Origin of the sequence: Flavobacterium sp. (assembly GCF_031422135.1) — a bacterium.
Taxonomy (GTDB): domain Bacteria; phylum Bacteroidota; class Bacteroidia; order Flavobacteriales; family Flavobacteriaceae; genus Flavobacterium.
The window spans coordinates 1-57671 of the sequence record NZ_JANOQD010000060.1 but is presented as its reverse complement, the minus strand read 5'-3'; the positions used below and the strand labels follow the sequence as shown (position 1 = coordinate 57671).

Genomic DNA, 57671 nt, shown 5'->3' with positions numbered 1-57671 from the left:
TGTTAAAACAAAAAAATGGGGACTTGAAACTGATGTAATTCAACCTTTTTTACCCGAAATAGGAATAATTACCCTAAAATTCACAAGAACTATTCTTGGAGAAATCGGTGGTAAACACGGAGACATTATGTTAGGTGCTTTTATAAGACCCAATGTAAAGCACGATGTTGTTGATGTTATTGACGAGTATATGGCTTCAATTGGTTACCGACATTATTTTAGTAAAAACTTAAATTTCGAATTGCAGTATTATGCGGGTAATGTTGATGCAAAGAAAAACAAAATTGATGGAAAAGATTATTCAGGTTTTGTCCATTTCGCAGAAGCAAATCTTGGCTATAAACTAAATATTCTAAAACTAAAAAGTTCAACAGTTTATCTAAATCCTCAATTTGGTTATTTACAAGGATTGAATAAAGAATTAATCATTGGTCCAAGAAATGGAAAAGAAGATGCTTTCGTACAAGGAAAATTACAATTAGGAATATCATTTTAAAAATAGAAATTATGAAAAACACAATAAAAAATTTAGCATTACTAATTCTAATAGTGCTAAGTAACATTTCCAATGCACAAATAGCACCAGAAAAAAAATCTTTTACTTATGGAGAATTTAAGGCGGGTTATGCAACCAATCAATTTGGTGAAAACCTAGAACAACAATACGATTCTGGAAATTTCGGAAACTCAGGTGGTGGATTATTCACTTTAGCAGCATACCACAAATTTGAAAGCATCAATCATTTCAACTTTGGTGGAAAATTTTCAGCTCTTGGTGCATCACCATCAAAAGGAGATAACGGTAACGAAATGCTTTTTAATTTTTGGGGTGCTGCCATTTCTGCAAAATATTATCCAATAAATAAAAATGCAGATAAAGGGCTAAACTTCTACACCGATTTTTATTTCATTACACAATTTACTCAAAAATACCGAAATGTAGATGCAAAAATTTACAACCACCAATTTGCAATTGGGAATGGTCTAACCATTGGTGGAGCTTATGACTTTTCAATTAGAAAATACAATTTTTCAGCATCAGTTGAATATGGTTTGGCATCACGAAGAGGCGAAGTTACAGGTGTTGGAGATCGAAATTTTAAAAGTAGTTACATAGGAACGCAACTTGGTTTTAAATTCTAAAAAATAATTTTCAAAAAATGAATTTGTTAACTCAAGTGAACGTTTTCAGAAACAAACTGCTTACATCTTTGCAGTATAAATTTTAAAAAAAAATTAATAATCCAAAAAAACAAATAAAATGAAAAAAATTCTATTTCTAATTTTATGCTTTACAGCAAGCATTGCATTTTCCCAGACAGGAGTAATTCGAGGGAAAGTTACAGACAAACAATCTGAAAAACCTATTGTTGGTGCCAATGTTCAATTAGTCGGTTCTGAAACCGCACAAATTACTGATAATGAAGGGAACTTCAAACTATCTGAAATTCCATTAGGAAGACAAGCCGTTATCATTTCTTATATAGGTTATGAAGACGCTACGATTTCTGAAATTGAGGTAACCACTGGAAAAGACAATATTCTTTCAGTTACTATTTCAGAAAAATTTAATACACTAAATGAGGTTGTTATTACTGGTGAAAGAAGTAAAACCAAAGCAATCAACAAAATGGCAGCAGTTTCTGTTAGACAATTTTCCGCCGAAGAAGCCAACAGATATGCTGGTGGGCGAAGTGATGTAGCACGTTTGGCCTCTAACTTTGCGGGAGTTGCAACTGCCGATGATAGCCGAAATGACATTGTAGTTAGAGGAAACTCGCCAGCTGGATTATTATGGCGTTTGGAAGGTATTCCTATTCCAAGTCCAAATCACTTTGCGACTTTAGGCACAACAGGAAGTCCAGTTTCAGCATTAAATCCACAAATGCTATCCAATTCAGATTTTATTACATCAGCTTTTCCTGCTGAATATGGAAATGCAATTGGTGGTGTTTTCGACTTAGGTTTCAGAAAAGGAAATACTGAAGAATATGAATATAGTGTTGGTGTAGCCGCTTTTCCTGGTGCTGAATTTATGGCAGAAGGTCCATTATTGAGAAAAAATGGAGGATCGTTTGTTGTTGCTGCTCGTTACGGAATTGTTGCTGCAACGGGATTGGCTGGAACTGCTGCGGCACCAAATTATAATGATTTGTCTTTTAATTTAGATTTAGGTAAAACTAAATTAGGGAACTTTTCAATGTTTGGAATTCTAGGAAATTCTGATATTGATTTTATTGGGAAAGATATTGACGAAACCGATTTATTTGCTGCCAAAGATGAAGATGCATTTGCAAAATCTAACTTTTCAGCTTTTGGATTAAAACATACTATTGATATTGGAGAAAAATCGAATTTGAAAACTACTTTAGGAACATCATCAGCAAAATCAACATTCGAAGTTGACAGATATTTTGGTTTTGGAACTGCTGCGGTTAACAAACAGCGTTTTACTGATGTTGATAACACTGAAAGTAGAGTTACATTCTCGACATTATTCAACTCAAAAATATCTAAAAAATTTACTTTAAGAACTGGTTTGTTATACGAAAGCTTTACGCTAAAAGCGTTGATCAACGACAGAGACAGACAAAGTGATAACAACGGTGATGGTCTTCCTGATTTGGCAAGTATTATCAACAACGATGGCAATTATAATATTGTGCAACCTTATGCGCAAGCGCAAGTTCGTTTATCTGAAAAGTTTACTTTAAATGCAGGTTTACACGGACAATATTTTTCGGTAAACGAAGAATTTGCTTTTGAACCAAGAGCATCTATAACCTATGCTGTTAATGTTAAAAACTCATTCCATTTTGGTTACGGAGTGCATCATCAAAATGTTGCTGCACCATTATTATTCCTTAATGAAAGAATAGGTGGACAAAATGTACAATCTAATAAAAATTTGAAATTAGTAAGAAGTCAGCATTATGTTTTGGGTTATGATGTAAAATTAGCAGATAAATGGAGAGCAAAAGCAGAAATTTATTACCAAGCAATTGACAGAGCGGCAGTTGAAAGAACAGCAACAGGATATTCATCGTTAACCGAAGGTGCAAATTTCTCTTACTCTATAGACAAAACATCATTAGTAAGTAACGGAAAAGGAAGTAACTCTGGAATAGAATTAACGTTAGAAAAATTCTTTAGCAAAGGATACCACGCATTGTTTACCTCATCTTTTTTTGACAGTAAATACAAAGGAAGTGATAACATAGAACGTGATTCACCTTTCAATAATGGTTATGTAGTAAATGCATTGGCTGGAAAAGAATTTAAAATTGGAAAAGCACAGAAAAATATTTTCTCTATAAATACAAAATTAACAACTGCTGGCGGACGTTACTTCACACCAGTTAATTTAGCAGCATCACAGGCTGCAGGATACGAAATTGAAGACAATTCAAAGCCATATAGCGAACAATATGATGGTTATTTTAGACTAGACTTAAAACTAGGTATGAAATTTAACAGCAAAACCAAAAAACGTTCACACCAGTTTTATGTTGATTTTCAAAACGTAACTGCCAATGAAAATGTTTTTTCTAAAGACTACAATCGTTTAACTGGTAGAGTAGATCAAAAAAACCAAATAGGTTTTCAACCAGATTTTGGTTACAGATTCAATTTCTAAAAGTTTCATTTTTGTTTTATTGTATGAATGCTGGGAATAATGAATGGTTTAAATTTTAAAACCCAGCATTCATTTATTTTTGAATTTAAAACAAATTATATTATTTGTTAGTTACAGGGTTTTTGATTGATTTTTTTGGGAATCTTTAAATAAGCCTGTTTTTTTTTAAACATAACGATTCATTTTTGTTTTGTTGAAAATGCTGGTAGTACTATTTTATAAAGGTTAAGTCTTTAACAAGTTAAACCAGCATTTTTTTATTAAACCTAATTTATTATGAGAAACAATCAAATTATTCTTGGTGCTGGCGGAAGTGTAGGAAATGCATTAGCAAAAGAATTAAAATCATATACCGAAAATATTACACTTTTTTCTAGAAATCCTAAAAAGGTAAACACTGATGATAATCTTATATCGGGCGATTTATTAGATGCGATTCAAACAGAAAACGCATTAAAAAATATGGATATTGCCTATTTGGTTGTCGGATTACCATACAATACAAAAATTTGGGAACGTGATTTCTTGAAAATTGTCGAAAATGTAATCAAAGGTTGTAAAATTCATAAAGTGCCATTGGTTTTTTTGGATAACGTTTATATGTATGATCCCGAAGATTTCGAAGATTTAAACGAAGATGCACCTTTAAAAATAGCAAGTAAAAAAGGCTTAGTCCGAACTGAAATTGCAATTTTGATTAATAATGAAATAAAAAAAAATGAAATAAACATTATTGTTGCACGCTCCGCAGATTTTTATGGCAAAGATGTCAAAAACAGTATGTTTAACGAACAAGTTATCAAAAGAATTCAAGAAGGCAAAAAAGCCAATTGGTTTCTTGATGCAAACAAAAAACATTCGTTAACACTGGTTTCTGATGCCGCAAAAGCAATTGCATTGCTTGGTAACCGAAATAGTGCCTACAACCAAGTATGGCATTTGCCAACAGACAAAGCCTATACAGCCAATGAATTAGTCCAAAAAATAGCAGACATTACTGGAAAATCAGCAAAAATTCAAGTGGTTTCCAGATTTATGATTACTATTTTAAGTTGGTTCATTCCGCCAATTAAAGAAAGTAAAGAATTATTATATCAATATGAAAATGATTATGATTTCAAAAGCACAAAGTTTGAAAATGCTTTTAAAGTAAAACCAACAACAATTGAGGAAGGATTAAAACAAATTTTAAAATAACAATTATGAAAACTCCAAATAAACTCCAAAATTTTGCAATTTTTTTATTGCTTGTAATGATGATTACAGTGACTGCTCCAGTAATTATTTTAGGTTCAAACTTCAATTTTCCTGATATTTTGCGTTAACCAGCAGCCAACGCTTTTGCACTTTTTAGAGAAAATCAAACGATTATTGTCTTTGGATATTACATTTTTCTATTATCATCGTTGCTTTTTATTCCGCTAACGATTGTTTTACAAAAAGTGTTGTTTCAAACAAAAAAATAAAACAGCATTGCATTTATTTGCTGGTTTTGGTTTGGCAAGAGCCATATTTCAGTGCATTTGTTTGTGCGTTGGATATTTGTAATGCCTTTTTTTAACAGAGAGTTATTTCAATAATCCCAAAAGTCAAAAAACAATCACAATCATTTACGAAATGCTCAATCGCTATGCAGGAATGAGTGTAGGCGAACATTTAGGATTTATTGCAATGGGATTTTGGACAATTTGTTTGGGAAGTATTCTAATGAAACACCCAAAATTTGAACTTTGGGTTGGATATTTTGGAATTCCAATTGGCTTGCTTTTAATTGCAAGTACCGCAGAACATTTTGGTGGTGCATTTGCTTCAATATTTGGAATATTAAATTTTTTAGCCAATACACTATGGTGATTTGGCTGGCTATTATTGCTTATTTTATTTTTAGAATGAGGACAAAAGTTAATTCTTGAAAAAGCAAACTGATAAACATAAAACTTTCTTGGTATGATTTTTTGATAATTAAAAATTCTAAAATTTTGATTTATTTATATTAGCAAAAAATAATATTTATTTGTCAATTTGAAAATTGGATTAAACTATTGATTATTATATTTGTGCATTCAACTTTTATTAAATGAAAAAATACACCTTACAAAACAAACCATTCATTGTTCCAACAACTGATGGTAAAATCATAAAAGAACACCACGGAAACGCAACTACAAACAATCCTAATATTTCGATTGCACATATGATTGCGCCGCCACATTGGGCTGAACCTTTTCAAACTCCAGAATTTGAAGAATATACATTTATAATTTCAGGTAAAAAACAGTTTATAATTGATGATGAAATAATAATTCTTGAAGCTGGTCAATCTATCAAAATTGAAGCCAATACAAGAGTTCAATATTCAAATCCATTTGATGAAACGTGCGAATATATTGCCATTTGCAAACCAGCATTTGACTTTATGAAAGTGCATCGAGAAGAGTAGATTTTAGATTTTAGATTTTAGATTTTCCAAAATAATGTTTTCGACTTCCAAACTATCCCAAATATTCTCAATATTATCCATTTTCAAAACTTCTTGCATTATTGTTTCTTGAAAATCGCCTATGGCTAGTGCTTCCGAATAAGGACGAGTAGAAAAAGTAACTCTATCATACAAAGGAGTCCATTTTGTAGGATATTTTTCAGCAAAATGTTTCTCTATTTTTTTTTGTAAAATAAATTTTGGATCGGCAGTTTTGGTGCTCATTTCCATAAAATTTCTATAGGAAAGTTCGGCAATGGCATCGGCATTTGGTTTGCGTGATTTTTGATATTCCGAAAAAATCATTTTCCAATCGTTTCCATATTTTTGCATCATTTCATACAAAATCGTAATGTCTTCAAAACCAGCATTCATTCCTTGTCCATAAAACGGAACAATAGCGTGACAAGCATCGCCAATTAAAGCAATTTTATCTTCATAAGTCCAAGGAAAACACTTCATTGTAACCAATGTACTGGTCGGATTATTGAAAAAATCTTCTGCTAAATCTGGAATTACATCAATAGTATCTGGTAAATTTTCTTTGAAGAACGCTTCTACTTTTGGTCTGTTATTTAAGGATGCAAAAGAGTTTTCCCCTTCAAAAGGCATAAAAAGTGTACAAGTAAAACTTCCATCCAAATTAGGAAGTGCAATGAGCATATATTTTCCTCGTGGCCAAATGTGCAACGAATTCTTGTCTAATTTGTAACTTCCGTCAGCATTGGCAGGAATGTGCAGTTCTTTGTACCCTGTATTTAAAAATTCTTGCGAATAGTTGAACATACTTTGACGTTGCATTCGGTGACGTATTCTGGAAAAAGCACCATCGGCACCAAAAACCATATCGTATTTTAACTCTTCCCATTCTCCTCTTTCGGTTTCGCCAATATGCAAAGTAGCATCGGCAAGGGTAATATCCCAGATTTTTTGTTCAAAAAAGAATTCGACTCCAGCTTCTTCAGCTAAATCAATCATTTTTCTATTTAAAACACCGCGCGAAATCGAGTAGATACTTTCGCCTTGCAAACCGTAATGCTGAAAATTGAGTTTGTCACCTATATGTATTGCACGTTTTTCCATAGCGATGGCAACATCACGAACTTTATCGCCTACACCAGCACCATCAAGGGCTTTCCAACCTCGATGTGACATTGCTAAATTAATAGATCGACCAGAAAAATTAATGGTACGAATATCTGGACTTCTGTCGTAAATATGAACCGTATGACCTTCTTTTTTGAGATAAATCGCAAGTAAAGAACCTACCAAACCAGAGCCAACTATAGCGATTTTTTGTGATTTTTGCATTAATTTTTTATTACCTCGCATTAGGCAAATTTACACGAATTATTTACTTAAATAAAAAAAATGAATCAATTTGGTTGAAATATTAATTTGGTTGAAGTTTTGATGACTCCTTCTTTATTTATTTTCATTTTTCTAAACTTTCCTTCTACATACATTTTTGCTTGATCGTTGTAATGCTTGCTCATTGGATTTCCTGAATTTCCTGTTGGTAAAACACTTAAACTGTTTTCTATATCCGAAAAATCAACAATTCGTCGTGTTGAAGGTCCTGCTTTAATAATGTATTCCTTGTTACTATAATCAAACATAGTATTATTGATAACTTCATTTGATCCTGCAATGTCAAAAATACCGACATTAAAAAAAGGTCTAAATAAAGCTACGCTACCTAAAGGATGTTTGTATTCAACTTGATGCACTCGGTTCCAAGTCCAAGTTTTTGGATTGTTTCCTAACTGACTATTCAAGCTCGAAATAGCTTGTTTGAATGATGCTTGTAGGATTTCTTTATGGGTTTCTTTTTTATTTTTTGTTGTTATATCATCCCACCATGGAGAACTAACATTCTTAAGCTGATAAGCAATAGTTTGCTTCATAATATGTGTTTTTAAAAACTGCAGAAACGAAGTTTTACCCATTTCATCTTGAAAGGTGTTTTTTAAATAAAAATAAATCCATTTATTGAATACCGTTGGTGCTACTTCATTTAGAGAATGATTTCCTTTCCATTTTTTTAATATCGAGATGATTTCATTTTCTTGTTTTGTAAATACTCTACTATTTGCTTTCAGCAAACTATTTAAAATTTCAAGCGAAACAGGTGATGTATCATCGGTTAGCATTTTAGCAACGGCTTCCTTGTCCCAGTCGCTTTTGACATCTAACAAACTGGTAATTCTCCTGGCTCTGTCTTCGGGCAAATAATATCCTGGATAATGATACCCATTAATTGCTTCAGGCATATTATTCGAGGAATAAACATAATTAGTTGTAGGATTTATTGCAACAGGATTTTTAGAAAAATCCATAAATTCTTTTTTATCATCAATGCCATTTGTTCCATTTAAAATAAAATTGGCATTTACTCCTTTTTCTAGTTTATATAGTTTTCCAGAAGTGAACCAAGCAATGTTGTTTTGTGCATCTCCATACATAATATTCAAACCTGGCGCAACAATATGCTGTACAGCGGTTTGAAATTCCAGTATGTTTTTGGAGTGACTCAGTCCATAAACCGCATCAAGAATTTTATTGGGTTGTTGTGTATAAATCCAAGAAAAAGAAACTGGCTTTTGGGTTTTAAAATCCGCAATCAAATCATTAATAATTGGGCCATGTTGTGTTTCTTTAACGATCAATTCTACTGTTGTAGAATCCTTAACTTTTATGGCTTCAGTTCTAACTTTATAGGTGTTAAAACCAGAGGAAGTTTTATACTGATTTGTATTTTTGGGATTGTTTTCTTCTTGAAAAAAATCAGCATCGTCATTTTCAAACATTGTTAAACCGTAAGCATAATTCCTATTGTGTCCTAACAGCGGAAAGGGAGTTCCTGCAATATAATATCCATACATTTCATAATCAGGACAAGATATATGCGCTTCATACCAAGTTCCTGGTTGTGAGTACTCAATATGTGGATCGTTACTAAACAGGACCTTTCCAGTTTTTGTTTTTTTTGGCGACAAAACCCAGCTATTACTTCCTATGAATGTTGGAACTGGTGCGTTTTCTAGTAATTCCGTTATTGATTTTGAAATTGCTATATATTGTTGTGTTTTTTCTTTAGAAATTTTCAATCGTGTTGGATTGAACTCATAATTAACTCCAAAATCTTTTAAATATTCTTCTCCGAATTGATTGCGAATGTCGGTTAACAAAGGATCTGTTTTTTGAGCCATTGCAAAACTAAAAGCCATATATCCAAAAGTATTGTAAACATCTTTTAAGGTAAACTTCGTTTTTTTTACCCCAAGTATTGTAAACTCAATTGGTGTTTTTCCTTCTTCTAAATATTGATTAATTCCATCTAAATAGGCCATCGCCATTTGATATGGTTTCCCATTTTTATCTAATTCTGTAATCGCTTTTTCAGAATTTTCATCGATACCCAAACCTATAAAAAACTTGTCGTTTTTTAGGGCTCGTGTTCCAAATATTTCAGAAAGCTTACCTGGTGCCACCCTACGAATGAGTTCCATTTGCCATAATCTGTCTTGGGCGTGAACATAACCTAAAATTACCATTGCATCATGCTGGCTTTCAGCATAAATGTGCGGAATTCCATACTCGTCAAAATAAACATTGGTTTCTTTAGATGTATTTTTAATGAAAAGCTCTCCTTCGTATTGGGGTTTGGTATAAAATAAATAGACAATCGTAGCAATTATTATTATTGCAATTAAAAAAAATAATGCTATGGCTATCTTTTTAAGCTTTTTCATTTGATTAGAATTGATTTATTCAAATATAAAAAAAAGACCGATACAATACCAGTCCTTCTTTAATTATAAAAAATATAGCGTTTATTTTCTTTTAAAATTTATTTTCTCTCCCACATTCATTCCGTTATTTTTAGCCAACATTCCACACATGTGAAATAGCATTCTAGCACCTACATTTCCATCCCAATCGGTATCGCCTGGTGCAACTTCGACTAGGTCAAAACCAATAATTTCTTTTTCCGATGCTGCTAATTTACTTAACAAATAGGTTGCTTGCTCGAACGAAAAACCTCCTGGAACTGGGGTTCCTGTATTTGGGCAATACCATTGATACATTCCGTCAATATCGAAACTTACAGTAACTTTTTCTGGTAATGCTGCAATGATTTCGTCACATTGTTGGTGCCACGTTTTTCCATTAAAGGTTTCGGCTTTCATATCCATATCTGTATGAACTACCACTCTGTTGGATTGTGCTACTTCAACTTCTTGTTCGCAAAAATCTCGGATTCCAACTTGAACAATTTTTGAAATTTGAGGAATTTGCAATGCGTTGTACATTATCGATGCATGAGAATAAGTAAACCCTTCATAAGCAATTCGCAAATCCATATGAGCATCTAAATGCAAAATTCCAAAATTATCGTGTTGTGTTGCTAGTGCTTCATAATATCCAAGTGGTGTGGAATGATCTCCACCAATAAGCACTACTTTTTTACCTTTGTTTATCCAATACAAAACTTTCTCTTTAACTTCCGTATGCAATTCACGACAAGCAGCATTGATTTTTTTTAAGTCAAATTGTAGTGATGGCAAACTTTCCATATCTTCCCCATTTTCAAGTGCTTCAATTATAGGTTGGGCTAATTTTTTGTAGGCAATAGAGTCTTTTGCCCAATGTTCTGGAGCTTCGTCATAATACATTCCAAGTTTCCAAAGCTCTGAAAATTCTTGGTGTTGCAGATCGACTTGAAACGAGGCTTCCAAAATAGCTTTTGGTCCTTCAGATGCTCCTGAACCATAACTCACGGTCACTTCCCAGGGCACAGGAATAATAATAATTTCACTTTGTTGCGCCGAAAATGGCAACCCGAATATTGTCGCATCAGCAAGTCCTGGTTGTGATGGATCAAAATTTTGTATGATTTCTTCTTTTGTCATTTTTTTATATTGATTTTTCGATTTTTTGATTTTTCGAATCATCGAGTTATCGTACAATCGAGTTATCCATTTTATAATTTTCCTTTTAAATAAGACATAAATTTAGACAACATTTGGATATTAGTCTCCAATAATTTTAATAAATCAGCTAATGTTTCATCATTAATAAATTCTAAATCATTTGAAACTAATAATTGAGTTTCCATTTCATAACACGAGCCTAAAGAAGTTTCTAAAAAAACTAAAAAATGTTTATCTGATGACTTTGCAGAACCTTCTGCAATGTTAGATGGAACGGAAATAGAAGCTCTACGTAATTGACTAACTAAACCAAATTTTTCTGCTTCTGGAAATTTAGAAGTTACTTTATAAATAGAACTACAAAATTTTCTGCTTAATTTCCATATTTCAAGGTCTTTGTATCTATGTATCTTTTATTTTTATGATAATTTGATTGTTCGAAAAATCGAATCATCGAATCATCGAGTTATCCCTTTCTTCAATATTTGCCCAAAATTATACATATCTTCAAATGAGCAATACAATGGCACTGGTGCAAAACGAATCACATTGGGCTCACGCCAGTCGGTAACTACGCCGTTTTGCATTAAGTATTCAAACAAACTTCGTCCTTGACCGTGGAAGAAAACAGACAATTGACAGGCTCTTTCTTCTTGGTTTTTGGGTGTAATAATTTCGAATTCGGATCCAGAAATTTCTTTATCTATTTCTTGAAGAATGAATTCGAGATAGGCTGTTATTTTGTTTCTTTTTTGGATGAGTTTTTCCATACCCACTTCGGCAAACATTTCGACTGATGCCAAATATGGTGCTAGCGACAGAATAGGTAAATTGCTTACTTGCCAACCATCGGCACCTTGAACTGGATCGAAATCTTGTTCCATTTTGAAACGACGCTCTTTGTTGTGTCCCCACCAGCCTGCAAATCTTGGTAGTTCGGAATTAGTATGGTGTTTTTCGTGAATGAAACAAGCGGAAGCGTTTCCTGGCCCTGAATTCATATACTTGTAACTACACCAAGCGGCAAAATCTATATTCCAGTCGTGGAGTTCTAGATGAATGTTTCCTGCTGCATGTGCAAGATCCCATCCTACTTTTGCTCCTACTTTGTGCCCTGCTTGGGTAATGGTTTTGATGTCGAAAACTTGTCCTGTGTAATAATTGACTCCGCCAATTAGTACTAATGCTAGTTCGCTTCCTACTTCTTCTATTTTTGCTAAAATATCTTCTAATCGAATGTTGTGTTCGCCATCTCGACGTTTAATCTCGACAATGGCATCTTCAGGTTTGTATCCGTGGAATGCAACTTGAGATTGAAACATATATTGGTCTGAGGGAAATGCTTTTTCTTCGCAGATTATTTTGTATCGGGTTTGGGTTGGTCTGTAAAAAGACACCATTAGCAAATGTAGATTTACTGTTAAAGTATTCATTACGGTTACTTCGGATGGTTTTGCTCCTACTATTTTGCTTAATGGATTGGCGAATCGCTCGTGGTAATCCCACCAAGGTTTTTGGGAATAAAAATGTCCTTCGACAGCGAGATTTGCCCAATCGGACATTACTTCGTCGACGTAGGTTTTTGCGGATTTGGGTTGCAATCCTAAGGAATTTCCTGTAAAATAGATGACGTTTTTACCGTTGTGTTGTGGGAAAATGAATTCATTTCGGTAGTTTGACAATTCGTCTTGTGTGTCGAGTTGCTGGGCGAATTGAAGTGTGTTTTGGAAATTCATTTTTTGTTATTTATAGCTGTAAAAGTAATTAAAAGTGAGAAATTTTCAAAGTGACAAAGACACAAAGTTCTATGGTGATTTTGAGGTGTTGATTCAACAGTTCGCTGCGTGAGGGATAGTAGCGGAAAGCCCACAGTGAGGAGGAACGACGAAACGAGGACTTGCAGCGGATAGCCCGACCTGAGGAGGAACTACGAGGGTCACGCCATAAAAAAATCTCATCGTTGCGGATGAGATTTTATGTAAAATGGTCTTCGACAAGCTCAGACTGACATTTTTATATGATTAACATTGCGTCACCATAGGAGTAGAACTTATATTCTTCTTTTACAGCTTCTTCGTAGGCTTTTTTCATAAGATCGTGTCCACAGAATGCGGAAACCATCATTAATAATGTTGATTTTGGGGTGTGAAAATTGGTTATCATACAGTTTGCCAAACTAAAATCGTGTGGTGGAAATATAAACTTGTTTGTCCAACCATCAAATGGATTTAATGTTCTGGCGGATGATACCGAACTTTCCATTGCTCGCATTGTGGTGGTTCCTACGGCACAAATTCTTTTCTTTTTTGATTTTGCTTCGTTGATGATATCGCAAGCTTCTTGTGTGATTTTTAGTTCCTCAGAATCCATTTTGTGCTTGGAAAGATCTTCTACTTCTACAGGATTGAAGGTTCCTAAACCTACGTGAAGTGTTACTTCGGCATAGTTTATTCCTTTGATTTCCAAACGTTTCATTAAGTGTTTCGAGAAGTGCAAACCTGCTGTTGGTGCCGCTACTGCTCCTTCTTCTTTAGCATATATAGTTTGGTAACGTTCTGCATCTTCAGGTGTTACTTCACGATTGATGTATTTTGGGATTGGTGTTTCTCCTAATTCGACTAGTTTTGCTCTGAATTCTTCATAGGAACCGTCGTAAAGAAAACGCAAGGTTCTTCCACGTGAGGTGGTGTTGTCAATAACTTCGGCTACTAGTGAGTCGTCGTCACCAAAATAGAGTTTGTTTCCGATACGGATTTTTCGTGCTGGATCCACAAGCACATCCCAAAGGCGTTGCTCTTCGTTTAGTTCTCTTAATAAAAAAACTTCGATTCTTGCTCCTGTTTTTTCTTTGTTTCCATACAATCGTGCTGGAAAAACTTTAGTATTGTTAAGCACCATCACATCTCCTTCATCAAAATAATCGATAACATCTTTGAACATTTTGTGTTCGATAGTTTGTGTTTTTCTATTGATAACCATTAAACGGGACTCGTCACGATTTTCGGCTGGATATTCTGCTAACAATTCGTTTGGTAGATTGAACTGGAAATGAGATAGTTTCATATTTGAATTTTAGATTTCAGATTTTAGATTTAGGCTTTTATACTAAATTTTAAATCGTGTGCAAATATACGATTGTGAGATAGGCGTTGTCAAGTGTTTTGGTATTTATTTTTAAAGATTGTTCGATTGTTTGATTATTTGATTGTTCGACTATTCAATTATTTGAAATCCTATGCTTCTTAAATCATGCCAAAATGTAGGATATGATTTGGAAACTACGGCAGCATTTTCAATAATTATATCTGTTTTTAAGGCTAGTGGCGCAAACGCCATTGCCATTCGGTGGTCTTGGTAGGTTGCTATTTTGATATCGGAATTAATTTTTAACGAAGGTTCTAAAGTCAAAGAATTATTGCTTACAGAAATAGTTGCGCCTAGTTTTGTGAGTTCTGTTTTTAGGGCTTCTAGCCTATCGGTTTCTTTGATTTTTAGGGTATGAAGTCCTGTGAGATGGCAACCTATTCCTAGTCCGAAGCAAGTCACGGCAATGGTTTGGGCAATGTCTGGAGCGTTGTTTAGGTTATGAGTTTCGGGTTTCGGGTTATGTGTATTGATTTTTGATATTGAAATTGTATTATTACTATTCAAGATGGTTTCTACTCCGAAATTTTTGTATATTTCAACTAATGCGGAATCGCCTTGAAGGCTATTTTGTTTGTAACTTGACAGCGTGATTTTTGTTCCGATTTCTGATAATGCAATTATGGAATAATAGTAGGAGGCTGAAGACCAGTCGGATTCAATGATTTGAGTTTTGGGATTTGGGATTTGGGATTTGGGATTTACTTTGATGGTATTTTCTTCAAAACTTGTTTCAACTTCAATTTCGTTGAGCAATGCCAATGTCATTTTGATGTATGGAATGGAGGTTATTTCACCTTCAAGGGTTAGTTCTAATCCGTTTTCGAGTTTTGGGGCAATGAGCAAAAGAGCAGAAATATATTGACTACTTACATCGGCTTTGAGTGACACTTTGTGTTTAGTGATTTTTTGACCTGTAACTTTTATGGGTGGAAAACCTGCATTTTCGACATATTCAATTTTTGCGCCTAGTTGATGAAGTGCATCTACTAGAATTTTTATAGGTCTTTCTTTCATTCTGCCTGAGCCTGTCAATACTACTTCAGATCCTTCTTTTTGAGCAAAATAGGCTGTAAGAAATCGCATAGCAGTTCCAGCATGATGAATATCGATTTCTCCTGCTAGTTGAAATGACAAATCATCTGAAAGTGCCTTTGTCATTACCTCAGAATCATCTGAATTTGAAGCGTTTTCTATAGTAATGTTAGGATATAAAGCTTGTAGTAATAACAATCTGTTAGTTTCAGATTTGGAACCTGTGATTGAAAGTGTGGATTGCAGATTGCAGACTGAATGTTTTAATTCTAAATTCATTTTTTTTATATCACGAAGTTTCACAAAGAAGACACAAAGTTATTTTAACTTATCGTTGTTTTTATGTCTGTCTTTATCTCTAGTAGATTTTAAATCCATTTTTTTATCGAAAGCTTCTTGCAAATTAATTCCAGTTTGATTTGCGAGACACAATACTACGAAAACCACATCAGCGAGTTCTTCCCCTAAATCTTTGTTTTTATCTGATTCTTTTTCAGATTGTTCTCCATAGCGACGAGCAATTATTCGGGCTACTTCGCCTACTTCTTCAGTAAGTTGCGCCATATTAGTCAGCTCGTTAAAGTAGCGAACACCGTGTGTTTTTATCCAGTTGTCGACTTGGAGTTGGGCATTTTGAATATCCATAATTATACTTTTTTAAGTACTATTTTCTCATTCTCTTTATCAATCCAATTTTGAAAAAATTCTTTAATTATCTCGTAATAATCCGTTTGAACTATAGGAGCATTAATATCCATAGTTATTCCTATTTGAACTTTATTACCTGAATTTTTTATAATGTATTTAAACGACCCTATGTTGTCTGCGACCACAACGTTAGAAGCAGCTGGTAGCGATTCAACTGCGTAGCCTTCTGGAATCTCAATACTAATATTAAATTTATTTTGAGTAGGAAAACCAAAATCAATAGGATATTCTCTTTTTTCTTGTTTGAATGGATTCTGAGTTGTCGTTAAGAAAAACAATGGCGATATGTATATTTTATCTCCTATTTTCTCAACACTTTTAGAATCTTTAAAGGAATAGGTTTCTACAACTGGATTGGACAAATCTAATTCGTTTTCTCGAACATAGTCTGTTATTTCTATGTTCCCATTTTTATGTTCTAATTTCTCTAAATAACTATCGTTGGTTAAACCTACATAATTTTGTCTGAATGACAATGCTAATTGATCTGAAAATTGCTGTCTTATTTTCCCTTCTACCATTCCTTCTTTAGTAACTACTACAGAAATATTTGTCGCTTCTTTTGATTGTGTTTTTGGCATAAGGTTTACTTCCGAAGAAGTGCCGTCTTTTCGTATTAGCCTTCCAAACCAATTCAAATCTCGAAGCGGCAAAACGTTAGGAAATGAATAGTGATCTGTGGCATCTAGTAATATTAAATCGTTTTCAATTTCTACAGCAGAAATTACATAATTGTAGGCTGTACGGTTTGGAAAAAAAGCAATTCCGTTTGAACGAGTACTTACTAAAACTGGATTAGCTTCGATTCCTGCGTATCGTAACATTGCTGTTAACATCAAATTAATTTCCGCTACATTACCTGTTTTGTTTTTGTAGGCTGTTTTTACACCGTCATTGCAAGAATAACCAGTAAAATCATTCCATTTTATCTTTGATTTTACAAAATTAAATATGGCATAAATTTTCTCGTTACGATCTGTTAAACTCGCAATTATCAATTTCAAATCTTCTTCGAAATAACCCGTTTTGTTTAGTTCTGGCCCAAAATCATCGTCCTCATAGATTTTTTTTGTAACTGTTTCCCAGTTGGTAGAATAATTTTTAATTGGACTTTCTGGGAACTTTGTACTTATTAATTCGTGAGAAACAGCGGATACATAATTGTCGATATTATTAACATAGGATTCCTCCTTCATTGCTGGCAAATTTTCGGCTAAATAGGTGGTTCGATATTCCGAAAGTTGCACAGTAACATACTCTACTGAGGATTTGACATGTGAATCATATAATCCAGAGCCACCACTTCGCTCTTTAAAGGAAAGCGAAATTGTTTTGCTTACGATATCGGATGTGATTTTAGGGAAAATAAAACCTTTTTGATTTGTATTGTAGGTAAAATATTCGGGAATGTTAGTCTTAAATTCAGAATAATTAACCGGAATACTGGATTGAAAACTCCAATCTTTCATTCTGCCATAATTAGGCGATTTAATCGTGTATTGAAATTCAATAACTGAACCTTCTTTTACATTGGGCATTGTGATTTTTTTTTGACCATAATACCTACTTAATTTTTCGTCAAATTCTCCTTCACTTTTTAATTTTGTTTTTACAATTTTACCATCAATTAAATTATAGGTGACTGCATCATTAAAGTTAACCGTCTCTTTACCGTCGCCTTCATTATAATATTTCACTTTATGATTTGCCCATTCATAACCTTCTTTTTTATAAATTTTGATACGCACTTTTACTTCAGTGACCATAGTAAACCAAGAGTCTTGAGAATACTCAAAACTAACTTTACCCTTTTCAAATAAAATGGCTGCAACTGCTGATGAATCTTTCGAATGTGCTTTTTCTTGAAGTTCTTCGATTGTCACTTTACCAAGTTCTAATTTTTGGGCATAGCTAATGGAACTTAAAAAAGTAAAAACCAAAGCGGTAAAAAGGGTACTGAATTTCATTTTTTATTATTTTTTTATTGTTTTTTTATTAATACTGTTTTTGCGTTATCGTTTCTAGAAATTTGCTCCATAAAAAGGCGATACTCTTCATATTCTTTATTCGTATAAAGTCCTTTTTTTAAGAGCATTGTTCTTTTATATACTAATTTATTGTTTCCTAAATTAACTATTTCCGTTTTATAATCGCCAAATTTAGAATTCAATTCAAAATTTGTTGGCAAAGCTTCAATAGTGAAATTTGAAGGCAAATTTATCTCAATTTCATCACTATCAAAATACCCTCTTTGTATCTCAAATGCATTTTTACGATTTCTAATTTTTCTAATTAATCTATTGTTTTTATTGAAAGCATTAACTACAAATAACATTCTGTTAGCAGTTGTACTGGCATAATTTACAGCAGAGATTTTATTGTTTTCTACAAACGAAATTTCATTTTTATCATTTAAAAATTGAGTAGCATTGATTTTTAAATTATTGATATAATCCCAGTATTCTTTATAGTGTTGCTCTTTTTCGAGAGGCGTCATTTTTTCGAGACCAAACTTACTGTTGTATTGAGTTCCTTGGGAAGTAATTGCAATTTGTCCAGAAAAATCTCCGGTTTCTGATATAGAATAACTTCCTTTGCTTGTCTGACAATTCTCTTTATCGGCATATATAGTAGTATGAACAATTTCTCCACCATCTGGTTTTATAATTAATACGTCTCTATCATCTGTAAATGTACCTTGATATCCGAAAGGATCTTCTTGGCTGGTGCATTCGAGCCAAATGAATTTTCCATCAACAGGTATTGATAATATCACGTGATTTCCTTGCATAGAAACAAAATCCGAATCAATACTTCGCTTGTTTCTATCACCATACAAAACCGTATAATAGGAGTTGACTCCTGCCTCGTTCAATAGTGCTTTGGTGTAATTAGTCAATGCTTTACAATCACCATAACCCAATCGATCAACATCTTTAGCTAACATTGGCTTCCAACCACCAATGCCTACTTGAACACTCACATATCGAGATTTTTGTTGTAAAAAATTATAGATTATTTTGGCTTTTTTAATAGTATCTTTTTCAACACCAATCAGTTCTTTAACTTTTGCTTTTGTTTGATCTGACAATTCGGTTGTTCCTTCTAAAATTTTATCTGAATACCACTGTCCAAATTCTTTCCAAGTTTTGGCATTTCCATCAACTCCTTCTAAATTAAAATTTTCTAAACCCATCATTAATCTAGGGAAAACAGCACTTAAATTGCTATAATCTTCTTCTTTTTGAGCAATTACATCATTTATCTCATAAGAAAGTCGTGTTGGAGTATCTGTAGTTTTTACAATTTTAAAATTTTTAAAATTCAGCTCTTTTTTTCTAAATCCTAAATTATCTGAAAATTTGACATTTAAAATGCTCTTCTCTAGACTTACATAATAATCAAATATTGGAATCCATTGTGGTATAAAAGCAGTATTTGAAGTTTCAACTTCGCTATCATAAACTATTGTAAAGGGATATTCTGTTGGAGTATAATCTAAATATAAAACTCTGCTGTCAGAAAATAAGGTTCCTCCGTCAACAGCACTATGATCTTTAAAATCTTTTCTCTTTATTTTTTTTATTTCTGAACCAAAACTATTATAAACTGTAGCTTCAATTTTGGTTACTGAATGTTGTTTGTCATAATTTTCATAGGCTTCAATAGCACCGAGCCCTTTTTCGTTGAGAACAGAAATAATTCTTTTGTTTTTAACAATCATACTCCGTTGAGACTGTATATCGATATCAATTTGATTTAATCGAATAATAGCATTTGCATTTTGTTTTAAACTGTCTGGAATTTTGGAAACTAAATAATCACTTTTTTGGGCGAAAAATGATATGGATGTAACCAATAAAATTAAGGTAAATTTCAATTTCATTAATATGTAGGTATTGATTTTGGGGTGTAAAAGCTACAAAAATAAGTAAATTATTGTCTATTCTTTATTTTTACTGTCAATAATTATCGTTACTGGTCCGTCATTTACTAGCGAAACTTTCATGTCAGCACCAAAAACACCATTTTGTAATTTCTTTCCTAATTCTATTTCCAGTTGTTTTATAAAAATTTCATACAAAGGAATGGCAATTTCAGGTTTTGATGCTTTAATATAAGAAGGACGATTGCCTTTTTTTGTAGAAGCATATAAGGTAAATTGAGAAACGACAATAATATCTCCATTTATATCTTTTACAGAACGATTCATTACCTGATTTTCATCGCCAAAAATGCGAAGATTTATTATTTTTGAAATCAACCAAATGATATCTTCTTGATTATCTTCATCTTCAATTCCAACTAAAATCAATAGCCCATTTTGGATTTGAGCTACAATTTTAGAATCGATTTCTACGGAAGATGATAAAACTCTTTGGATGACTACTTTCAAACCTACTTATGGTAAAAATTTAATTGTTTTAGCTTTTCTATTAATGAATTTTTAAATTTTAAATAAGATGGCAATTTTTCTAATTCTGACAATTCAATTTTTTGACCCATAATTTGGTATAAATCAGAAATATTTAAGCCTTTATTCCTTTTTCGCTTTGTTTCGTCTTCTTTAGATAAACGAATTATTTCTTCAATTATATTTTTAGGATTTTTTAATCTTTCAGGATTTAAATGAATTCCTAATTCTGTATCGGTTTTATCAATACCAATTTCACTTTTTAAAAGCTCTCTGTCTGCAATCATCCAAGCTTCTGTCATATGAATTGGAACAATAGCAATCATTTCTTTACAATAAGAACTGCCATCTTGATCTGAAAGTCTTTTTTGGGCAGGAATAATTTTTGATGCAAAAATTAATTCATCATTTGTTTCATCTGAATCTGTGTGAACAAATAGTAATAAGATACTAAATTTTTCAAAAGCAGATTTTGAGGCCTCTAATACTTGATCGCTAAAACTTAAATCTTTTTTATCAATCTTAATTATTTCTAGGTCTACATCTATATCTCCAGTGCAATCGAAAGCAACTTCTTCTAAAGTTCTTTTCACAACACTTTCCAAAAATCTATTATCTGTAGTTCCTTCGGTAAACAACCCAGTTAAAATAAAATTACTCATAAATATTAAATAACGTTATCTTCAAATTCAGCTGTTTGCAAATAATCATTTACAATGGCTAAGGTTAATTTTCTGTCTTGTTCAGAAAAAACCAAATGAAGTTGTTGCAAACTATTATCTTTTATCACTCTACTTATTTTGGTCGTATTAATTTTTAATCTAGTATTGCTTATTTCTGTAATTGTATTTCTCATTTGAGCATACCAGATACTTACATTCGTGTCGTTTTGCCACTTCATCATATTACCAACCAAAACAGGCGAATGAGTGTTTACAATCACTTGACGTAAAGGAGTTTCTGCTTCATTAAAATCGACACTCAAATCTTTTAACAATTCCGTCATTGCTTTAATTCTAAATGGATGAATACCATTTTCTGGTTCTTCAAAACAAAGTAAACCTGTATGTTTATCATCAAATTCTAAAATGCACAACGCCAAAATCCTTAATGTTCCTTCAGATAAAACTCTTGATGAAAATTCTTTTTTCTCAACATCTTTTAGTTTTATTAAATATTGTTTATTTTCTTTATCATCTATAACATCAACCTCAGTGAAGTTTGGTAAAAATTTATTAAGTTTTCTTGAAATTTCTTTTAAAGCATAGTTGTCTTCTTGTTTAATACGATACAAAGCAGCAGCTAAATTTCTTCCGCTTGTAGAAATTGTATCTTCCCCATTATTTTTACTAGTTGCTTGACGTAAATCTTCAGGATTTAATTGAAGAAATTTCCAGCTTTTCATTTCTTCTTTTGCGGCTAAAACGTGTGGAAAATCTACCGTATCAAAACTACTTAAAACTGTTCTTGTTGCATTACTTAAAGGAAATCTTCTTTTATTACCAGTCGTTCCGTCTTGTGAAACTAAAACTGTAGGTAAATTATTCTCTATTTCAGTTTGAATGTATGGAATTCCTCTTTTTCCTGTAACTACTTTAGGCCTCCAATACTCCAATGTCTTTTTTGATATTAAATTAATCCATTTGTCTTCCTGATGATTTAATTTAATTAGATTTTCCTTAGAAACTAATAAATCTTCTATTCCTGATGAATTTGTTATTCTCTTAATTGATAATTCATACCTTAATCGAGTATATTTTAATTTACCTTCATTACCCCAAGCGTCTTTTATATTTTTGTTTACTAACATTTCAACAACAAATTCCATTTCTGAAGCAAATTTATCATCTCCATATTGTGTAAATAATTCGATAAACTCTCCTCTTTGTTCATTAAAAGCTCTTTTAAGATTGTCAGATTCAGCAAGCCTAGACAATAATGTTAGTGCATCAAATAAATTACTTTTCCCAGAAGCATTTGCACCAGCAATTACTGTAAATGGAGTAAATTCCATTTCAAAATTATAGAAAGATTTGAATCCATTTATTTTTAGATAGGTAATCATATTGTGAAATTATTTATTCAAAAATAGTACAATTAATTTGCAATTAGTTGTTTCACGCTCCATTATTTATTCCTCGTTTCATCACTCGCAATTCTGTCATCATTATAAATATCCGTTCTGTAAGTTTCGTCATCTCCTTCTAAAATTTTCAAATAACTATTGTATCGTGAATAGGAAATTTCATCTTTTTCTAAAGCGTCTTTAACAGCACATTTTGGTTCGTCTTTGTGCAAGCAATTATTGAATTTGCATTGGTCTTTGAGCTTGAAAAATTCTGGAAAATAACCTGAAATTTCTTCTTTTTCCATATCGACAATTCCGAAACCTTTGATTCCTGGCGTATCGATAATTTGAGCTCCAAAACTCAAATCGTACATTTCGGCAAAAGTGGTGGTATGTTGTCCTTGCTTACTTTGTTCAGAAATGGTTTTGGTTTTAAGATGTAAACTGGGTTCCATAGCGTTTACCAATGTTGATTTTCCAACACCAGAATGTCCAGAAAACATAGTTACTTTGTCTTTCATTATGTCTTTTAATTCCTCGATTCCTTTTCCTTCGGTCGATGAAACTCGCAAACATTTGTATCCTATTGTTTGATAGATGTATTGCATAAATAATTGTTCGTCGAGCATAGCTTCATCATACGTGTCTATTTTATTAAACACTAAAATGGTTTCTATTCCATACGCTTCGGCAGTAACCAAAAAACGGTCTATAAAATTGGTCGTTGTTGGTGGATTATTTATCGTAATTAAAAGAAAAACGTAATCAAGATTGGAGGCAATAATGTGCATTTGATGCGACAAATTGACTGATTTTCTAACAATATAATTTTTCCGTTCGTGAATATTATTAATGACTCCAGTTACAGTATCCGAATTTTCGTCTAAATCATAATCGACAATATCGCCCACAGCAATTGGATTGGTGCTTTTAATGCCTTTCATACGGAATTTCCCTTTTATGCGACATTCCATAAAATCGCCTTGTTCGGATTTTACGGTGTACCAACTTCCTGTAGATTTATAAACGAGTCCTGTCATATGGCAAATTTACACTATTTGAATAAAGAATTTAGATTTTATTATTCAAAAAAAAAGACTGTTTATTTTCATAAACAGTCTTACAATTTAATTTATTAAAACTTCTTAATATTTATAAGAAACTCCTTTTTTTATTGCTTGAGAACCTCCAATTGCATTAGAATTTGCTCCAACGGTTGTTTTATCAGATGTTAATAATATAAATGGACAACCAAGTGCCGCTGCTGCCATTTTTAACTTCTTTTCTGCCTTCTTGTCGCCAGTATTACCAGTTTGAAAGTTAACCAAACCTGTTTTACCTCTTACTTCTTCACCTTTTTTTAATCCAGCTATGTATCCTTTGTCTTCTAAAATCACAACTTTTTCCCAGTCCTCTTCAGTTGTTACAACAATTTTTTCAGTAACTTCCTCAACACGACCACTTTTTCCATAAACAATTTTTTCAATTGCATATTTTCCAATTGTATTTTCAGCATCTTCACCATCATACTTGAAAACAACGGTGTATTCTTCCAATTTTATAACTTTTCCAGCTACTTTTTCTCCACTGTGTTTGAAGATTTGATCTACTTGAGCATTTGCCATTGTTGCAGTAAATGCGAGCACTAAAAATAATAATTTTTTCATTTTGGGGTTTTTAAAACTTATGCAATGTTACGAAAAAAATAAACTAAATCTTACTTGTTAATAATTTTTTCTTGATGACTTATACTTTCTTGATGCACAGCTTTAAATAATTTTAAAATAAATTCTTCACTCAATCCTTTTTGTTCACCATCGAGTATCATTTTTCCTAAAATTTCGTTCCACCGTTTGTTTTGCAAAACTGCAACATTGTTGGCTTTTTTGAGTGCTCCTATTTGTTCTGACACTTTCATTCTCCCACCAAGAAGTTCTAACAATTTAGCATCATAAATATCAATATTGGCGCGAAGTTTTATCATTTCGGTATTATACCCATCCTCTTCTACTGTCATTTTTTTGACTTTCAAGTCTTCAAAAATTTGTTTCAAAACCGTTGGAGTTACTTGTTGTGCAGCATCGCTCCAAGCATTGTCTGGATCGGTATGGGTTTCGATAATTAATCCGTCATAATTCAAATCCAAGGCTTGTTGCGATACTTCTTGAATCATATCTCGTCGCCCTGTAATATGCGAAGGATCGATTATTAAAGGTAAATCCGGGAATTTACTTTGCAGTTCGATGGCAATTTGCCATTCGGGAATGTTTCTATATTTTGTCTTTTCGTAGGTCGAAAATCCACGATGAATCACGCCTAATTTTTTGATTCCTGCATTGTACAATCGTTCTACACCACCTATCCAAAGTGCCAAATCCGGGTTTACAGGATTTTTTACCAATACAATTTTGTCTGTATTTTGCAAAGCATCGGCAATTTCTTGCACCGCAAATGGATTTACTGTTGTTCGGGCGCCAATCCACAATATATCAATATCGTGTTCGAGCGCTAGTTTTACATGTGCCGCATTGGCCACTTCGGTTGCCATCAACAATCCTGTTTCGGCTTTGGCTTTTTGCAACCATTTCAGACCAATGGCACCAACCCCTTCAAATCCGCCTGGTCGTGTGCGGGGTTTCCATATTCCTGCTCTAAAAATAGATACATCCGAATTTTTCAATTCGTGTGCTATTTTTAACACTTGTTCTTCGGTTTCGGCACTGCAAGGTCCTGCTATAACTAATGGATGTGAGAGTTTAAAATCCTCTAGCCACGTTTTCATTGTTTTACTATTTTCCATATTTTTTTGAAATTGATTATTCGATTATTCGATTATTCGATTGTTTGATTGTTTGATTATTTGATTATTTGAAACTTTGAAACTTTGTCCCGATAGCTATCCGGAATTGAAACCCTAAAACTTTGAAACTCTAAAACTTTGAAACTTTAATTGAATTTGCTATTGAAATCGTTTTAATACTTCTTTTATTTTTTCTTCGTCAATACACAATGAAAACCTTATATATCCTTCTCCATTGCTTCCAAAAATAGTTCCTGGCGTGATAAACAAATCTTTTTCGTATAATAATTGGTTTACATACCCTTCGGCACCTGTTATTCCTGATGGTAATTTTGCCCAAACAAACAAGCCTACACTGTTTTTATCGTAAGAACATTTTAATTTTTCTGCCAATTGAAAAACCAAATCTCTTCGTTTTTTATAAATCGCATTTTGTTCCAAAAACCACGATTTGTCAAGTTTTAATGCTTCGATTGCACCTTTTTGAATGCCATAAAACATTCCAGAATCCATATTGCTTTTTACTTTGAGAATGGCATCAATATATTTTGAATTTCCTAAAACCATTCCCACACGCCAACCCGACATATTGTAGGTTTTGGATAACGAATTGAGTTCCAAAGCAACTTCTTTGGCACCATCAACTTGCAAAATAGAAATCGGATTGTCATTTAAAACAAAACTATACGGATTGTCGTTTACCAATAATATTTGATGTTTTTTAGCGAAAGCGACTAATTTTTCAAACAAATCTATGCTTCCAGAAGCACCTGTTGGCATATTTGGATAATTAACCCACATTAATTTCACTTTAGACAAATCTTGTTTTTCTAAAGCTTCAAAATTAGGCTCCCAATTGTTTTCTGCTTTTAAATCGTAAAAAATAGGGTTTGCTCCAACTAAATTCGTAACCGAAGTATACGTTGGATACCCTGGATTTGGAATCAAAACTCCATCTCCTTCATTCAAAAAAGCCAATGAAATATGCATAATTCCTTCTTTGGAACCCATCAATGGTAGCACTTCAGAATTGAAATCTAAAGAAATTTCAAAATGAGTTTCATAAAAATTTGCCATTGTTTTTCGCAATTCTGGCAAGCCTTGATAACTTTGGTATTGATGCGCTCCAGCATCATTCATTGCATTTTGAATGGCTTGAACTACTAATTTTGACGGCTTTAAATCTGGACTTCCTATTCCCATATTAATAATGGGTTTTCCTTGCGCCATCAACTCGCGAACTTCACGTAACTTTGACGAAAAGTAGTATTCTTCAACCGTATTTAATCTATTGGCAGTTGTTATCATTGGATTCCTTTTTTGTATTCGCCCAAAATTTTGAAATGTGTAGTCATTAATTCTAGTATTTTCTTTGCTTTTTCGTAATGTTTGTATTTCTCAAAAACAACATCGACAAAAAACGAATATTGAAATGGTGTTTCTATAATAGGCATTGATTGTATTTTGGTTAAATTCAACTTGCAATTGTTCATTACATTCAAAACCGTGGCCAAACTTCCCGCTGTATCATCTAATTCAAATTTTACTGAAGCCTTATTAATCTCTTCTTTCGGCAATTCTTTATTTTGTGTTTTTACAATTACAAAACGTGTTTTATTACTTTTTACCGTATGAATTCCAGCTGCGAGAATATCCAAATCGTATAATTTTGCCGCTGTTGGACTAGCGACTGCGCCAATTCCCAGCAAGTTCTCCTCGTGAATTCGTCTCGCTGTTTCTGCCGTGTCACCACTTTCGACTAGTTTTATGTGCGGATATTGATTAAAAAAAACAGCACATTGCAACAATGCTATTGGGTGCGAATGTACTTCTTTGATGTCTTCGATTTTTTGCCCTTTCAAAACCATCAAATTCATATCGATATCCAAATAGTGTTCGCCAATAATATGCAAATTGTTATTGTCTATCAAAGCATAATTGGGAATTATCGAACCCGCAATCGAGTTTTCCAAAGCCATTACTGCCTTTTCCGATTTATTTTCTTTAATGCTTTGCACTAGTTTTTCAAACGACATACACTCGTCGAGCAAAAGTTCCGATTGAAAGAATTCTTGTGCCACTTGATGGTGAAACGAACCTTTGATTCCTTGAATAGCAATTTTTTTTGTTTCCATAATAGCAAAAAAAAAATCCCGATTTACATCAGGATTTTTATATATGTTTTTGAATTAATAATTAATCAGATAACAATACAACAATCCTTCTCTATTTTCCAATAGAAATTAAATGAGTTGCTATAATAAAAACTGTTGTGTAACATTTTTTGATTTGTTATTCGGCTAAAGTATATAAAAATGCTTTTGCTTTGACAAAAGTTTTAAAATATTTTGAAAATTTAACTTTACAATTATCTACTTTTGCTACAAATCGAGAATTATGTCTATTGAAGTTACAAATATTTCTAAAAATTACGGAACGCAAAAAGCGTTAGACAACATTTCTTTTTCTGTAAAAAAAGGAGAAATAGTTGGTTTTTTGGGTCCAAATGGCGCCGGAAAATCTACTTTGATGAAAATTTTGACTACTTATATTTCTGCCGATGCAGGAATTGCTACTGTAAATGGGTTTGATGTCAATAAAAATCAATTGGATGTTCAAAAATCGGTTGGATATTTGCCAGAGCACAATCCGTTGTATTTGGATTTGTATGTGAGAGAATATCTGGCTTTTAATGCCGATGTTTATAAAGTAACGAAATCTCGTATTGACGAAGTGATTACTTTGACGGGTTTAACGCCTGAAAGTCATAAAAAAATTGGGCAGTTGTCTAAAGGTTATCGGCAGCGTGTTGGTTTGGCAACAGCACTTTTGCACAATCCTGATGTATTGATTCTAGATGAACCGACAACCGGTTTAGACCCAAACCAACTGGTTGAAATTCGGGATTTGATAAAAAATATTGGCAAAGACAAAACCGTTTTCCTTTCGACTCATATTATGCAGGAAGTGGAAGCCATTTGCGATAGAGTAATTATTATCAATAACGGGAAAATTGTTACCGACAAAAAACTAGATAATTTGATTTCTGCCGATGCAACACAGATTATCGAAGTGGAGTTTGACAAAACGGTTGAAGATATTCTGATTGCAACCATTCCTTATATTGTTTCTTATAAAAACACAAATGGTTCTTTTTGGGAATTGACTTTTTTTTCTGAAAAAGACATGCGTTCGGTGGTTTTTGATTTTGCTCAAGCCAATGGTTTACGAGCTTTACAATTGAACTTGAAGAACAAAAACTTGGAAAGTATTTTTAGGGAAATGACGAAAAATTAGTTTCAGTGGTTAGATGGCGTTAATCAGTTGGCGGTTGGCAAAGCTAGCCTAGATAGCAGTGGAAAGCCTGGAGCAAAAAAAGTAAAGTTTCTTGTTCTCAAAAAGCGACCAAAGGAAGCTCTTTTTGGAACTTTAGAAACTTTACTTTTTTGTGAGGACTTGTAACGAATTGCTTCACCAGTTCGGCTAAAGCCTCGTATGCTGGAAATAGCTTCAGATTTCTCCTTTCGTCTAAATGACAATTTTGTGCATAATCTAAAAAATTGCTTTGGCAATCTCTTTAATATTTTCGGCTTTTCCCATTGAGTAATAATGCATTACTGGAAAACCAGCTGCAAGAATTTCTTTGCTTTGCTGAATACACCAGTCGATTCCTATTTGTTTTACGGCATCATTATCGGTTGCTTTTACCACTGCCATTATCAAATCGTCGGGTAAATCGACCTTGAAGCGATGTGGAATTAAGTTTAACTGATTTTTGGTTGCGATGGGTTTTAAACCAGGAATTATTGGAACGGTTATTCCCGCAACACGACATTTATCGACAAATTCAAAGAATTTTTTGTTGTCAAAAAACATTTGTGTGACAATGTATTCGGCTCCATTTTTGATTTTTTGTTTCAAGAAATGAATGTCAGAATCCAAACTTGGTGCTTCCATATGTTTTTCGGGATAACCCGCAATTCCGATACAAAAATCTGTGGAAGACGAATTTTGTAAGTCTTCGTCAAGATAAATTCCGTTGTTTAGATTTGTAATTTGCGTGACAAGCTCCGATGCATATTGATTTCCTGATTTTTCAGGTTTGAAATAGGTTTCGTTTTTCAAAGCATCGCCTCGCAAAGCAACCACATTGTCGATGTCTAGAAAATCTAAATCTATCAATAAATTTTCGGTATCTTCTTTGGTAAATCCACCACAGAGAATATGTGGAATGGCATCTACGTGGTATTTGTTTTGAATTGCAGCACAAATTCCGACAGTTCCTGGTCGTTTTTTGACGATTTTTTTTTCTAATAATCCGCTTGGTAATTCTTTGTATTCATATTCTTCACGATGATAGGTTACATCAATAAATGGCGGATTGAACTCCATTAACGGATCGATACTATCAAAAATAGATTGGATGTTTTGTCCTTTTAACGGTGGAAGAATTTCGAAGGAGAAAAGTGCTTTTCCTTGTGCGTTTTGTATGTGTTCTGTTACTTTCATTATTTTTTTATCTTAATGTCTTAATGTCTTAGTGTCGAAAGTCTTGATAGACTTTATGACTTTTGACATTAAGACTAAAATTAATCTGCTATATTCGGTGCTAACCATTTCAATGCCATTTCGGTTGAAATTCCTCGACGTTTTGCATAATCAATTACTTGATCTTGTTTTATTTTTCCGAGTCCGAAGTATTTGCTTTCTGGATTGGCAAAATAATATCCTGAAACCGATGATGCTGGCCACATTGCCATAGATTCTGTGAGCCTTACTCCTATTTCTTGTTCAACGTTCAATAATTTAAAGATTGTTGGTTTTTCCAAATGATCGGGACACGCTGGATATCCTGGCGCTGGACGAATGCCATTGTATTCTTCGGCAATTAAATCTTGGTTGGATAAATTTTCGTTGGAGGCATAACCCCAGATTTCTTTTCTAATTTTTAAATGTAAATATTCGGCAAAAGCCTCTGCAAAACGATCTCCTAAAGCTTTTATTAAAATAGAATTATAATCGTCTAGATTTTTTTCGAATTCCAATGCTTTTTCATCTACTCCAAAACCTGTGGTTACACAAAAACAACCTATGTAGTCTTGAATTCCTGACTCTTTTGGTGCTATAAAATCCGACAGGGCAATGTTTGGAACACCGGTTGTTTTTTGAGATTGTTGTCTTAAAGTTAAAAAGGTTTTGAGTTTTGGGTTGCGGGTTGTGGGTTGGGCTTCGACAAACTCAGCCTGACAAAGAATTTCAATATCGTCCTCATTGATTGTATTTGCTGGAAAAATCCCGTAAATTCCTTTGGCGGTTAGCCATTTTTCTTCTAATAATTGTTGTAGCATTTTTTGGGCATCTTCAAATACTGAAGTTGCTTGTTCGCCCACAATTACATCAGTTAGAATAGCTGGATATTTTCCGAATAATTCCCATGATTGAAAAAACGGTGTCCAATCGATAAAATCTACTAAATCTTTTAAATCAACTTCAATACTTTTTGTGCCAATAAAATTTGGTTTTACGGGTTTGTAATTATCCCAATCGAGTTTTAGTTTATTCTTTCGTGCATCTTCAATAGATAAGAAGTTTTTATCTCGACTTCGGCTCAAATAGCCTTCTCGAAGTTTGTCGTATTCTTCTCGAATATTTTTCTTGTATTCTCGTTGTGTGTCTTTTTGCATTAAGCTACTCGCTGCTGCAACAGCTTTTGAGGCATCGGTAGTGTGAACCACTGTTCCTTTAAATTCTGGTGCAATTTTCACAGCAGTGTGTGCTCGAGAAGTTGTTGCGCCACCAACCATCAGCGGAATTTTGAAATTTTGCTTTTCCATTTCTTTAGCTAAATATACCATTTCGTCTAATGATGGCGTGATTAATCCGCTTAAAGCGATAATATCAACATTGTGTTTGATGGCTTCGGCGATGATTTTTTCGGGCGGCACCATTACGCCTAAATCTATCATTTCAAAATTGTTGCAACTCATTACAACGGATACAATATTTTTTCCTATATCGTGTACATCGCCTTTTACAGTGGCGATTAATATTTTTCCTGCTGACGACGAAGTCGTCGAATCTTTTTCTTCTTCGATGAATGGCAGAAGTTTTGCTACTGCTTTTTTCATTACTCTAGCAGATTTGACAACTTGTGGCAAAAACATTTTTCCTGAACCAAACAAATCGCCAACAACTGACATTCCAGCCATCAAGTGTACTTCAATAACATCGATTGCTTTTTCGGAATGTATCCGTGCATCTTCGACATCGTGTTCTATAAATTCATCAATTCCTTTGACTAAAGAATGAATTAATCGTTCTTGGAAAGTTCCTGAACGCCACTCTTGTATTTGTTTTTCATTGACTTTGAAATCGCCTTTGAAACTTTCGGCTAAATCGAGTAATCTTTCAGTAGCGTCTTCTCTCCTATTTAATAAAACATCTTCGACGTGTTCTAGCAATGTTTTGTCAATTTCGTCATAAATTTCAAGCATTTCTGGGTTTACAATTCCCATTGTCATTCCGTTTTGAATGGCGTGATACAAAAATGCTGAATGCATTGCTTCACGCACTTTGTCGTTTCCACGAAAGGAAAATGACACATTGCTAACGCCGCCAGAAACATTTGCATATGGAAGATTTTCACGAATCCATTTGGTTGCTCGAAAGAAATCGAGTGCATTTAGTTTATGTTCATCCATTCCAGTTGCAACTGGAAAAATATTGGGATCGAAAATAATATCTTGTGCTGGAAAACTAACTTTATCAACCAAAATATCATAAGATCGTTTGCAAATTTCTATTCTTCTTTCGTAATTATCGGCTTGACCGTTTTCGTCAAAAGCCATAACGATTACTGCTGCTCCGTAACGTTTGACTAATTTGGCGTGGTGAATAAATACTTCTTCTCCCTCTTTTAATGAAATAGAATTTACTACCGATTTTCCTTGCACCACTTTCAATCCTGCTTCGATAATTTCCCATTTGGAACTGTCAATCATTATGGGAACACGAGAAATATCGGGTTCGGAAGCAATTAAATTTAGAAAAGTTGTCATTGCGAGAACGCCATCGAGCATTCCTTCATCCATATTGATGTCGATGATTTGTGCGCCACCATCAACTTGGTCACGAGCAACAGAAAGTGCTTCTTCGTAACGTTCTTCTTTTATTAAACGAAGAAATTTTCGAGAACCTGTAACATTGGTACGTTCGCCTACATTTACGAAAATAGACGCTTCATTAATACAAAGTGGTTCTAAACCTGAAAGTTGTAAATTTATTTTGTTTGTTCTTGACATATTTAATTTCTAATCCTGTATGGTTTTTTTTAACCTTGTAGGTCTTTTGTATTTATCCAAAATTTAATTTCTAAAATTTATACCTACAAGGTTAAAAAAACCTTGCTGGAATAACTGCTAGACCATTTCTAATTTTCTAGTTTTAAATTCAGAAGCAACTTCGGATATTAATCTAATGTGTTCAGGTGTTGTACCACAACAACCTCCAATTATATTAACTAGATTGTCTTGTAAATATTCTTTTATTAATACTTGCATTTCTTGAGGTGTTTGATCGTATTGCCCGAAAGCATTGGGGAGACCTGCATTTGGATGTGCTGAAATATTGAGTGAAGTATTCCTTGATAAACGCTTTAAATATGGTTTGAGTTGGTCGGCTCCCAAAGCGCAATTGAAACCGATGCTTAACAACTCTATATGTGAGATGGATATTAAAAAAGCTTCTACGGTTTGTCCTGATAATGTTCTGCCAGAGGCGTCAGTAATTGTTCCTGAAACCATTATGGGAATGTCAATATTGCGTTCTTCTTTGACTTCTTCGATGGCAAAAAGTGCGGCTTTGGCGTTGAGTGTATCAAAAATGGTTTCTACTAGTAAAACATCTACTCCGCCATCGATAAGTGCTTCTGTTTGTTGCTTGTAGGCAAGGCGAAGTTCGTCGAAGGTTACGGCACGGAATCCCGGATTGTTTACCTCTGGACTCATTGAGGCTGTTCGGTTCGTTGGACCAATGGCTCCTGCTACGAAACGTGGTTTGTCAGTAAACTCGTTGGCTACTTCTCTTGCAATTTTGGCGGATTGGTAGTTGAGTTCATAGACAAAATCTTGGAGATGATAGTCTGCCATTCCAATAGTGGTGCTGGAAAAGGTATTGGTTTCGGCAATGTCTGCTCCTGCGGCGAAATATTGACGATGGACTTCTTTGACGGCTTCGGGCTGGGTTATGGACAATAGGTCATTGTTTCCTTTTAATGGATGCTGGAAATCTTTGAATTGTGTTCCTCGAAAATCTTCTTCAGAGAAATTGTGGCGTTGCAGCATTGTTCCCATTGCACCATCGAGCACGAGGATTCTTGATTTTATTTCTTCAGTTATTTTTGACATAAATATTATTTTCACAAAGGTTCTCAAAGTAAACAAAGAGATCATAAAGGTTTACTAAAATGTTTCTAAAATAGCCCTGATGGAAGTGGAAATCCTTTTGTTTTTTTCTTTAAAAAACAAAAGATTGCAACGTACAGCAGGAAATAGCTCCTAAAAATATATTAAATGTTATGTGAAAGTATGAGAGAATTCTCGTGGTTATCTGTACAAGCCGAAGCTAGTTAGAATGTAGCACCTTCTTTTTGGCAAAGGGTTGCTAAGCTCTCGACGGGTCTATTCCCTCCAGCTTTCGTGATAACAATCAGTATGTTTATGAACAGTACAAAGTAAGGGAATCGATTTTGAATTTGCAAATGTATTGTGGAAAATAAAAATTAAATTCTTAACAGGGATTTGAGACTTTTAATACATTTAATTATGAGAATTCGGGTTGTTTGATTTTTATGTGTTCGGATATTTTGAGGATATCTGTGAGAACTCCTCTAGCTGTGACTTGTTTTCCAGCTCCAGCGCCTTGAATGACTATTGGTATTTCGCCATAGGTTTGGGTAAAAATTTCGATGAGATTATCCGATCCTTTGAGTTGTCCGAGTGGTGAATTTTGGGGTTCGGAAATGAGTTTTACTTGGAATTTTTTGGCTTCTAGATCTATTTCGCCTATGTAACGTAGCACGTGTGTGCCTAATTGTGTGATTTTGGCTATCTCGAATGGCTTATCCAATAGTTTTTTATTGTTTTGATATTCTTTTTTGGTGTTTTCTTCGTTGAGATTAGGCAATAATAGGGATTCTATTTGTATGTCTGAAAATTCTATTTCTTGTTCTATTTCTCTGGCTAGGATAAGTAATTTTCTAGCAACATCTTTCCCTGAAAGATCTTGTCGAGAGTCAGGTTCTGTTAATCCTAGGTTTTCGGCATCGATTAGTATGTTTGAAAAGGCTGTTTGTTCGGTTGAAAATCGATTGAAAATATAGCTTAATGTTCCTGAAAAAACGCCTCTTATTTTCGTGATTTTATCGCCTGAAAAATGCAAATCGTTGATTGTTTTGATGACTGGTAAAGCAGCACCAACATTGGTTTCATAGAGAAATTTTTTATTGTGCTTTTTGAGATTTAGTCTTATTTCTTTGTAAAAATCTTGGTGTAGTGTATTGGCTATTTTGTTTGCTGCTACAATATGAAAATCTGCTTGTATGAGTTGTATGTAATTTTTAACAAATTCTTGACTTGCTGTGGCATCAACCACTATTATATTGTCTAAATTATTGTTTTTTATATAATCGATAACTTGGGTGATTTGGTATGGAATGGCGTGTTTATCAAAATTATTTTGCCAATTGATTTGGATGTTTTCTTTGTTAAAAAAAGCCAATTTAGAATTTAATATAATAGGAAAATTCAAAACTACTTTTCTTTTGTCTTTGAAAAAGTCATAGCTTTCAACAACTTGATTTATTAAAGTGCTTCCCACATTTCCTATTCCGAAAAGGACAATATTTATTTTAGTTTTTGACATAATTTTGCTGTTTTATTTTATTAAAAATTGGATTTAAAATATGTGATAATTGATCGAATTCTATCAAAAAAGCGTCGTGTCCGTGAATGGATTTTATTTCGTGATAAAATATGTTTTGTTTTATTTTTTTTAATTGATGATACGTTTCGAGATTTTGATCAGGCGTGAAAAACAAATCAGAATCGACCGAAACAAGATGAATATTGCCTTGAACTTGATTGGATATAACCAAAAATGAATCTCTATTTCTAACGATATCATTTGTTTTTAGGAGATGATTCATTAGTTTGTAAGCCGATAATTGGAATCGATTTTTGAGTTTTTCACCGTGATTTTTGAGCCAATTTTCAATTTCGAAATTTTGATTTGGATTTTGTTTTCTTTGAAACCGTTGGTTTATAGATTGTGGTGTTCGATACAAAAGCATAGCATGAATGCGAGCATCTTCGATCGGGTTTTTGGAGTTATTGAGAATGTTATCTTGTATTAAAACATTGGCAATCATCCAATCGGTTGCTTTATAATCGGATGCAATTGGAATTACGTTTTGGATTTTTTTGGGATGTAAAACTGCCATTTCCCAAGCTATAGCACCACCAAGACTTCCGCCAATTGTTGCGAAAAGGGAGTTTATTTTTAATTCTTTTAATCCTAACCAAAATATTGTGGCAATGTCACGGATGGTAAAATCTTTGTAATTTTCAATTAGATTTTCTTCGTTTCCATCGAAGCCATTTCCAGGAATATTGAAAGCAATAATGGTAAAAAAATTAGTGTCAATAATTTTGTTTTCACCTATTAGCTCGTTCCACCAACCCTTTTCTCCAGTTACATTAGAGTTTCCTGTGAGGGCGTGATTGACTAGTACTACAGGCGAATTACCGATAGGCTGTCCGAAGGTTTGATAGAAAAGTGGGATGTTGTCTAAAGCATTTCCTTTTTCTAAAATCCAATTTCCTATGTTGATTTGTTTAAGCATTATTTTATTTTTAGTGGCACAAGGAAAACAACGTTTTTTTTTGCCACAGATTTGAGAAATCCGTGGCTAAAAAACAAAAAAATTAGGCAAATTTTTCTATAGGAAGCTTCTCAAAAACTGCTTGTAAATCGGCTTTTAAGTCTTCAATATCTTCTAAACCGACTGAAAGACGAATTAAATCTTTGGAAACACCAGTTGCCAATTGTTCCACATCTGATAATTGCTGATGAGTGGTACTCGCAGGATGAATAATCAGTGATTTTGTATCTCCAATATTGGCTAAAAGTGAGAACAGTTGCGTTCCATCAGCCACTTTTTTGGCAGCCTCAAATCCACCTTTGAGTCCAAAAGTTACGATGCCACTTTTCCCTTCAGGCAAATATTTATCGGCTAAAACTTTATATTTTGAAGTTTCTAAACCAGGATAATTTACCCAAGCTACTTCACTTTGCGTTTGCAGCCATTTAGCAAGAGCCAATGCGTTTTCGCTGTGCTTTTTGATTCTAATTTCTAATGTTTCCAATCCTTGAATGGTCTGAAAAGCATTAAACGGACTTAAAGCTGCTCCATAATCACGTAATCCTTCAATACGAACTTTGGCAATAAAGGAAGCTGCTCCCAAAACTTCGTAATATTTCAAACCGTGGTAACCCGCTGATGGTTCAGTGAATTCAGGAAATTTTCCGTTGCTCCAATCAAAATTTCCAGCATCGATTATTGCGCCGCCAAGCGATGTTCCGTTTCCGGTGATATATTTGGTAAGGGAGTGAATAACAATGTTTGCGCCATGTTCGATAGGATTTAATAAATAAGGTGTTGCCACCGTATTATCGACAATAAAAGGTACTTTAAACGCTTTGGCTTCTTTTGAAATGGCTTTTAAATCCAATACATCGAGTTTTGGGTTTCCTAAACTTTCGGCAAAAAAGGCTCTCGTATTCTCTTGAGCTGCTTTGGTAAAATTTTCAGGATTTGATGGATCTACAAACGTTGTTGTGATACCTAATCTTGGCAATGTTACATTCAGTAAATTATATGTTCCGCCATACAAACTACTAGAAGCGACTATGTGATCTCCTGCTTTTAGTAAAACTAACAACGAAGTTGCAATAGCTGCAGTTCCAGAAGCGGTAACTACTGCGCCAATTCCTCCTTCGAGTTTTGCCAACCGTTGTTCGAGAATGTCGTTTGTAGGGTTGTTTAATCGAGTGTAGATGAATCCAGCTTCAGCAAGCCCAAATAAATTGGCGGCGTGATCCGAATTGTTAAATACATACGATGTGGTTTGATAAATTGGGACAGCTCTTGTTCCTGCATTTTTAGTAACGTCGTGTCCTGCGTGCAATGCATTTGTTGCGAATTTTTGTGTGCTCATTTTTTTTAATTTTAGATGTTAGACTTAAGATATTAGAATTGTTTATTAAATAAAAAAGCCCTTTTTAGAATTTCCAAAAGGGCTTATAGTTTGACTACAATAGAGATTAACTCTTTCACTTTTGGGAATAGGCTGATGGTGCACAACATTTGCACATCATATAACATACCATCATTTTTACTATTGAATTATTCATTTTAGTTATTTTTTAAATAAAAGAACCTCTGCGATTTGCAGAGGTTCTAATTGTTATATTTTTGATTTAAAATTATACAATAGCGTTCTCTGCGGAAATTTTCCACATCATACAACACATATTGCAAATATTAAAACTCATTTTATTATTATTTTGAATTACAAATATAGATTATTTTTCTAAATTAAAAAAATTATTAGATTATTTTTCTAAATTATATTATAAAAATTTATTTATTTAGAAAATACATCTAAATAATATCAATTTTAAAGAAAACTTATTATTTAAAAAAAGTTTTTCTAGAAAATTTTCAATAATACTCTAACACTAAAAACAATTACCAATAAAGCTACGAGTAATAAAGCCGTTTTTTGAGGAAGCCTTCCTGCTAATTTTGCTGCCAATGGCGCAGCTGTTGCGCCACCAATAATGAGTCCTAATACGACATACCAATGACTTACGCCTAACCAAGCAAAGAAAGTAATTGCTGCTGCAAGAGTAACAAAAAATTCAGCCAAACTTACAGTTCCTATAACATAATTGGATTTTCTTCCTTTGGCTAACAACGTCGAAGTTACAATAGGACCCCAGCCACCACCGCCAAATGCATCTAGAAAACCACCTGAAAAACCGAGAAAACCAGTATTTCTCATTTTCTTTTTCTCATTAATCTTTCTAAAAGCCAAAATAATTAATCTGATTCCAATAATCATCGTATAAATTGACAAAACCGTGTAAGCTATAGTAACATATTTATTACCTAAATAAATAAGTAACATCGCGCCACTAACAGCTCCAAACACCCCTGGAACGGCAAGCCATAGCAACAATTTCTTGTTTACATTCCCAAATTTATAATGCGAATAACCACTAACGCCACTTGAAAACATCTCAGCAGTATGTATACTGCCGCTGATGGCTGGCAAATTAATTCCAAGTAACATCATACTGGTAGCACAAGTAACTCCGTAACCTAATCCTACAGCACCATCAACCAATTGCGCTAAAAAACCGATTAGTAACATCCCATAAAATTTATTAGGAATATGACGCAATCCATACTTTACATCTGTAATTGAAACAATGCTTGACAAACCGTAGCCTATAAATAACATAGAGAAAGAAATGGCTAAGGTAAAGGCCAGTTGTTTGTATTTTCTAGGCTCTTTTTGCTTTTTATTTTTTTGAAATCCTTCAGTGATTTTATTTAAATCAGACAATTTTTCCTGAAAATCTCCTTTGTGATTTCTTCTGAATTGGTTTAAAACATCCAGACTCTCTTCTATATTATCTGGAATAACCTCGGTGAAATATTCACGCATTCTTCTGGCTAAAACCGGTGATTTTCCATTGGTAGAAATAGCAATTTTTAAACTTCCCTTAGTAATAATAGACCCCAAATAAAAATCACATAAAGCCGGTTGGTCAGCTGCATTGACTTTGATTCCTTTGGATTTGGCTAATTCTCTTACTGCCAAATTAATTTCGGGTTTATCGGTAGTAATAATTACAAAATCCTTGCTTTCTAGGTCGGTTTCCTCAAAAGGACGTTCGAAAAAAGAAATATTCTCATGTTGACTTATTATTTCAGTCAATTTTGGATGAAAATAAGTCGCCACTATCGTGATCCTAATATCAGGGTTTTGTTTTAATAAAGTTTCTGCTTTTTCTAAACCAATATTACCACCGCCCACAATTAAAAAATGGGCAGTTTCTGTTTTTAGAAAAACGGGGAATAAAGTATTACTCATATTTTTTGTTGTTTAATGATAGACTATGAAAAAGTGATAGTCTAAAAATATTTCGGTTGTAAAAATCTACCCCAGTTGTTTGTTGTTGGAACCAATTCATATAACCCATTTCAACTGCCAATTTTGAATTGATAACATAATTCATTCCTGCATAAATTCGATTTTGATCGAATGTGTTTTTAACAATTTTATTACCTATGTTAACCATCAATTCATCTTTTAAAACTAAAATGATTTTGTTTTGATTTTCTTTTTTAATTAATGGAACATCAAGCACAAACTGGTATCTAAATCTAAAATTAGAAAACGTATATGCGTCAACCAATTCATTATTTTTCACTTGATGAAAAAATCGGGCTTCTAATTTGTACCGATGCGAAATTGACATACGTTTAAATTCTTGTTTATTATTGAAACCAATATCTGGTCGCAACTCTGGCACCATTAAATCGCTTCTCGAAAAAGGATCATTAGGGCTTTGTAAAAAAAGTGTCATCCCGATTGATAATTTCAAATTATCAACTAACTTCTTTTCTAGATTAGATCTAAAAACCAATTGGTGTTGTTTGATTGGATTGACAAAATGCCTTTCTTGTATTTCACTTTTCAAACTCCAATTTTCGTTTATGGAAAGTGAGTTATAATAACCATACCATACTAACTCTTGATTTATAAGGTTTTTTTGCGCCAAAGAATTAAAGCAAGAAAAACAAAGAAAAAGAACGATTGATTTTTTCATTCAATAGATATTAAGAAAAGATTGTTCTAAACGCAAAATCCCCAAATGTTTCTTTGTCATTTTTTTTATCTATGTATAAACCAAGTAATTGATCGACTTCTTCTAAAATTTGAGCTTCAGTTAGCTTTTCTTTATACAGTTTATTCAATCGTTCCCCATATCGATCGCCACCTAGCATAAAATTATATTGACCTGGTCCTGTGCCTACAAAACCGAGTTCAGCTACATACGGACGACCACAACCATTAGGACAGCCCGTCATTCTTATCACAATTCCTTCATTTTGCAGTTGATATTTCTCTAAAATAGGTTCGATTTTAGTCACCAATTCTGGTAAATAACGTTGTGCTTCGGCCAAAGCCAAAGGACAAGTTGGCAATGCCACACAAGCCATAGAGTTTTTTCGAAGAGCACTGTCGTTTTTATTTATTTGATGTTGTTCAATTAAGGCTTCAATTTTAGATTTGTTTTCTTCAATTACTTCTCCTAAAATCAAATTCTGATTTCCAGAGAAAATAAAATTAGATACCTGTAATTGCGCTACTTCTAGTAAAAATTGCTTTTGATCTGGTTTGACAACGCCGTGCTCAATAAATAATGTATAAAACCATTTTCCTTGTTCACTTTTTTCCCAACCAAAACGATCGCTTCTTTCGGTAAACTGAAACGGTTGTTCTGGTAACAAATCAAATCCGATGCGTTTTTCCAATTCTTTTTTAAATCCATCAACAGTCAATTTATCAACTGTATATTTCATTCTAGATAGTTTTCTATCTACTCTATTTCCGAAATCTCTTTGAATCGTTAGGATTTCATACACTACTTTGAGTGTTTTTTCTTCCGTATCTGTAAAACCAATAATAGAACCCAATCTAGAATACGTATTCGGATTTCCGTGTGTTGTGGCTAAACCTCCACCAACAGCTATATTGAAACCTTTTAACTGATTGTTTTCGATAATGGCAATCAATCCTATATCATTGGTAAAAACATCCACATCATTTGAAGGTGGAATCGCGATGGCAATTTTAAATTTTCTTGGTAAGTATCTGTCTTCATACAAAGGATCTGCTTCTGATGATCGTTCATAAATTTTTTCTCCATCAATAAAAACGTCGTAATACGATTGCGTTTTTGGCAATAACAAAGTGGAAATTTTATCAGCATATTCGTAAATTTCTTTATGAATAGAGGATAATTGCGGATGAGAACTCACGATTACATTCCTATTTACATCGCCACAAGCCGCAATAGAATCAAGCTTAGCAGTATTAAAAGACTGAATTGTAGGACGCAATTGGTGTTTTAATAAACCATGCAATTGCAGTGTTTGCCTAGTTGTTATTTTTAAAGTTCCTGTTCCGTATTGCTCCGATATTTCGTGTGTTGCAATCCATTGATCTGCGGTAATTACACCACCTGGAATTCGCAAGCGAATCATAAAGGAATACAACTTATCTAATTTTTTGGCGGCTCTTTCGGCTCTTCGGTCACGGTCATCCTGAACATACATTCCGTGAAACTTCACTAAAGTTTCATCGCCTTGACGGACGTTTCCTGTATGGTTATCTAAATCGATGCTTTCTTTTAGAGTTCCTCTAAGACCATCACTTTTGGTCTTTATGGCTTCTATTGGCGATAATTTCTCACTCATTTTTTTAGTTTTTAGTTGATGGTTGAGTAAAACCCAACAATCATCAACAATTAATAGACGTCTTTTTGGTATTTTCCTTGATTTTCTAAATCTTCTAAAACTTCCTTGGCTTGATCTTGCGAAATATTTCGTTCTTTGGCAATGACTTCAACTATAGCTTGTTCAACATCTTGACTCATTGGACTTTTCTGACCACATACATATATACTTGCACCATTTTCTAACCATTTATTAAAGTCTGATGCCTTTTCACGAATACGATCTTGTACATAAATTTTTTGTTTTTGGTCACGAGAAAAAGCGGTATCTAATTTTGACAAAACGCCAGTGCTAATCCATTCTTGAATTTCGGTTTGGTAATAAAAATCCAATACAAAATGTTGCTCCCCAAAGAATAACCAATTTTTACCTTCTGCTCCAGTTGCATCTCTATGTGCTAAAAAACTTCTAAAGGGCGCAATTCCTGTGCCTGGTCCTATCATAATAACATCTGTATCTTCATTAGGTAATCTGAAATTCTGATTTTTATGAATGTAAAATTCCAACTCCGTATCAATAGGATAATCGGCTAAAAACTGTGAAGCCAATCCTGTTTTAATTATATTTCCAACTTTGAAAGTATTCAAATTAACCGTTAAATGTACTTGCTCATCGTGCGCTTCTGGCGATGATGAAATAGAATACAATCGTGGTGCAATGGGCAATAAGATTGTAATCAAAGCTTCGATAGTAGCCATTTCTGGTTTTGAAACTTGTTTTAAGACATCAATCAAATCGGCTTTTTCAAATTCGATGTACGTTTGAATTAAAGTTCCAATTTGATCTAAAGAACGCTTACTTAAACCTTTAATATTTCTTTCAGATAGCCATTTTTCAGCTGTTTCTTTTTGGTCTTTAATAGTTATTTCTTGCGTTGCATCTGTTCCAAAATAATTCAAAATAAAAGCAATATCTTCTTGTGTGTTTTTAGGAATCACGCCCAAAGCATCCCCTGGTTCATAAATTATTTCATCCTCAGAAGTAATTTCGATATGATACGTTTCTTTATTAGAACCCTTATCATTTAATATTACTTTATGACTGATAATTCCAGTATAATTTTTTTTATGAGCTGTTTTTTCAGACTTTGCAATACTAACATTCGTATCAGTTGTTGGACTATCATTAAAAACATTTAACAAATCATTTTCCCAATCTATAACGTTTTGTGCAAAATCTACATCGGCTTTGACCAAAGGCAAGAGTTGTTTTCCTCCTTTTTTTATTAGAATTTCATCAAGTAAAACACCTGCATTACAAAATAATGGATAAGAAGAATCTCCCAAACCAAAAACGCCAAAAGATACATTGCTTAAATCTACATCAGAAGCTTTTAGTTTTTCGTAAAAAGCAATAGCATTTTGCGGAAATTCTCCTTCTCCTTGTGTGCTCATTACAAACAAAACCAAACTCTCTTTTTCTAATTTAGTTAAGTCATATTGAAAAACATCAACCGCTTTGGCTTGAATTTTGTTTTTTTTGAAGTTGGCTAATAATTGTGAGGCTACTTTTTTAGAATTTCCAGTTTCAGTTCCATAAATAATTAGCGGTTTAACAGAAACAGGAATGGCAGCAGAAGTAACGGGGGTATTTACTCCCAATTTATTCCCATCTAAATAGCCCGCTAAATAGCCTTTTGTCCAGATAATTTCTTCGTTTGTGGCACTTTGCACTAATTGTTGCAATAGTGAAAGTTTAGTTTCAGATAGCATTTTGATAGGTGTTTTTATGGTTGTCGAAATAAGATTCTATAGTGTTTGATTCTTGGAACCAATGAAATTTTTTGTGAAGATTGACTACATTACCCACAATAATTATGGTAGGCACAAATTCAAAATCTGGTAAAACTTTATTTTTTAATTCTTCAAAAGTAAATACTGTTGTTTTTTGAAAAGGAGTTGTAGCTTGCTGAATAATTGCTATTCCTTTATCAGAATCTATACCATTTTTACCAAGAAAATCAGCTAAAGTGTATAGCTTTTGTCCACTCATATAAAAAACCAAAGTATCTTCAGTAGTTGCCCAATCTTCCCATAACTTTGGCGCAACATTTTTTAAATCATACAAGGTCAAAAATCTAACTCCTCTAGAATGCTCTCTCGCTGTTAAAGGAATGGCTGTATATGCCGCAGCTCCAAAAGCGGCAGATATTCCTGGAACAATTTCATAGGGAATGGCATACTCGGCTAAAATTTCTAATTCGTCAAGTACATTAGAAAACAAAGAAGCATCTCCTCCTTTCAAACGTAGCACCAGTTTTCCGAGTAAAGCAAACTCTACAATTAGTTCGTTAATATCTTTTTGAGGTGTATGAATTCCTTTAGAACATTGTTTGCCCACATAAATCACTAACGCATCTTTTCGAGCGTTGTTTTCGATTAGAACAGGAGATACTAATCGATCTGTCAAAATCACATCAGCAATTTGAAGGTATTTTAGTGCCTTGACACTAATCAAGTCTGGATCTCCAGGACCTGCTCCTGCTAAGATTACTTTTCCTTTATTTACTATTTTCATCTTCCATAATTTTTAATATGTAATAAGAATGTATCCTTGTTTTATAAACAAGGTTTTATACTATTACAGAATATTGTGAATTGGGTTTTCTAAAACCTTTTGAATGTATTATCAAATTCTCTTTTTTACTTGTTTTCGAGAAACATTAAAGCGCCAACGGTTGTGCAAGTTGTTTCATCAATTAAAATGGCATTCCCTGATTTTGGATTGGTTAAAAAAGAATCATAAAACAAGGGTTGATTAGTTTTTATTGAAATTTGAGCGATGTCATTAAGTTTAATTTCATTAGTTTGAGAAAACTCCCAATCATTGATATTCCATTTCTGGTTTATTTCCAATACTTTTGCTCTAACATTTCTAAATCTGTGTTGTAAAGTATAGGTTTTACCAATTTGCAAATCGGTTGTGTCCAACCAAGAAATCCAAGTTTTTATTTCTGTTCCTTCGATGATTAACTCGTTTGCTTTTACGACAGAATCTCCACGGCTGATATCTATATTTCCATCAAAATGCAATACAATATTATCTCCTGCTTTTGCCACCTCTATTTGCTCTAAATTTCGCTCTATTTTAATAATTTTAGTCTCCATATTTGAAGGGGAAATTTTTACAGTATCATTTACCTTATAGCTACCACTTAAAACCAGACCTGCATAACCTCTATAATCGTGATTTTCTTCATCTTTTGGTCGAATAACCCATTGCACTTGAAAACGTGACACTAAATTTTCGGACGTAGGCACTTCAATTTCTTCTAATGTTTCTAGTAATGCTTTTCCTTCATACCACGGTGTATTTTCTGATTTTTGGACAATATTGTCACCAGCTAGTGCACTAACTGGTATAAATATAATTTCGTCAAATTGCAATTCGCTTTTGATGGCTTCAAAATCATTTTTGATTCCATTATAAATGCTTTCAGAATAATTAACCAAATCAATTTTATTAATAGCCACGATGGCTTTTTTGATTCCCATTAATGATCCCACACTAGCGTGCCTTTTGGTTTGCGTTGTAATTCCTTTTCTAGCATCTACTAAAAGAATAATCAAATCAGAATTAGAGGCCCCAGTAATCATATTTCGAGTATATTGTTCATGACCTGGAGCATCGGCAATAATGAACTTTCTTTTTTTAGTAGAAAAATATTTGTAGGCAACATCAATAGTGATGCCTTGTTCTCTTTCGGCCCTTAAACCATCTGTAATTAGGGATAAATCAATATCTACTCCTTCTTGTTTGGTTTGTTTTTGTAGTAAGCCCAATTGATCAGTGTGTATGCTATCTGAATCATAAAGCAATCTCCCAATCAGCGTACTTTTCCCATCATCAACATTTCCAGCTGTTATAAATCGTAATGTATTCATTGTTTTATGTCTAAAAGTTTAAAAGTCTTTAAAAATATCCTTGTTTTTTTCTATCTTCCATAGCGGCTTCAGACAACTGATCGTCAAGTCGTGTTTGTCCTCTCTCGCTAATTCTGGTAATAATAATATCATCAATGATATCTTGAATACTAGAAGCATTAGAAGGAACTGCTGCTGTACAAGTCATATCTCCAACAGTTCTATATCGAACTCTTTCGGTAACAACAATATCATCTTGCAAGGGCTGAATGAATTCGGAAGTTGCGACTAACTTGTCTCCATATAAAATACATTCTCTATCATGAGCAAAATAAAGATCGGGTAATTCAATATCATATTTTTGAATGTAATTCCATACATCTAATTCGGTCCAATTACTAATAGGAAACACACGAACATTATGTCCTTTTTGCACTTTTCCATTTAGAATATCCCATAATTCAGGGCGCTGTAGTTTTGGATCCCATTGTCCAAAGTCATCACGAACAGAGAAAATTCGTTCTTTAGCTCTTGCTTTTTCTTCATCTCTTCTAGCACCACCAATACAAGCATCAAACTCATTATCTTGAATCGCATCAAGCAAAGCATAGGTTTGTAAAGCATTACGAGAAGGAAACCGACCTGAAGTTTCTTTTAAATTGTATTTTTTAATACTATCTTCGACAGAAGCAACAATTAATTTTTCACCAATTTGATTCGCTAAATAATCTCTAAATGCAATTGCTTCAGGAAAATTATGACCTGTATCGATATGCACTAATGGAAAAGGAAATTTACCTGGACGAAATGCTTTCAAAGCAAGGTGCACCAAAACAATAGAATCTTTTCCTCCAGAAAATAACAAGGCTGGTTTTTCAAATTGTGCAGCCGTCTCTCGGAGAATATAAATTGCCTCGTTTTCTAATTGTTCTAAATAGTGATTCGTATTTGCCATTTTTTTTTATTTACGTTTAGACTTTGTTTTTATTTACTGTTTATGTAATCCACATTCTTTTTTTGATTGATCTTCCCACCACCAGCGTCCGTCTCTAAAGTTTTCACCCTCTTTAATTGCTCTTGTGCAAGGAGCACATCCAATACTCACAAAATTTTGATCATGAAGTATATTATATGGAACACTATTCTTTTTGATGTATTCTTTTACATCGACTGTGGTCCAATGTAACAATGGGTTATATTTGAAAACTTGGAAATGCTCATCCCATTCAATTACATTAAGTCCGTTTCTATTATCAGATTGCTCAGCCCTAAGTCCAGTTATCCATATTTTTGCTCCAGTAAGCGCTCTTTTAAGTGGAACTACCTTTCTAATATGACAACATTCCTTTCTAAGTTCAACTGAAGTATAAAAAGAATTAATTCCATTATTTTGAACATACTCTTCAATTTGCTCAGTATTTGGATAATATGGTTTTATTGAAGCGTTGTATTGCAATAATGTTTTGTCCCACAATGCATAAGTTTCAGGAAAAAGTCTACCTGTATCTAAGGTAAAGGTTTCAATGTTTTTTATTTTCTGACTAAAAATAGCATGAAAAATAACTTGATCTTCAATGCCAAAACTTGTTGAAAACACTATTTTGTCATCAATAGATGCTGATAATAACTTAATGTTTTCATCAAGATTATTGCTTTTTACAATATTCATTAAAAAATTTGCATCCATAAATAATTTATAATTATAATTTTATTACATAAAAAAGCCCTTTTGGAATGGTACCAAAAGGGCTTATAGTTTGACTATATAAAGATTAAATCCTTCGCTTTTGATAATAGTTTGATGGTGCACAACATAGACACATCATACAACAACACACGATCATTTTATTAGCTACTGAATTATTCATTTTATATTTTTAAATTCTGTTAATAAAAAAAACCTCTGCGGTTTGCAGAGGTTCTATTGGTTATATTTTTAATTTAAAATTATACAATAGTGTCCTCTGCGGAAATCTCCGACATCATACAACACACATTGCAAATAGTAAAATTCATCTCTTTATTATTTTATTTAACAAATGTAGAATAATTTTCTATTATCGCAAATTTTATAGATTATTTTTCTAAATTTTGTTGTTAATTTACAATTAAACAGGATAATAATCTAAATAAATAATTAATAACAGAATATAAATCTAAAATAATTCAAAAGCTACATCGGCATAAGAATTAAATTTAATCAAAAAAAAGTTAAGATTGCTTATCAATTCAAATTCGTTTTATACATTTGCGCCATAATAAAGAGGAAAAATTTGAACTGATTGCAACCTCGTTAAAAAATGCTAAAGCAGAACACTTCTACTTTATCATTTTCTGCAATTTTTTCGTTTTATAAAATTTAACAATAAAATATATTATGGCTTATTTATTTACGTCAGAATCTGTGAGTGAAGGACATCCAGATAAAGTTGCAGATCAAATCTCTGATGCATTAATTGATAATTTTTTGGCTTTTGATGCTGAATCGAAAGTAGCTTGCGAAACATTAGTTACTACTGGTCAGGTTATTTTGGCTGGTGAAGTAAAATCGAACACCTATCTTGATGTTCAGAATATCGCTCGTGAGGTGATTCGTAAAATTGGTTATACCAAAAGTGAATATATGTTTGAAGCCAATTCTTGTGGAATTTTATCAGCTATTCATGAACAATCGGCAGATATAAACCAAGGTGTAGATCGCGCAAGCAAAGAAGAACAAGGCGCTGGCGATCAAGGAATGATGTTTGGTTACGCTACAAATGAAACCGAAAACTATATGCCATTGGCACTTGATTTGTCTCACGCTTTGTTGATTGAATTGGCTAATTTACGTAGAGAAAATAACGAAATTAAGTATTTGCGTCCTGATGCAAAAAGCCAAGTTACTTTAGAATATTCTGACGACAACAAACCACAACGAATTGATGCGATTGTAATATCAACACAGCACGATGATTTTGATGAAGAATCAAAAATGTTGGCTAAAATAAAAACAGATTTAGTTTCTATTTTAATTCCTAGAGTGAAAGCAAAATATCCTCAATATGCTCATTTATTTAATGACAATATAACTTATCATATCAACCCAACTGGAAAATTTGTAATTGGCGGTCCTCACGGAGATACTGGTTTAACAGGAAGAAAAATTATCGTGGATACTTATGGTGGAAAAGGTGCTCACGGTGGTGGTGCATTTTCTGGAAAAGACCCAAGTAAAGTAGATAGAAGTGCAGCTTATGCAACTCGTCATATTGCCAAAAACTTGGTTGCCGCTGGTGTTTGCGAAGAAATATTAGTTCAAGTTTCGTATGCAATTGGTGTTGCAAAACCAACATCAATAAACGTGGTTACTTATGGCACCAGCAAAGTAAACTTGACCGATGGTGAAATTAGCAAAAAAGTAGAAGCTATTTTTGATATGCGCCCGTACTTTATAGAACAAAGATTGAAATTACGTAATCCGATATATAGTGAAACTGCTGCTTACGGACACATGGGTCGCAAACCAGAAACAGTAACTAAAACCTTTAATGCTCCAGGCGGATTAACCAAAACCGTTACCGTGGAATTGTTTACTTGGGAGAAATTAGATTTTGTGGATCAAGTGAAAAGTGCTTTTGGAATTTAGATTTTTAATCCAAAAGCTTACAAAGACAGATAATAATAAACCCTGATTGTTAATTTAGTCAGGGTTTTTGTATTATAAAATTGTTATATTTGACAAACTTTAAACAAAAAAGATGAAAAAATTATTTTTAGGATCTGCAACTATTGTTGCTATTTTGTTTTCTCAAGGCAGTATTGCACAAGGGGAAAAGGGTGCTTATGTGAATATCAACGCTGGATATGGATTAGGAAATGACTCTGGAGAAATAGTTGCCTATCGTTGGGGAATAATAAATTCTACACAAATTAATCCTACAACCAGCAAAACCGAATTAACAAAGGTTGCATTGGGTAAAGGATTGAATGTTGGCGCCACTTTTGGGTATATGTTTAACAAATATGTTGGTGCTGAATTGGGCGTTAACTATTTGCTAGGGGGCAAAACAGAAGGGAAACAAACTGAATTATCTGGTGATTATTCTAATTCTAGTATTTCTGCAAAAATGTTGCAAATCAAACCAACACTTGTTATCGCTGGAGGGTTTTCCAAAGTTAATCCATACGCAAAATTTGGTGTTCTTGTAGGTATTGCCAGCGTAATAAATCTTGAAAGTGAACAAAGAAGCGGAACAGATATTCTTAATAGTAACTTAAAATTTAGTGGCTCTAGCTCAATAGGTTTTCATAGTGGCGTTGGATTATTGTATAGTTTGAACGATAAAATTAGTCTTTTTGGCGAGTTAAATATGGTGAACCTAAACTACTCTCCTAAAAAAGCTAGTTATACTGAATATTCTGAAAATGGCGTTAATGTTTTACCATTGATTGATGTTGCGGATAAAGAATTTGAATTCGTGGATAGCTTCACTAACGACAGTTCCATTCCTTCAAATCCAGCACAACCTAGTAAAGAAGTTAAAGCCACTTTTAATTTTGGAAGTCTTGGATTGAATATTGGTATGCGATATAATTTTTAAGAATTGCTCTATTTAAAACAAAACCCTGATTATTAATTTAATCAGGGTTTTGTTTTTTAGCCCTGATAATAGTGAAAAGCCCGCAGTTATTGATGGCTTTATTTTTTTGGCTTTGCAAAGCGACCAAAGGAAGCTCTTGCAAAGCCTTAAAAAATTTACCATCAAAACGAGGACTTGAAACGAATAGCAGGAATAGCTACAAATTATATTTCAAACTTAACATAATGTATCGTGGTTGCACCACATATTGCGAGGTGCTGAAGCGGGATTGATTGAAGTTGTCGTCGTTGAGTGATGTTGTGTTTAGAATATTGGTGGCGGAAAGTTTGTATTCCATTTTTGCATTTTTCTTCTGATAAATAAGGCTTGCACTTAAAAAATCGTATTCGTTATCGACTGTTTTAGAATTGTTTGTATAATGGTAATATTCGTATTCTGAAACGAAAGAAAATGCATCGAGAAAGTAATAATCTAGCTTAATTGACGGGGTTTGAGTAAAAAATGTATCGTTTTGATAATCATTTATCGTATACCCAAAACCCAACTCGATATTAGGCAGCTCTTTGTAATTTGTAGACGCTTTGAAAGTGTAATTCTGAGTTATACTTTCGGTAGTGATTCGATTGTTATTTTGAATGTTATTGAATTTTGACCAATTTATTGCCGCACTCAAATTTGCTTTGTAATATCTAAAAAACGAACGCCCATAATTTCCCGCTCCAGACAATATCTCGTCTGCAAAATTGGAGTTTATAGCAGTCGCTGTTTGATTGATAAAATCAAAATCGGAAGCGTTTTTGACAGGATTCATTCTTTTGGAATAGGAAACATTTGCAAAAATATTCTCAAAATTAAACATATTGTATTTGAAATATCGCAACGAATGGGTTTGTGAAGTGGCGTTTTCTAACTGTCTGTTTCCTCTAAAAATAGTGTTGTAGTTGTTCAACACGTTGCCTTCTGCCAATTTATTAATATCCGTAAAATCATTATTGTAAGTTAAGTTGTATGTTAGTGTTTCTGATTTTTTTATTTGATACAACGCATACATATCTGGTAAAATTCTATAAAAATCTTGTGTGAAATTTGAGCCTAATTGTTGGTTGCTTGTATTGAATTTATGAATCGAGAAACCTGGATTGAAAGTAAATTTTCCTGTTAAGAATTTATAGTGTAAGCCTATAAAAACGTCATTAAAATTGTATTTTACTTGGTTTTTATTTTCTTGAGAATTAATGTTATTTATATTTCCGTTGTCAAGTGTCTGAAAAATAGAAGAGTTGAAATTTTGATGCGAATAGGTGCTTCCAAAGGTTATATTGATATTGCTTTTTGGGGTAACCATATAATAATAATCTAGTTTTGCATCAATCTTATTGGTTTGTACAAATCGGTTTTGATTTAGATTGGTTCTGCTTGTTGTATCATCATAATTTAAAATACTTATAAAAGGATCATTTTGTAGGTTTGCATTATAAAACGGATCTTCGTTTTGATACAAATGTTGCAATTCTAAAGTGAAAACATTTTTGTCACTTTGCGTATAATATCCATTGAAATTTTGATTTATTGAAAATGGATCTTGTTTTTTGGCTGTAAATATATCTTGGCTATTTAGAAAAACAGTATTGAGCCCAAAGGTTTGTTGCGATAAGTAAGTGTTTTCATTTTGTTGGGATTGCTTCGCCAAAACATCATAATCAAGCTGTAATTTTGAATTTGGTTTATATGTTGCGCTTAGTTTATATAATCCTAAATTGTTTTTTTGTTTTGCTATTTCGTCTCTTTTTTCGGAAGAAAAAACGGCTTTTCCATCTTCGGCTAGTAAACTGGTTTGGCTTTTTGTTTCTAAATCGGTTTCGGTAGCAGAAAGTATGACAAATCCAGAAATACTTAGCGTTTTTGAAGGATTGAATGAGAAATTTGTGGCTCCAAATTGTGTGGTAATTTCTTTGGCTCGATTATTTCTTAATAATGAAATACCCAAATCGTTGGAAGAAACGTTAAAATTGGTTCCTCCTTTTTTCATCATATTTCTAAAACCACCTGTGAATTTGAAATAATCTTGAACAGTAAATGGCAACTCTCCAATGTTATTAAAATTCCCTAATACATTAATACTATATTTCGGGCTGTAATAAAACAGTTTTGGATTTGCTTGATACCTACTTTCCTGATGTCCAACTCCCGTTGCTGCTGTCATATCACCAAACCAAAAATTCTTTTTTCCAGATTTAAGCTTGATGTTCATTGCTACATTGTCTTCGTTATTTTCTAGACCTTTGAGCGCTCCTACTTCATTATAATTTCGTAATACTTGTACTTTGTCAATCGCATCAGCTGGAATGTTTTTTACGCCTAGTTTGGTGTCACCATCAAAAAAATCTTTGCCTTCCACCATTAGTTTCGATACTTTTTCACCTTCCACTTCCACTTCTCCATCAGCATTTACTGTAACTCCAGGTAATTTTTTAAGTACATCTTCCAGCTTACGTTCAGTTCCTGTTTTGAAAGAATCTGCATTGTAAATTATGGTATCGCCTCTAATGGAAACTGGCATTTCACGCACAATTTCGACACCTTCTAGTTGTGTCGCATCGGACTGAAGTAAAATAGATTGGATTATATCTTCCGATTTTGTGTTGATTGTTAGATTTTTTGTTTTTAATCCTAAATAAGAAAATTTTACATTGTAGGTTGTATTTGCTTTGAGTGATAACTGAAACTTTCCTTTGTCGTTTGTTATCGAATAGGCATCAACCGCTTTGGTAACTTGATTAACCGCCATAACATTAGCCATTTCTAGTGGCAGGTTTGTAGTGTCTTTTACAACACCTTGAAAAGTGATGTTTTGAGAAAATGAAATTACTGTTTGAAAGAAAACAAAAAGGAATACTATTTTTTTCATTGAAAATTTAAATTTTAGAATGTCGATGAATCTATTTACTTAACTATCTACCCATTCTAATTTGCATTCCACTGTTTCCACCACGACCTTGATTCATTTCACGAAATTCTTCCATTTTTTTAATAACTGTTTCGTCGTAGTCTTTTTGCGAAATTACTGAACCTTTGGTTGGTGCTTTTATTTCTACTTTTTCTTTGGCATTGAGGATAATTTTAGAACATAAAATAGTAGTTTTCCCATCGTTTACTTCCAATATTAAACCTGGCAAACCCCAATAGTTTTCTGGTCCTTGATTGACAGGGATTTCTGGCGAATACCAAGCTGTTACTGTAATGTCTTTTGGCATTTCCACCTCATCCATAAAGTTGGTTTTCTTGTCTTTTGTTTCTGCTTTTTCACCTTCTTTTTTTTCTTCTTGTTTTTTAGGTCTAAAATTTCTGAAATCGGTTTTACTTGCTGGTCTTACTGCTGTGGCCTTCATACACATATAACCGCCTATTTCTCTGGTTTCGCTTTCCATTTTCCATTTTAGAGTTGGTAAAGAATCTTTTACTAAAAATTCTTTACCCATAAATTCTTTATCCACACTATAGGATTTGTCTTTTACGTTCTTGAAAAATGTTCCGCCTCCACCCATCATAGAACTCATCATTCGCATACCGCCACCTTGAGTTCCTGGCGCCTCCAGTTTTTCTTCTTCTTTGTATATGGATGTGTTTTTATCAAAATTAAGAATGAATGTTTTTTCAAACATTTTTTTCATTCGTTCTTCAATTGTTTTTTGCATTTCTGGAGTGATGTCTTTGTTACCTTCAAATCGAGATTTAAAATCAGCTGTACTCGTTTTGGATTCATAAACTGCCATTCCTTGGAAATCCTTTTGTGCAAAAGTGGTTATAGAAATCAATAATACTGCTAAAGTGGAAACTATATTTTTCATTGTTTAAGTTTTTTAATTTTGACTTAACAAATATGACGAATGAAATTGTTTTTTGTTACCAATAGTTTGTTAAATAAAGTTGTTGGACAATTAATTTTATAAAAAGTTTAATTGTAATTTTACTTCTATGAAAAAAATATTTTTGCTTTTTGTTATACTATTCTATGTTTTGGGGTTTTCGCAAAACTCAAAAATACACCCTGTTTTAAAAAATAGTTATTCTATTTCAGCTGACACTTATATTGGTTTTGATGCTTTTGGTTTTGATTATTATATAAAGGATAATGTTTTATTCAAAACAAAGGATACAGAAATGTTTCAATATAAAAATATTTCTTTAGGGAAAATTTCGAAAATTGACATTCAAAACCCCTTAAAAATAATCTTGTTTTATGAAAATTTCAATACCATCATAGCTCTTGACAATCAACTAAATGAGGTTCAAAAAATTAATCTTTCAGAAATCAATCCAAACATAGCAGCAACGGCAGTTGGCATTGCATCCAATAATACTATTTGGCTTTTTGACAGTTTAAAACAACAATTTGTTTTTTACAATTATGTAAAAAATACATTTCAAAACATTGGTTTACCTATTTCAAAAACAATAAAAAACTACACTTCTGGATTTAATACTTTTTATTGGATTGATGAAACTAATGCTTTTTACTCAATGGATATTTTTGGAAAAATCAAACTCATCAATCAAATTCCAGAATACGAACTTATTTTTATTGTGGACGAAAAAACGATTCTTTATTCAAAAAACAATTTAATTTACATTTTTGATGTTAAAAAAAACGATTCCACTTGGTTAGAAAATATTCCAAAATCTGTTAAAAATTTTTATTATAAAGAGCAAATTTTGTCTATTTTTACCAACGAAGGAATTATCAATTTTAAAATCAATATACCATAATGCACATAGCAATAGCAGGGAACATAGGCGCTGGAAAGACGACACTTACCAAACTTTTAGCAAAGCATTTTAAATGGGAACCTCATTTTGAAGATGTAGTTGACAATCCCTATTTGGATGATTTTTATCACCAAATGGAACGATGGTCATTCAACTTACAAATATATTTCTTGAACAGTCGTTTTCGTCAAGTATTGCAAATTCGTGAAAGCGGTAAAAAAATCATTCAAGATAGAACTATTTATGAAGATGCACATATTTTTGCACCGAACTTGCACGCAATGGGATTGATGACCAATCGCGATTTTCAAAACTATTCCTCGCTTTTTGAACTAATGGAAGGATTGGTTGGCGCACCAGATTTGTTGATTTATTTGCGAAGTTCCATTCCAAATTTAGTTGGTCAAATTCACAAAAGAGGTCGAGAATATGAAAACACTATTTCTATAGATTACTTAAGTCGTTTGAACGAGCGTTATGAAGCTTGGGCTGAAGGGTATGATAAAGGAAAATTATTAATTATCGATGTGGATAATGTAGATTTTGTAAACAATCCTGAAGATTTAGGAATAATTATAAATAGAATTGATGCTGAAATAAATGGTTTATTCTAGCCCTAAATTTTTCTGATATTTCTCCAAAAAAATATGCCACTTGTAAACCCACTTCCTGCAAACCACGACGAAGAAACTCGTAAACTCGCTGAATTTTTCAATGAAACATTAGGTTTTTGTCCTAATTCAGTCTTAACGATGCAACATCGACCGTCCATATCAAAAGCTTTTATTAATTTGAATATGGCGGTTATGGAAAATAATGGCCGAGTAACTTTAAAACGAATGATTGGTTGGGTTTCTAGTAATGCTGCCGGATGTCGTTATTGTCAAGCACATACCATTCGTGCTGCTGAGCGTTATGGCGCTGAACAAGAACAGCTAGATAATATTTGGGAATATAAAACACATCCTTCATTTTCGGCAGCTGAACGTATTGCATTAGATTTTTCGATTGCGGCTACTATGATTCCGAATGCGGTTGATGCCACTATTAAAGCTGAATTATACAAGTATTGGAACGAAGGCGAAATTGTTGAAATGCTAGGCGTTATTTCGCTTTTTGGTTACTTGAACCGTTGGAATGATTCTATGGGAACTGTTGTAGAAACTGGCGCTATAGAAAGTGCAGAGAAATACCTAGGAAAGCACGATTGGGAAGTTGGGAAACATCAATGATTTAATTTATGAATACATAAATAGTATAAAAAACTCTCCCAGCAAAATTTTATTATTAAATTCAACAACCACTTCCTTTGCCAAAAGTATTATTATATACAATGATAATTATAAAACATAGAATTGGCAAAACAAAACCAGCGGTCTTCCACTTTGAATAATAATCTAATGGATTTCTTACCATAATTACAACTGCTGATATAAGAAAAATAACATTCGCAATAGGATTAAATAGTAGTGCAGTTACTGCATTCGACGTTTTACTTCCAGAATGTGAAGTAGAAATACTGAAAATCAATAATACATTTATCACTATTGTTAACATCACCAAAGCTATATAGCTTGAATCATCTTGTTCTTCATCATCCATATTAACTATGTTAAATAACTAAATACCTCTTTTTGTTTTAAAAGAGGTATTTAGTCTATAATTTACTATTATTTCACAGTAACTCTAACATCTACTCTTCTGTTTTGAGCTTGACATTCTTTTGTGTCGTTTGCCTCACATATTGGATGTAATGGCCCGTAACCTTCCGCTTTTACAACCGCACCTTTAACAATTCCAGCGGCTTCTAATTTTGCTTTTACAAAATCAGCTCTTTCTTGCGAAATTTTTTGATTGATTGCTAGGTCACCCGTATTGTCTGTATATCCTCCCACTTTGATTACCGCTTTTGGAAAAGATTTCAAAATAGCCGCTAAATTAACAATTTGTTCGTTTGAAGCTTCTGTTAATTCCGATTTGCCTGACACAAAATACGTTCTATCTAACGAAATCCATCCTTTTGATTTGTCGGCATCAACAACTGATTTTGGGTCAGATAAAAAACTAAACAATTTGAATTCAGAAGATAATTTACCCACTTTCAATTCTTGACCAGAAGGCAATTTTACAACCGTGTTTTCACCCAAATCATAGATGTAATTTCCATCAGCATCTAGTTTTGATTCTCCAACAATTGGTTCACCAAGAACTTCTCCAGATAACATTTTACAGTTAGGATTCACACAACCTTTTGTTTCACACTCTTCTTTGCTCATTGATGAACAAGTTCCTTCAACTTGACAACAAGATGCTTTTACAACTGTAGTTGAATGCGAACCATTTCCTAAAATTGGAGCAATTACCAAACCAATTAAACACGTTAATTTTATTAAGATATTCATAGATGGCCCAGAAGTATCTTTAAATGGATCTCCAACAGTATCTCCAGTTACCGCTGCTTTGTGCGCGTCAGAGCCTTTGTATGTCATTTCTCCATTAATCATAACACCAGCTTCAAAAGATTTCTTAGCATTGTCCCAAGCACCACCAGCATTGTTTTGGAAAACTGCCCAAAGCACACC

At 33.2% G+C, this 57671-nt stretch carries 48 protein-coding genes, 1 pseudogene and 1 riboswitch (1 of these 50 running past the window's edge); of the genes and pseudogenes, 13 read left to right on the top strand and 36 right to left on the bottom strand.

Going from position 1 to position 57671, the window contains the following annotated elements; translation table 11 throughout:
* The 7 genes and pseudogenes from RMO70_RS08305 to RMO70_RS08275 all read left to right on the top strand — a co-directional run.
* On the top strand, positions 1-496 hold the 3' portion of the coding sequence (locus RMO70_RS08305) for a hypothetical protein (RefSeq protein WP_310555962.1). Its footprint begins 77 nt before the window's first position; 496 of the gene's 573 nt are visible here — the last part of the coding sequence; its start codon lies off the left edge, out of view; it ends in the stop codon at positions 494-496.
* Positions 497-507: 11 nt separating this feature from the next.
* Complete coding sequence (locus RMO70_RS08300; protein ID WP_310555961.1) at positions 508-1143, top strand: hypothetical protein; 636 nt, start codon at positions 508-510, stop codon at positions 1141-1143.
* A gap of 118 nt (positions 1144-1261) precedes the next feature.
* Positions 1262-3637: a TonB-dependent receptor gene (locus RMO70_RS08295; protein ID WP_310555960.1), complete on the top strand. Its 2376-nt coding sequence runs from the start codon at positions 1262-1264 to the stop codon at positions 3635-3637.
* Positions 3638-3913: 276 nt separating this feature from the next.
* Positions 3914-4834 (top strand): NAD-dependent epimerase/dehydratase family protein, encoded by a 921-nt coding sequence (locus RMO70_RS08290; RefSeq protein ID WP_310555959.1) that lies wholly within the window; start codon positions 3914-3916, stop codon positions 4832-4834.
* Positions 4835-4839: 5 nt separating this feature from the next.
* Complete coding sequence (locus RMO70_RS08285; protein WP_310555958.1) at positions 4840-4962, top strand: hypothetical protein; 123 nt, start codon at positions 4840-4842, stop codon at positions 4960-4962.
* 259 nt (positions 4963-5221) lie between these two features.
* A pseudogene (locus RMO70_RS08280) lies at positions 5222-5491 on the top strand (hypothetical protein); the annotation flags it as partial.
* A gap of 223 nt (positions 5492-5714) precedes the next feature.
* Positions 5715-6077 (top strand): cupin domain-containing protein, encoded by a 363-nt coding sequence (locus RMO70_RS08275; protein WP_310555957.1) that lies wholly within the window; start codon positions 5715-5717, stop codon positions 6075-6077.
* A gap of 3 nt (positions 6078-6080) precedes the next feature.
* Here RMO70_RS08275 and RMO70_RS08270 read toward each other — a convergent pair whose 3' ends face one another.
* From RMO70_RS08270 to RMO70_RS08185, 18 genes are all read right to left on the bottom strand, one after another.
* Entirely contained in the window at positions 6081-7427 is a 1347-nt protein-coding gene (locus RMO70_RS08270) for an NAD(P)/FAD-dependent oxidoreductase (protein ID WP_310555956.1), read from the bottom strand.
* Positions 7428-7492: 65 nt separating this feature from the next.
* Positions 7493-9871 (bottom strand): penicillin acylase family protein, encoded by a 2379-nt coding sequence (locus RMO70_RS08265; protein ID WP_310555955.1) that lies wholly within the window; start codon positions 9869-9871, stop codon positions 7493-7495.
* 81 nt (positions 9872-9952) lie between these two features.
* The gene (locus RMO70_RS08260) at positions 9953-11032 is read right to left on the bottom strand and encodes an agmatinase family protein (RefSeq protein ID WP_310555954.1); all 1080 of its coding nucleotides are present in this window, start codon (positions 11030-11032) and stop codon (positions 9953-9955) included.
* Between the two features lie 71 nt (positions 11033-11103).
* Positions 11104-11439, bottom strand: coding sequence for a four helix bundle protein (locus RMO70_RS08255; protein WP_310555994.1), 336 nt, complete (start codon positions 11437-11439; stop codon positions 11104-11106).
* Positions 11440-11511: 72 nt separating this feature from the next.
* The gene (kynU, locus tag RMO70_RS08250; RefSeq protein ID WP_310555953.1) at positions 11512-12789 is read right to left on the bottom strand and encodes a kynureninase; all 1278 of its coding nucleotides are present in this window, start codon (positions 12787-12789) and stop codon (positions 11512-11514) included.
* Positions 12790-13066: 277 nt separating this feature from the next.
* Positions 13067-14116: a tRNA preQ1(34) S-adenosylmethionine ribosyltransferase-isomerase QueA gene (gene queA, locus RMO70_RS08245; protein ID WP_310555952.1), complete on the bottom strand. Its 1050-nt coding sequence runs from the start codon at positions 14114-14116 to the stop codon at positions 13067-13069.
* A 150-nt stretch (positions 14117-14266) separates the two neighbouring features.
* Positions 14267-15511, bottom strand: a complete 1245-nt coding sequence (aroA, locus tag RMO70_RS08240; RefSeq protein WP_310555951.1) for a 3-phosphoshikimate 1-carboxyvinyltransferase — start codon at positions 15509-15511, stop codon at positions 14267-14269.
* Between the two features lie 39 nt (positions 15512-15550).
* A complete protein-coding gene (locus tag RMO70_RS08235; protein ID WP_310555950.1) occupies positions 15551-15877 on the bottom strand; it encodes a nucleotide pyrophosphohydrolase in 327 nt (108 codons plus the stop codon).
* A gap of 2 nt (positions 15878-15879) precedes the next feature.
* Entirely contained in the window at positions 15880-17907 is a 2028-nt protein-coding gene (locus tag RMO70_RS08230) for a DUF3857 and transglutaminase domain-containing protein (protein WP_310555949.1), read from the bottom strand.
* 14 nt (positions 17908-17921) lie between these two features.
* On the bottom strand, positions 17922-19826 hold the full coding sequence (locus tag RMO70_RS08225; protein WP_310555948.1) for a DUF3857 domain-containing protein: 1905 nt from the start codon (positions 19824-19826) through the stop codon (positions 17922-17924).
* Positions 19827-19883: 57 nt separating this feature from the next.
* On the bottom strand, positions 19884-20336 hold the full coding sequence (gene dtd / locus RMO70_RS08220) for a D-aminoacyl-tRNA deacylase (RefSeq protein WP_310555947.1): 453 nt from the start codon (positions 20334-20336) through the stop codon (positions 19884-19886).
* 2 nt (positions 20337-20338) lie between these two features.
* Positions 20339-21016 carry a DUF4276 family protein gene (locus RMO70_RS08215; RefSeq protein WP_310555946.1) on the bottom strand — a complete coding sequence of 226 codons (678 nt, stop codon included), beginning with the start codon at positions 21014-21016 and terminating at the stop codon, positions 20339-20341.
* Between the two features lie 5 nt (positions 21017-21021).
* Positions 21022-22419, bottom strand: coding sequence for an AAA family ATPase (locus RMO70_RS08210; RefSeq protein ID WP_310555945.1), 1398 nt, complete (start codon positions 22417-22419; stop codon positions 21022-21024).
* A gap of 62 nt (positions 22420-22481) precedes the next feature.
* Positions 22482-23462 (bottom strand): ribosome small subunit-dependent GTPase A, encoded by a 981-nt coding sequence (rsgA, locus tag RMO70_RS08205; protein WP_310555944.1) that lies wholly within the window; start codon positions 23460-23462, stop codon positions 22482-22484.
* A 105-nt stretch (positions 23463-23567) separates the two neighbouring features.
* Positions 23568-24089: a hypothetical protein gene (locus tag RMO70_RS08200; protein WP_310555943.1), complete on the bottom strand. Its 522-nt coding sequence runs from the start codon at positions 24087-24089 to the stop codon at positions 23568-23570.
* 50 nt (positions 24090-24139) lie between these two features.
* The gene (locus tag RMO70_RS08195) at positions 24140-25222 is read right to left on the bottom strand and encodes a bifunctional 3-deoxy-7-phosphoheptulonate synthase/chorismate mutase type II (RefSeq protein WP_310555942.1); all 1083 of its coding nucleotides are present in this window, start codon (positions 25220-25222) and stop codon (positions 24140-24142) included.
* 159 nt (positions 25223-25381) lie between these two features.
* The gene (locus RMO70_RS08190; protein ID WP_310555941.1) at positions 25382-26530 is read right to left on the bottom strand and encodes an aminotransferase class I/II-fold pyridoxal phosphate-dependent enzyme; all 1149 of its coding nucleotides are present in this window, start codon (positions 26528-26530) and stop codon (positions 25382-25384) included.
* Positions 26527-27357, bottom strand: coding sequence for a prephenate dehydratase (locus tag RMO70_RS08185; RefSeq protein ID WP_310555940.1), 831 nt, complete (start codon positions 27355-27357; stop codon positions 26527-26529). The genes RMO70_RS08190 and RMO70_RS08185 overlap by 4 nt, the downstream gene beginning before the upstream one ends.
* A 262-nt stretch (positions 27358-27619) precedes the next feature.
* Between RMO70_RS08185 and gldA the strand changes: the two genes are divergently transcribed.
* The gene (gene gldA / locus RMO70_RS08180) at positions 27620-28519 is read left to right on the top strand and encodes a gliding motility-associated ABC transporter ATP-binding subunit GldA (protein WP_310555939.1); all 900 of its coding nucleotides are present in this window, start codon (positions 27620-27622) and stop codon (positions 28517-28519) included.
* A 255-nt stretch (positions 28520-28774) separates the two neighbouring features.
* Here gldA and metF read toward each other — a convergent pair whose 3' ends face one another.
* The 14 genes from metF to RMO70_RS08110 all read right to left on the bottom strand — a co-directional run bounded on the left by metF (position 28775) and on the right by RMO70_RS08110 (position 47426).
* Positions 28775-29731, bottom strand: a complete 957-nt coding sequence (gene metF, locus RMO70_RS08175) for a methylenetetrahydrofolate reductase [NAD(P)H] (protein ID WP_310555938.1) — start codon at positions 29729-29731, stop codon at positions 28775-28777.
* Positions 29732-29811: 80 nt separating this feature from the next.
* Entirely contained in the window at positions 29812-32523 is a 2712-nt protein-coding gene (gene metH, locus RMO70_RS08170) for a methionine synthase (RefSeq protein WP_310555937.1), read from the bottom strand.
* Between the two features lie 117 nt (positions 32524-32640).
* Complete coding sequence (locus tag RMO70_RS08165) at positions 32641-33627, bottom strand: homocysteine S-methyltransferase family protein (RefSeq protein WP_310555936.1); 987 nt, start codon at positions 33625-33627, stop codon at positions 32641-32643.
* A 195-nt stretch (positions 33628-33822) separates the two neighbouring features.
* Positions 33823-33928, bottom strand: a riboswitch (SAM riboswitch).
* Positions 33929-34042: 114 nt separating this feature from the next.
* On the bottom strand, positions 34043-35143 hold the full coding sequence (locus RMO70_RS08160; protein WP_310555935.1) for an aspartate kinase: 1101 nt from the start codon (positions 35141-35143) through the stop codon (positions 34043-34045).
* Positions 35130-36122, bottom strand: coding sequence for an alpha/beta fold hydrolase (locus RMO70_RS08155; RefSeq protein WP_310555934.1), 993 nt, complete (start codon positions 36120-36122; stop codon positions 35130-35132). Before RMO70_RS08155 ends, RMO70_RS08160 begins: the two co-directional genes overlap by 14 nt.
* Positions 36123-36204: 82 nt before the next feature.
* Positions 36205-37497 carry a PLP-dependent transferase gene (locus RMO70_RS08150; protein ID WP_310555933.1) on the bottom strand — a complete coding sequence of 431 codons (1293 nt, stop codon included), beginning with the start codon at positions 37495-37497 and terminating at the stop codon, positions 36205-36207.
* A gap of 495 nt (positions 37498-37992) precedes the next feature.
* On the bottom strand, positions 37993-39444 hold the full coding sequence (locus RMO70_RS08145) for a TSUP family transporter (RefSeq protein WP_310555932.1): 1452 nt from the start codon (positions 39442-39444) through the stop codon (positions 37993-37995).
* Entirely contained in the window at positions 39437-40183 is a 747-nt protein-coding gene (locus RMO70_RS08140; protein ID WP_310555931.1) for a DUF2490 domain-containing protein, read from the bottom strand. Before RMO70_RS08140 ends, RMO70_RS08145 begins: the two co-directional genes overlap by 8 nt.
* A 10-nt stretch (positions 40184-40193) precedes the next feature.
* The gene (locus RMO70_RS08135; protein WP_310555930.1) at positions 40194-41837 is read right to left on the bottom strand and encodes an NADPH-dependent assimilatory sulfite reductase hemoprotein subunit; all 1644 of its coding nucleotides are present in this window, start codon (positions 41835-41837) and stop codon (positions 40194-40196) included.
* A gap of 50 nt (positions 41838-41887) precedes the next feature.
* Positions 41888-43588: a flavodoxin domain-containing protein gene (locus RMO70_RS08130; RefSeq protein ID WP_310555929.1), complete on the bottom strand. Its 1701-nt coding sequence runs from the start codon at positions 43586-43588 to the stop codon at positions 41888-41890.
* Positions 43578-44393, bottom strand: coding sequence for a uroporphyrinogen-III C-methyltransferase (gene cobA / locus RMO70_RS08125; RefSeq protein ID WP_310555928.1), 816 nt, complete (start codon positions 44391-44393; stop codon positions 43578-43580). The genes RMO70_RS08130 and cobA overlap by 11 nt, the downstream gene beginning before the upstream one ends.
* 125 nt (positions 44394-44518) lie before the next feature.
* Positions 44519-45760, bottom strand: coding sequence for a GTP-binding protein (locus RMO70_RS08120; protein WP_310555927.1), 1242 nt, complete (start codon positions 45758-45760; stop codon positions 44519-44521).
* A gap of 28 nt (positions 45761-45788) precedes the next feature.
* The gene (cysD, locus tag RMO70_RS08115; protein WP_310555926.1) at positions 45789-46694 is read right to left on the bottom strand and encodes a sulfate adenylyltransferase subunit CysD; all 906 of its coding nucleotides are present in this window, start codon (positions 46692-46694) and stop codon (positions 45789-45791) included.
* A 33-nt stretch (positions 46695-46727) separates the two neighbouring features.
* The gene (locus RMO70_RS08110; protein WP_310555925.1) at positions 46728-47426 is read right to left on the bottom strand and encodes a phosphoadenylyl-sulfate reductase; all 699 of its coding nucleotides are present in this window, start codon (positions 47424-47426) and stop codon (positions 46728-46730) included.
* A 690-nt stretch (positions 47427-48116) separates the two neighbouring features.
* On the opposite strand from RMO70_RS08110, the gene metK reads away from it, so the two are divergent.
* Together metK and RMO70_RS08100 are read left to right on the top strand one after the other, a co-directional pair.
* The gene (metK, locus tag RMO70_RS08105) at positions 48117-49367 is read left to right on the top strand and encodes a methionine adenosyltransferase (RefSeq protein WP_310555924.1); all 1251 of its coding nucleotides are present in this window, start codon (positions 48117-48119) and stop codon (positions 49365-49367) included.
* A 112-nt stretch (positions 49368-49479) separates the two neighbouring features.
* Positions 49480-50322 (top strand): outer membrane beta-barrel protein, encoded by an 843-nt coding sequence (locus tag RMO70_RS08100; RefSeq protein WP_310555923.1) that lies wholly within the window; start codon positions 49480-49482, stop codon positions 50320-50322.
* Positions 50323-50518: 196 nt separating this feature from the next.
* On the opposite strand, the gene RMO70_RS08095 is transcribed toward RMO70_RS08100, so the two are convergent.
* Both RMO70_RS08095 and RMO70_RS08090 read right to left on the bottom strand, forming a co-directional pair.
* Positions 50519-53230 (bottom strand): carboxypeptidase-like regulatory domain-containing protein, encoded by a 2712-nt coding sequence (locus RMO70_RS08095; protein WP_310555922.1) that lies wholly within the window; start codon positions 53228-53230, stop codon positions 50519-50521.
* Between the two features lie 43 nt (positions 53231-53273).
* Positions 53274-54170, bottom strand: coding sequence for a GLPGLI family protein (locus RMO70_RS08090; RefSeq protein ID WP_310555921.1), 897 nt, complete (start codon positions 54168-54170; stop codon positions 53274-53276).
* Positions 54171-54297: 127 nt separating this feature from the next.
* Here RMO70_RS08090 and RMO70_RS08085 point away from each other — a divergent pair, with 127 nt between their 5' ends.
* The 3 genes from RMO70_RS08085 to RMO70_RS08075 are packed head-to-tail and all read left to right on the top strand — an operon-like array spanning position 54298 to position 56321.
* Positions 54298-55089, top strand: a complete 792-nt coding sequence (locus RMO70_RS08085) for a hypothetical protein (protein WP_310555920.1) — start codon at positions 54298-54300, stop codon at positions 55087-55089.
* A complete protein-coding gene (locus RMO70_RS08080; RefSeq protein ID WP_310555919.1) occupies positions 55089-55703 on the top strand; it encodes a deoxynucleoside kinase in 615 nt (204 codons plus the stop codon). Before RMO70_RS08085 ends, RMO70_RS08080 begins: the two co-directional genes overlap by 1 nt.
* Before the next feature lie 33 nt (positions 55704-55736).
* Positions 55737-56321, top strand: a complete 585-nt coding sequence (locus RMO70_RS08075; RefSeq protein WP_310555918.1) for a carboxymuconolactone decarboxylase family protein — start codon at positions 55737-55739, stop codon at positions 56319-56321.
* A gap of 61 nt (positions 56322-56382) precedes the next feature.
* Here the strand turns inward: RMO70_RS08075 and RMO70_RS08070 are convergent, their stop codons facing one another.
* Together RMO70_RS08070 and RMO70_RS08065 are read right to left on the bottom strand one after the other, a co-directional pair.
* A complete protein-coding gene (locus RMO70_RS08070; RefSeq protein WP_310555917.1) occupies positions 56383-56691 on the bottom strand; it encodes a hypothetical protein in 309 nt (102 codons plus the stop codon).
* Positions 56692-56759: 68 nt separating this feature from the next.
* On the bottom strand, positions 56760-57671 hold a 912-nt coding region (locus RMO70_RS08065), incomplete at its 5' end, for a sodium/proton-translocating pyrophosphatase (protein ID WP_310555916.1).

Excerpts from the sequence above, each read along its gene's own strand:
- kynU (WP_310555953.1), bottom strand. The coding sequence starts at position 12,789 with ATGAATTTCCAAAACACACTTCAATTCGCCCAGCAACTCGACACACAA.
- RMO70_RS08235 (WP_310555950.1), bottom strand. The coding sequence starts at position 15,877 with ATGGATATTCAAAATGCCCAACTCCAAGTCGACAACTGGATAAAAACA.
- RMO70_RS08090 (WP_310555921.1), bottom strand. The coding sequence starts at position 54,170 with ATGAAAAATATAGTTTCCACTTTAGCAGTATTATTGATTTCTATAACC.
- RMO70_RS08075 (WP_310555918.1), top strand. The coding sequence starts at position 55,737 with ATGCCACTTGTAAACCCACTTCCTGCAAACCACGACGAAGAAACTCGT.
- RMO70_RS08160 (WP_310555935.1), bottom strand. The coding sequence starts at position 35,143 with ATGTCAAAAACTAAAATAAATATTGTCCTTTTCGGAATAGGAAATGTG.
- RMO70_RS08120 (WP_310555927.1), bottom strand. The coding sequence starts at position 45,760 with ATGAATACATTACGATTTATAACAGCTGGAAATGTTGATGATGGGAAA.
- gldA (WP_310555939.1), top strand. The coding sequence starts at position 27,620 with ATGTCTATTGAAGTTACAAATATTTCTAAAAATTACGGAACGCAAAAA.
- RMO70_RS08230 (WP_310555949.1), bottom strand. The coding sequence starts at position 17,907 with ATGAAATTCAGTACCCTTTTTACCGCTTTGGTTTTTACTTTTTTAAGT.
- RMO70_RS08200 (WP_310555943.1), bottom strand. The coding sequence starts at position 24,089 with ATGAAAAAATTATTATTTTTAGTGCTCGCATTTACTGCAACAATGGCA.
- cobA (WP_310555928.1), bottom strand. The coding sequence starts at position 44,393 with ATGAAAATAGTAAATAAAGGAAAAGTAATCTTAGCAGGAGCAGGTCCT.
- RMO70_RS08265 (WP_310555955.1), bottom strand. The coding sequence starts at position 9,871 with ATGAAAAAGCTTAAAAAGATAGCCATAGCATTATTTTTTTTAATTGCA.
- RMO70_RS08185 (WP_310555940.1), bottom strand. The coding sequence starts at position 27,357 with ATGGAAACAAAAAAAATTGCTATTCAAGGAATCAAAGGTTCGTTTCAC.
- cysD (WP_310555926.1), bottom strand. The coding sequence starts at position 46,694 with ATGGCAAATACGAATCACTATTTAGAACAATTAGAAAACGAGGCAATT.
- RMO70_RS08165 (WP_310555936.1), bottom strand. The coding sequence starts at position 33,627 with ATGTCAAAAATAACTGAAGAAATAAAATCAAGAATCCTCGTGCTCGAT.
- RMO70_RS08210 (WP_310555945.1), bottom strand. The coding sequence starts at position 22,419 with ATGATTACCTATCTAAAAATAAATGGATTCAAATCTTTCTATAATTTT.
- metH (WP_310555937.1), bottom strand. The coding sequence starts at position 32,523 with ATGTCAAGAACAAACAAAATAAATTTACAACTTTCAGGTTTAGAACCA.
- RMO70_RS08275 (WP_310555957.1), top strand. The coding sequence starts at position 5,715 with ATGAAAAAATACACCTTACAAAACAAACCATTCATTGTTCCAACAACT.
- RMO70_RS08150 (WP_310555933.1), bottom strand. The coding sequence starts at position 37,497 with ATGAGCACACAAAAATTCGCAACAAATGCATTGCACGCAGGACACGAC.
- RMO70_RS08155 (WP_310555934.1), bottom strand. The coding sequence starts at position 36,122 with ATGCTTAAACAAATCAACATAGGAAATTGGATTTTAGAAAAAGGAAAT.
- RMO70_RS08080 (WP_310555919.1), top strand. The coding sequence starts at position 55,089 with ATGCACATAGCAATAGCAGGGAACATAGGCGCTGGAAAGACGACACTT.
- RMO70_RS08110 (WP_310555925.1), bottom strand. The coding sequence starts at position 47,426 with ATGGATGCAAATTTTTTAATGAATATTGTAAAAAGCAATAATCTTGAT.
- RMO70_RS08100 (WP_310555923.1), top strand. The coding sequence starts at position 49,480 with ATGAAAAAATTATTTTTAGGATCTGCAACTATTGTTGCTATTTTGTTT.
- RMO70_RS08135 (WP_310555930.1), bottom strand. The coding sequence starts at position 41,837 with ATGAGTGAGAAATTATCGCCAATAGAAGCCATAAAGACCAAAAGTGAT.
- RMO70_RS08070 (WP_310555917.1), bottom strand. The coding sequence starts at position 56,691 with ATGGATGATGAAGAACAAGATGATTCAAGCTATATAGCTTTGGTGATG.
- RMO70_RS08215 (WP_310555946.1), bottom strand. The coding sequence starts at position 21,016 with ATGAGTAATTTTATTTTAACTGGGTTGTTTACCGAAGGAACTACAGAT.
- queA (WP_310555952.1), bottom strand. The coding sequence starts at position 14,116 with ATGAAACTATCTCATTTCCAGTTCAATCTACCAAACGAATTGTTAGCA.
- RMO70_RS08285 (WP_310555958.1), top strand. The coding sequence starts at position 4,840 with ATGAAAACTCCAAATAAACTCCAAAATTTTGCAATTTTTTTATTGCTT.
- RMO70_RS08225 (WP_310555948.1), bottom strand. The coding sequence starts at position 19,826 with ATGAAATTGAAATTTACCTTAATTTTATTGGTTACATCCATATCATTT.
- RMO70_RS08300 (WP_310555961.1), top strand. The coding sequence starts at position 508 with ATGAAAAACACAATAAAAAATTTAGCATTACTAATTCTAATAGTGCTA.
- RMO70_RS08145 (WP_310555932.1), bottom strand. The coding sequence starts at position 39,444 with ATGAGTAATACTTTATTCCCCGTTTTTCTAAAAACAGAAACTGCCCAT.
- metK (WP_310555924.1), top strand. The coding sequence starts at position 48,117 with ATGGCTTATTTATTTACGTCAGAATCTGTGAGTGAAGGACATCCAGAT.
- RMO70_RS08270 (WP_310555956.1), bottom strand. The coding sequence starts at position 7,427 with ATGCAAAAATCACAAAAAATCGCTATAGTTGGCTCTGGTTTGGTAGGT.
- rsgA (WP_310555944.1), bottom strand. The coding sequence starts at position 23,462 with ATGACAGGACTCGTTTATAAATCTACAGGAAGTTGGTACACCGTAAAA.
- RMO70_RS08295 (WP_310555960.1), top strand. The coding sequence starts at position 1,262 with ATGAAAAAAATTCTATTTCTAATTTTATGCTTTACAGCAAGCATTGCA.
- metF (WP_310555938.1), bottom strand. The coding sequence starts at position 29,731 with ATGAAAGTAACAGAACACATACAAAACGCACAAGGAAAAGCACTTTTC.
- RMO70_RS08130 (WP_310555929.1), bottom strand. The coding sequence starts at position 43,588 with ATGCTATCTGAAACTAAACTTTCACTATTGCAACAATTAGTGCAAAGT.
- RMO70_RS08140 (WP_310555931.1), bottom strand. The coding sequence starts at position 40,183 with ATGAAAAAATCAATCGTTCTTTTTCTTTGTTTTTCTTGCTTTAATTCT.
- RMO70_RS08085 (WP_310555920.1), top strand. The coding sequence starts at position 54,298 with ATGAAAAAAATATTTTTGCTTTTTGTTATACTATTCTATGTTTTGGGG.
- RMO70_RS08290 (WP_310555959.1), top strand. The coding sequence starts at position 3,914 with ATGAGAAACAATCAAATTATTCTTGGTGCTGGCGGAAGTGTAGGAAAT.
- RMO70_RS08260 (WP_310555954.1), bottom strand. The coding sequence starts at position 11,032 with ATGACAAAAGAAGAAATCATACAAAATTTTGATCCATCACAACCAGGA.
- RMO70_RS08095 (WP_310555922.1), bottom strand. The coding sequence starts at position 53,230 with ATGAAAAAAATAGTATTCCTTTTTGTTTTCTTTCAAACAGTAATTTCA.
- RMO70_RS08190 (WP_310555941.1), bottom strand. The coding sequence starts at position 26,530 with ATGATAACAACTGCCAATAGATTAAATACGGTTGAAGAATACTACTTT.
- RMO70_RS08195 (WP_310555942.1), bottom strand. The coding sequence starts at position 25,222 with ATGGAAAATAGTAAAACAATGAAAACGTGGCTAGAGGATTTTAAACTC.
- aroA (WP_310555951.1), bottom strand. The coding sequence starts at position 15,511 with ATGAATTTAGAATTAAAACATTCAGTCTGCAATCTGCAATCCACACTT.